Below are 57671 nucleotides of genomic sequence, written 5' to 3'. Positions count from 1 at the left end.
CTTAAATTTGTTGATAAAAAATCATACAAAAAACGCATAAGCGAGGGGCAGGAAAAGACAGGCAGAACGAGTGCTGTCGTCGCTGGCGAGGCTAAAATTTCAAAACAACCTGTGCAATTGGTCGTTTTTGATTTTAATTTTATGGGCGGAAGCCTTGGCTCAGTAGAGGGCGAAAAAATCGTGCGAGCCGTCAAACGCGCGCTTGATAAAAAGCAAGCCTTGATTATCGTCTCGGCTAGCGGTGGAGCTAGAATGCAAGAAAGCACATATTCGCTAATGCAAATGAGCAAAACTTCGGCTGCGCTTAAAATTTTAAGCGAAAATAAAATCCCATTTATCTCTGTTTTGACAGATCCTACGATGGGCGGAGTTAGTGCGTCGTTTGCGTGGCTAGGCGATATCATCATTGCTGAACCGGGTGCATTGATTGGCTTTGCTGGTCAAAGGGTCATCAAACAAACAATCGGAGCAGATTTGCCAGAGGGTTTCCAACGCTCAGAATTTTTGCTAGAACATGGATTGATCGACGCTATCGTGCCAAGAGCGCAAATGCGTCAGTATCTAAGCGATATGGTAAATATGCTAACAAATACCCCAGTCCAACTCGATGATAGTAGCGATGAGGGGCTATTTGATACGCACGGCGAAGAAGACGAATAGTGCAGATTATCGTTAATTCTATACAAAAAGGCACCGACGAATTTGCGAGCGAGCTAAACGAATATCGCAAAATGTCGGCTAAATTTGCTAGTATAAAAGATGAAATTTTCTTTAACGCTAGTATCGCAAAGGCTCAGACGATCGATAGAGCCAGCGCACTTAGGGCGTATGACGAGGTTTATATGCCTAGATTAAAAGGTTATAATATCGCCCTTGACGAGAGGGGCGAAGAGCTTGATAGTATGGAATTTGCTAAAATTTTAGACGGGAAAAATTTGGTTTCATTTTTCATAGGCGGTGCTTATGGGCTAAGCGATGATTTTAAGGACAAATGCGATAAAATCATCAGCCTAACAAAGCTAACTTTGGCACATAAAATTGCAAAGCTTATGCTCTTTGAGCAAATTTTTCGTGCGCTTTGTATAAATGCAAATCATCCATACCATAAGTGAGGGTAAAATGAAAAAAAGTGAGTTGAAAATTTACAAAAAACTTTTAGAAGAAAGAAAAGCCGAGTTAAGCGCTAATATCAACAGCGCGACAAAAGATATCGAAGAGCTTAGAGAGCACGGCGCGACAGATGAGATTGATGTAGCTAGCATGGATACGGATTTGACGATTGAGTATTCGATTGGGCTAAAACAAAGAGAGAGCCTAAATAAAATAGTCTCTGCGCTAGAACGCATTGAAAATGGCACTTATGGCGAGTGTTTGGAGTGTGGCGAGCCAATCAGCCCAGAAAGGCTAAAAGTCCGCCCAGAATCAAGACTATGTATTTCTTGCAAAGAACTTGCCGAAAAAGCACAAAGGAGATAATGATGAAGGCAAAACAATTTTTTGTATATTCAGTGATATATATCGGTATCATCGCAGCTGTGATTTTCACGCAAGAAAGCGCGAGCTACACCCTAAGCGTGCTTGGATACTCTCTCACACTGCCTGTGGCTGTGTGGGTAGTGCTGCCATTAGCTTTGTATATGATACTTGCACTTTGTCATTTGGGCTTTTATGGTTTTATGGTTTATCGCAAAAACCGCGCTATACAAAAAGATGTAAGCTCGTATGACGAGATGACAAAAGAGGTTTTATTAGGATTAGAAACGAACCGAAATTTCAAAACAGAGTTTTTCAAAGATCCAAGCGATATAACTAAAATTTTATCTCCATGGTATGATAGTAGCGAGCTTGATATCAAAAACGAAAGCCTAAAAGAGATAGTCGATGTCGTCGAAAAGGTAAAAAACGGCGAGGTCGTGGATCTGAAAAAATACAAACTCCCTAAATCAAACGGTATGTTTTTACAAAACGAGCTAAACCGCCTTGATGCCGAGCCTGATTATGCGCGCGAAATTTTAAAAACAAAGGGCGTTTATAACGATCAAATCACCAAAAAAGCATATAAAATTTTAGTTGATAAGGGCGATTATAGCGCGATTAAAACCTATAAAGAATTCCAAGATAACGACGATATCAAGCGTATCGTAGAGCGCGCTGCCGATGAGAGCGAGTTTGAGGTTAGTAGCGAGGAGCTGTTTAATCTCATAAATAGCGATAAATTCAGCGACAAAGACTTCATTTATTTTGCCAAAAAGCTCAAAGACCACCTAAATCCGGAGCAATACAGAACCTTTTTTGAAAGGCTCAAAAACCAAAATTCAAGCGCGACAGAGGCGTATTTGTATGCGCTATATGAGCTTGGTATGATTGATGAGCTAAGAGAGCAGCTCCACATGAGCGACGGCGACGAATTTGATAAATTCCAAATTTTGCTATTTTTACGCGACAATGGCAAATCAGTGCCAGCTTCGCTGATATTCTAAATTTCGGGGCGCGAATTTGTAAATTTTGTAAATTTGCAAATTCGCGCCATTTTTACACAATCAATGAATTTAAATAAATTTTTCGAGACAAAACCGCTTTTTTTGGCGCCTTTGGCTGGGTTTTCAGATTCGCCACTGCGTGGTGTGGTGAAAAAATTCGGCGCTGACGCGACGATAAGCGAGATGATTAGCGCAAATGCGCTGGTGTTTGAAAACGACAAAACCCTAAAAATGCTAGAAAAAAACGAAGCAGAAGAGCCCTTTTTCGTCCAAATCGCCGGAAGCGACGAGGAAGTGATAAAAAAGGCGGTTTTGATTTTGAATAAATTTGACGGATTTTGCGGGATTGATTTAAACTGCGGCTGCCCTGTGCCAAAGGTCGTGAAGCAAAACTCAGGCTCGGCGCTTTTGCTGGATTTGGATAAGCTAACCAGAATTTTAGAAATCATCAAAACTCACTCAAATAAAAAATTCGTAAGCGCGAAAGTTAGGCTTGGCTTTGCTAGCGTTGATATCGAAAATATCGCGCGCGCGGTGGAGCGAGGCGGGGCTGATTTCATCGCGGTGCATGGGCGCACGAGGGCTGGTGGATACAGCGCGCAGGTCGATTACGACGCAATCGCGCAGGCAAAAGGTGCCGTGCAAATCCCGCTCATCGCCAACGGCGACATTAGCTCGCAAAATGCCGAATTTGTGCGAAGCACGACCGGCGCAGACGGGCTTATGATAGGCAGGGCAAGTATCGGGCACCCGTGGGTTTTCGCCGAGATTAAGCAGGGGCAAAGTGCGAGCGCGGAGCTGAAAAAAGAGATTATTTTGGAGCATTTTGCGCAGATGATAGCGCATTATGGGGCGCACGGCGTGGCGATTTTCCGCAAGCACCTGCACGAATACTCCAAGGGCTACGCAAACGCTAGCGCATTTCGCGAAGAGATAAATCACATAGAAAATGCAAATTTAATGCGAGATAAAATTTTGGAGTTTTTTTAAATTTTGGTTTTTTGTCGTTGCGAGATGACGCGCTCATCGTGCAATCCAGTAAAATTCGAAGCAAAATTTAACCTAAATTTATCATTGAACGAAGTTTTGAAATTTTACAACAACACTGACCTTGAATTTTAAATTTGTGGCAATGAATTTAAAGAATTTGGGCTTCTGTGATTTTGCCTTTGTCTGTGATAGTGGCTGTTAAGATGCCACTTTTATTTGTAAATTCTGTATGGGAATTTGTGGTTATGTTTGCATTGTTTGATTTTAAATTTGAAGCGTGTAAATTTATGGCGTTTATATAGTTTTGAAAAATCATAAAATATAAAAATAAAGAAAGAAAACTTAAATTTAGTAGTTTAAATTTAAGTTTTAATTCATTGTTTGTTTTATAGGCTTGATAAATCATTATTGATTTTTTCTTTCTTCTTTTATTTTTTTAATCCACTCCTCTTGGAATTTTTCAGCTTCTTTAAATTCGGCTTGTTTTTCTTTTTCTTGTTCTTTTTCAAATTCGGCATAATCTTGGAGTTTGCCACCACATTTAGGGCAAATCATATTTTTATCTTTTACTTCGCGATATGGATATATTTCCCTACATTGCTTACAACGCATAAATTGAATATATCGTTTTATGCTTTTTTCGGAGCGGAAAGCTAGATAAAAAAATGCAAAACTTAGGCATAAACATAAAATTCCAACAATCAACCATAAATATCCAAAGTCTAAATTTGCTTTTGGCATAAAGGACTTTATCAATACTTCTTTTTTTGTAAAAGCCTGTATTGCGGATAAAAAAAGAGCAATGGCTATTATAAAGTTTCCAATTCTATCTACCATAGCAGAAATCTTATTATTAACTTTCAGAATTTACAAAATCTCGCGCAGTGTCCTTGCGCTGTGCATCCAGCTATCTAGCTCGCTCCATTTTTCGTTTTCTATCATATCGGTGCAAATTTGAAGCTCTTTTTTGAAAGACTCTATCGATTTTAACAAATTTTCTTTGTTTTGTTTGAAGATATCGACCCACATTTCAGGGCTTGATTTGGCGATTCTTGCCATGCCGGTGAAGCTTCCGCCGGCTAAATTTATGATATTTCGGCGATTTTCCTCTTTTAAAACGCTATTTACGAGCGAGTAGCTAATCGCGTGTGGCAGGTGCGAGATGAGCCCCACATGGTGGTCGTGGCTGAGCGCATCCATAAAGACAATCTTCATACCCGCAAACGAAAAAATTTCAACCGCGCGTTTGACATGCATTTCATCGGCATTGTTATCGTCGCAGATGACGACTACTGCACCATTTAGTAGCTCTGAAAATGCCGCGCTTGGGCCTGAGTTTTCCGTGCCTGCCATAGGGTGAGCGGCGATGAAATTTCCTCTAATCTCTGGCGGGCAACTTTGCAAAATTTTAAATTTCGTGCTTCCTAAATCGATGATTGTGGTTTCCTTGCGCGCGTCTTTTAGCTGGGCTAGCGTCGTGATAATCGCCTCGACTGGGATTGCGAGAAAAATCACATCGCATTTTTGCTTCATTTCCTCGATACTTAAAATTTCATGCACCAGCCCCAGTTCCAAAGCCTCTTTTTCGTTTTCCCTAGAAATATCATATCCGCTAACCGTGCTAATAATCTTTGATTTTTTCATACAAAGCCCGAGCGAGCCACCTATCAAACCTAAGCCTATAATGCCTATTTTCATAATTTTCCTTTGTAAATTCTTTTTGATTAATTTTAATATGCTATTATACGCAATTATTTTCATTTCTAGGTAAAATTTTATGAGAAAAAGTTTGTTTTTATTATTAGGTGGGGTTTCTGTTGCTTGCGCAGCGCAAATTCAAACTATTAAATTCGAGGGTTTAAAACACCTATCTCCGCAAGTTGCAGCTGCTATTTCTGGCCTACAAATAGGCGATCAAATCACAGGCGAAAACACAAACCGAGCGATCTCAAATCTCTTTGCTCAGGGCTATTTCGAAGATGTGTATATCAGCGAACAGGGCGGAAATGTAACAATTAGCGTAAAAGAAAAACCAAGCGTGGCCAAAGTCGATATCAAAAATGTCGTTACAAACGACCAAGACGCTATCAAAAATCTAATCGGACTTCGCCCAGGACAGGTTTATGACGAGGTTTTGGCAAAAAATGCCGCCGCTAGAATCAAGCAATTTTACGAAGTAAAGGGCTTTTTTGACACTGTTGTCGAAGTTACCCCAAAACCGCTTGATAGCGAAGGAAACGCCGTGCATGTCATAGTCGATGTCAATAGAGGCGAAAACATCATCATCGAAAAGGTAAATTTAGTCGGTGCTAAAAAACTAGATTATGATGATATCGAACCAGCTGTTTCAAACAAACAACGCGAAGTATTTGGCTGGCTATGGGGCTTTAACGACGGACAGCTAAAAGCTAATGAGTTGCCAAACGACGCAAATAGAATCCAAGAAGAATACTACAAAAAAGGCTACCTTGACGCTAGGGTATCTGCCCCAATCGTAAATGCCGATACTGGCGATTACACCGCGGATTTGACATACTATGTAACAGAGGGCGAGCGTTATAAGGTCAGCAGTATAGATATCGACTGCCCAGAAAATGTAACTATGGATAAAGAAAAGGTCATAAGCGATCTAAAACTCGAAAAGGGCGATACGATGAATTCAGACTGGATGCGTCGCGATATCCAAAAAATCGAAACCTTAGTCGCCGATCAAGGATATGCTTATGTCAAGGTCGTCCCGCAAACCGATCAAGACAGAGAGGCCAAAACCATAGGCATAACTTATAAAATCATACCTGAAAATAAAGTCTATATCAGAAATGTAACAATCTCTGGCAACGACAAAACAGAAGATAAAGTCGTTAGACGCGAAATGTATCTAACTGAGGGAAATTTATTTAGCAGAACCGATTATGCTGATTCTATCGCGGCTCTTAAACGCACGGGATATTTCGAAAATGTCGAAATCAAAGAAACTAGGGTGAGCGACGATCAGCTAGATTTAGAAGTCGTAGTCCAAGAAACCCCAACCGGCTCGATTACAGGCGGTATTGGATATGGTAGCGATGATGGATTGCTACTAAGTGGTGGAATTAGCGATAGAAATGTCTTTGGAACAGGATTAAGCGGCTCGGTATCGGTAGAAAAATCAGATGATAAATTAAGCGGTAGAGTAAGCCTTACAAATCCTAGAATTTTCGATTCAGAATACAGCCTCGGTGGTATGGTCTTTGCTAATGACTATGACTGGGACGATTACGAGGAGAAATCTTACGGATTTGCCTTGACGCTTGGCAGAAAGCTAGGACGAAATTTAAGCGCAAGTTTGACATACTACCTAGAAAAGACAGAAATCGAGGGTCTAAATGAATACTACGCAGCTGCTGGTTATCGTAACCACGAAAGCATAAAAAGCTCGATTACGCCGGCACTTACATACAATAGCACAGATGATTACTATCTGCCACGAAGCGGTATCATAGCCACAGCTAGCCTAGAATACGCTGGACTTGGCGGAGATATCGAATTTACCAAAGCCAAAGGAAGCTTTAATTACTACTTTGGATTGCGTGATTATATCGATTACGATTTGATTTTCCGCTACAAAGCCGCGGCTGGATATGTTTGGGATAGAGGCGATCCGCTTCCAATCAACGAAAAACTATTCCTAGGCGGTATTAGGACGGTGAGAGGATATAATTCTAGATCGATTCCGCGTAAAGAAATTTGCGTAGCTAGTGGTAGTTGCCGTTATGTCGAAACCGGCGGTATGCAAAGCTTCAACAACTCGGTCGAGCTAAGCTTCCCTCTAATCGATCGTATGAAAATGCGCCTTGTAACATTTTTCGATTATGGTATGATAGGCGACAATGACTGGAACGAGGAAGAGCGATATAGTGCAGGTGCTGGTATCGAGTGGCTCACACCGATGGGGCCGTTGCAGCTGTATTTCACAAAACCGCTTAACGAAAAACCACACGATAAGACAAATAGTTTCGAATTTAGCATTGGAGCTAGATTTAACTAAAATTTGGCGTAAATTTTGGGTAAATTTCACTTTTACCCAAAATTTAACCTTAATGAAATTTAACTAATCCTTTACTTACGATTTACAAAAACTCAGTAAAATCAGGCTTTAATTTAAAATCAAGGTAATTTATGTATAGAAATCGAAGCAGAATAAATCCTAAAATTTTCATTTTTTTAATACTAACTTTGGCGATAGCTTATGGAGTTTTTCATTTTTTAACCTCGCCTAAATTTGAACAAAATCCCCCTAAAATCGAAATTGCAGATGAAATTTATTGGAATTTAATCTCACCTTTGAAGGTTAAAATTTCAGATGATACTGGCGTAAAATCAATAAAAATAAGCCTAAATGACGGGGAAAATTTAACTCCGCTAAAAGATGAAGAGTATGGCATAAGCCAAAAAGAGCTAGAAATTGCAGTTGAATTTCCAAAAAATTTAATCCTAAATAAAGATAAAAAATACAAACTGCACATCGAAGCTGGCGATATTAGCGCGTGGAATTTCACCAAAGGTAACAAAACCGATAAAGTCGTAAATATAATCATCGACAACAAAAAACCTTTGATAAATTTGGTCGCAAATTCGTATAAAATAACCAAAGGTGGCTCGGCTGTGGTTGTTTTCAGCGCTAGCGATGAAATGCTAGATGAGGTTTTTATCCGCACAAATTATGGCAAAATTTTCAAAGCTACGCCGTTTGTCAAAGAGGGATATTACGCTTCGCTTGTAGCCTGGCCGGCAAACGAAGATGAATTTCGCGCCGAAATCGTAGCAACCGACAAGGCTGGCAATGTCAGCTCGTCGCAGATTCGCTACTTTTACAGCGATAAAAAATACAAAGTCTCGCAAATCAAACTTAGCGAAAATTTTCTCTCAGGCAAGGTTAGCGATCTAGCCAGCCAACATGCGCAAAATTTCAACTCTATGAGCGATTTGGATAAATTTAAATTTGTAAATGAGACTTTGCGCGAACAAAACGCCAAGGATCTGCACGCATTTACGAGCAGGGTGCATGAGGATATGATAAGCGAGTTTTCGCTTCATCCGTTTTATCCGCTTGCAAAGGGCGCTGCGGTAGCGAGTTTCGCCGATCACAGGCTGTTTTTCTTAAACAGCGAGCAAGTTAGCGAGAGTTGGCACATGGGGCTTGATCTTGCTAGCGTGGCAAATGCAGATATTAAAGAGAGTAATTATGGCGTGGTCGTGTTTTTGCAAGATAATGGAATTTATGGCCTAAATTTGGGCGTTTATTATGGATTTGGAGTTTATGGCGTGTATGCGCACTGCTCGAATTCGGCCCTTAGCGTGGGCGATCAGGTCAAACCAAACGATATCTTAGCCCAAACTGGCGCCACTGGCTTTGCCTTTGGCGATCATTTGCACTTTGGTATAGTGGTTCAGGGCGTGGAAGTAAGGCCAGAGGAGTGGATGGATCCGAAGTGGATCAAGGATAATGTGAGCGATGTGCTCGAAAGTGCGAAAAAAGTTATCGAAAAAGGAAAATAAATTTCAAATTTTTCGCTATAATGCAAAAATTAATGAAATGAGGGAAAAATGAGACAAAGAACAATAGCTAAAAAAGTCCATAGTGTCGGTATCGGATTGCATAAAGGTGAGCCAATCAGACTTACATTGGAGCCTTTGGAAGCAGGTAGCGGAATAGTATTTTATAGAAGCGACCTTGGAATTAGTTTTAAAGCAACGCCCCAAAATGTCGTAAATACCCAAATGGCCACTGTCGTGGGCAATGAAAAGGGCTATGTCTCTACGATAGAGCACCTAATGAGCGCGATTTCAAGCTATGGAATCGACAATATACGCATTATCGTCGATGCGAACGAAATCCCTGTAATGGACGGAAGCTCGGCGAGTTTTTGTATGCTTTTGGACGAGGCTGGGATCAAAGAGCTAGATACGAATAAAAAAGTCATTATCATCAAACGCGATGTCGAGGTCAAAGAGGGCGATAAATTCGTCCGCCTAAGCCCAAGTGCAAGGCCTAAATTTGATTATACGATTAAATTCTCAAATCCGATTATCGGCACACAGCACCATGTCTTTGAATTTAGCAAAAAGGCTTATATTAAAGAAATTTCTAGGGCTAGAACATTTGGATTTTTAAAAGATGTTCAAGCGCTTCGTTCTATAGGCTTAGCACTTGGTGGAAGCCTAGAAAATGCCGTCGTAATCGATGATAATAAAATTTTAAACCCAGAGGGTTTGCGCTATGAAAACGAATTCGTCCGCCATAAAATTTTAGACGCTATTGGCGATTTGGCACTTAGTGGAGCGCCTATTTTGGGCGATTACACATCATTTGCTGGAAGCCATGATCTAAATCACAAGCTCACCGAGGCTGTATTTAGCGACGCTAAAAATTATGAATTAGTCGAGCTAAACGCGCAAATCGTAAGAGAGTATCAAAAAGCTTTCGCGTAAGGGCAAAACATCAAAGAAATCAGCGTTTTAGTCGTAGCACTCACTTCGCCCGTGCTTGTCGGTATTTACGAGAAAAATGACAAAATTTTAGAATTTTCTAGCGCGCCAGGGCAAAAAGCCGATGAATTTTTGGTAGAAAAATTTTCTCAAATTTTAAAAGAGTATAAAATTTCAGAGCTTATCTATGCGAATACACCTGGCTCTTTTATGGGCATAAAAGTTAGCTTTGTAATGCTAAAAACGCTTAGTATCGCCCTAAATTTGCCACTTTACGCGGTCAGTGGATTTGAGCTAAATGGATTTTCGCCGATCAGGGCAAACAAGGCATTTTCATATATTTACGAAAATGGCGAGATAAAAATGGCAAAATTAGAGCCTGCTCCTATGAAATTACCGCAAAATTTATCAACTTTAAATAAAAGCAATGATATACTACCAAATTACATTATTGATGCAGTTTAGGAGAAAATTTGATTATAAAAATTCCCGCCACCAGCGCAAATTTGGGACCAGGCTTCGACGCACTAGGACTTAGTTTAGAGCTTTTTAACGAAGTAGAGATTTGCGAAAATAGCTTTCATTGTATCTCGTTAAATGGATATGGAAGCGAAAAGGCGTGGCTTAAAAAAAATAATGCGTTTTTAAACATTTTCCGCGAAATTTACACCAAACTAGGTGGAAATCCAAACCAAAATTTCAAAATTTCATTTCAAAACAATATCCCATTTTCGCGCGGTCTTGGAAGCTCGTCGGCTGTGATAGTCGGAGCAATCGCGGCAGCGTATTATATGCGCGGATTTAGCGTAGATAGGGGCAAAATTTTAAATCTCGCCCTAGAATACGAAAACCACCCTGACAATATCGCCCCGGCGACTTATGGCGGGTTTGTTTCGAGCATAACTTCTGGCAAAAATGTCTATTCGCAAAAGTGCGAGATCGACGCTGATATCAAGGCTATCGTCGTTATCCCGGATACGCCAATGCCTACAAACGAATCTCGCGGAAAATTGCCTAAGAGTTTTACTATCAAAGATTGCGTGAGCAACCTTTCGCACGCTGCGTTTTTGACGGCGTGTTTTATGAAAAAAGATTATGATAGCCTAAGGCTTGCTTGTGTGGATAAAATGCACGAGGAGGTGCGTATGAGCGCGCTACCTGAGCTATTTAGCGTGCGTGAAGTGGCTTACGCAAATGGCGCGATTATGAGTTCGCTCAGCGGTAGTGGCTCGACATTTTTAAATTTAGCCCATGCTAGCGACGCGCAAAAGATAAAAAATGCGCTGGCGGATAAATTTAAAAATTTCAAGGTAGAAATTTTAAATATAGATAATAACGGCTTTAATATTAGCTAAGAAAAAGTAAGATATAATTTTATGAATAAACCGATAAGAATGTGCGTTATTTGTAGAGGTAGATTTGCTAAGGCGGGGCTTAATGCCTTTGTACAAAATTTCAAAAAAGAAAATTCAAAACGGCAATTTTATATTTGCAATCAATGTATAAATCAAAAAGAAAAAATTATTAAATATTTATCAAAATTTAGAAAATATGAAAATTTTGAGATTATTAAGGAGAGGGTTTTAAATGGCTGAGGGAGTTAAAATCAGTGACATCGCGGCTGAGCTTGGATACGCAAGCAAAGACATCATCGAAAAAGCGCAAGAAATGGGCTATACTAAGGTCAAAACCGCGTCAAACAAGGTAAGCAACGAAGAAGCAGCGGCTATATATGAGTATATTCAAACAGGAATTTTGCCAGAGTCTTTAAAGCCAAAATCTAGTGCTAAAAAAGCTCCTGCGAAGCCAAAAAAGCAGAGCGAAACCAAAAAAGATGAGCCTAAAAAAACTCAGAGCAAAAAAACAGAGCCAAAGGCTGAAAATTCTCAAAGCAAAGAGCCAAAGTCTGAGCCAAAACCTGAGCCAAAAGAGGAAAAGCCGCACTCTCAACCAAAAAGCGAAACAAAAATCGAAGCAAAAGCCGAAGTTAAAACCGAGCCAAAATCCAAGTCCGAAGCGCAAACCCCTCAAATAAATAGTGGCGAGAGCCTAGCTAGCGAGAGTTTGCAAAAGCGCCGTGGTTTGGTGATAGTCAAAAAGAAAAAAGACACCGAAGTACCAAAGGTGGAAAAACCAAGCGAAAGCCGCGAAAAGGTAAGCGCTAGCTTGGAGGCGATTTTCTCAAACGCTGAGTTAAATTTGAAAAAGAAAAAAGCCGAAAAGAAAAAAATCGCTGTCTCTAAAAAAGAAGATACCCAAAAAATCGATTTGGTTAGCGACCACGAACTAGCCGACATAGTCATCGATGATGATGAAGATATGGTAGTTTTGCCAGATCTCACCGTTAAGCCTATCCAAGTCGAAAACAAAACAAAAACCAAAAATCAACCAAATATCTACAAAGGTTCGCAAACGCAGTTTTATGGGAACGATACTGGTATTAGCCGTGGAAGTCGCAAAAAACATAAAAAAGTCGTCAAAAAAGACGATGAGCAGAGCGTAACATCGGTAAATATCCCAAAAGAAATTCGTGTTTATGAATTTGCCGAAAAAATCAAAAAACAGCCTAGTGAAATCATTTCAAAGCTATTTTTGCTTGGCATGATGACGACTAAAAACGACTTTTTGGACGAAGACGCGATTGAAATTTTGGCAGACGAATTTGGCATTGAGATAAATATCGTAAATGAAGCCGAGGAATTCGACTATGTCAAGGCTTACGAAGATGAAGTAGTTGAAGAAAATTTAACCACAAGAGCGCCAGTAATTACCATTATGGGGCATGTCGATCACGGAAAGACTAGTTTGCTTGATTTCATTAGAAATTCACGCGTCGTTAGCGGCGAAGCAGGCGGTATCACCCAACATGTGGGTGCGTATATGGTCGAGAAAAACGGACGAAATATCACATTTATCGATACCCCGGGACACGAAGCATTTACATCTATGCGTGCCAGAGGTGCCGAAGTTACCGACATTGTTATTATCGTGGTTGCGGCAGATGACGGCGTAAAACCGCAAACAAAAGAAGCCGTAAATCACGCCAAAGCTGCCGGTGTGCCGATAATCATCGCTATTAATAAAATGGATAAAGAAAACGCAAATCCTGATTTGGTAAAAACAGGACTTGCGGAACTTGATATAATGCCGACCGAGTGGGGCGGAAGCTATGAATTTGTGCCGATTTCAGCTAAAACAGGTATGGGAATTGAGGATTTGCTTGAAATCGTCTTGCTTCAAGCCGATTTGCTTGAATTAAAAGCCGACAAAACTCGCCAAGCAAAAGCAACCATTATCGAAAGCTCACTTCAAAAGGGTCGTGGTCCTGTTGCCACCGTGATTGTGCAAAACGGCACACTAAAAGTCGGCGACACGGTAGTTGCGGGTGTGGCGTATGGAAAGGTTAGAGCTCTAAATGATGATAAAGGCAAAAAGCTAAGCTCGATTGCTCCGGGTGAGTGTGGTGTTATCATCGGTCTTAGCGAAGTTCCAGAAGCCGGGGAAACGCTAATTGGCGTTGGAAGCGATAAAGAAGCAAGAGAGTATGCGAGCCGAATTTACGAACATCAACGCCAAAAAGAGCTATCAAAATCTACAAAGGTTACAATCGACGAGCTAAGCGCAAAAATCGCAGAAGGCGAGTTAAAATCGCTTCCTGTTATCGTAAAAGCCGATGTGGTTGGCTCTCTTGAAGCCATTAAGGCAAGTTTAGAAAAACTTCGCAATGACGAAGTCAAAGTGGATATTATCCACTCAGGCGTAGGCGGTATCACGCAAAACGATGTGGGGCTAGCAAGTGCGAGTGAAAACTGCGTGATTTTAGGTTTTAATATTCGCCCGACAGGCGAAGTCAAAGAAAAAGCCAAAGAACGGGGTGTAGAGATAAAAACTTACAATGTCATTTATAACTTACTTGACGATGTTAAGGCGATTTTGGGCGGATTAATGAGCCCGATTATCAGAGAAGAAGACCTTGGTCAAGCTGAAATTCGCCAAGTCATCAATGTGCCAAAAATCGGACAGATTGCAGGTTGTATGGTTACAGAAGGCAGTATCCAACGGGGAGCTAAAATTCGCGTTATCCGCGACGGCGTGGTTGTGTTTGAAGGAAATATTAGCTCGCTTAAACGCTTTAAAGATGACGCAAAAGAGGTCGCTAAGGGCTTCGAGTGTGGTGTCGGTATCGACGGATACAACGATATGCGCGTTGGGGATTTCATCGAAAGCTTCAAAGAAAAAGAAGAACAAGCCACGCTATAAAGGTGATTTATGAATGCTCACGAAGTAAGACGACTACGAACCGCAAGTGTCCTAAAAGAGCTGATTCCACAGGCTTTATCGCAGCTTGATGATGAGTTTTTGCACGGGCTTTGCGTAACCGATGTCGAGTGCAAAAGAGGACGCTATGACGCCTTTGTATATCTCGATAAAATGGGCTTAGACGAAAGGGAACAAGAGCTAATCTTGGCAAAACTCAAAAAAGTAAGCCGTTTTATCCAAAACCACTGCATGGAAGCAGAAGGCTGGTTTCGCTCACCTGCGCTTCACTTCAAATTCGACGATAGGCTCGAATACCAAAACAAAATGGACGATTTGTTTGAAAAAATTAGTAAGGATTTAAATAAAAATGGTTGATTTAAACGCCCTTGCCAGCGAGTGTGGGCTGGAATTTTACGATTGCGAAACAGCTAGCGAAAACGGCAAAACGATTTATAGAGTTTTTGTAACTAAAACTGGTGGCGTGAGCTTAGAAGACTGCGAAAGACTAAGTCGCATTTTATCGCCGATTTTCGATGTCGAACCGCCTGTTAGCGGGGAGTATTTTTTAGAAGTATCGAGTCCCGGGTTGGAGAGAAAACTAAGCAAAATGGAGCATTTTAGCAAAAGCGTGGGCGAGTTAGTCAAAATAACCACGAGCGAAAAAGATAAAATTTGCGGAAAAATCCTTAAATTCGAAGATGAAAATTTATACTTAGATACTACTGACGGCGAAATTTGCATTAAATTTAGCGATATAAAAAAGGCGAAAACTTATATTGAGTGGTAGATGAAAGTTTTGCTAATTAGCCTAGTTGGATGGATAATTTTTATAGGTGCTCTTTACATAACTTTTGTTTATGGAGTTGATAATTTTGAAGCCAAACTTTGTGATTATGGCAAAACTAAAAGTTGTCATAATGCTGGATATTGGTCTCATGTAGGAAGCGAAGAGCCAAAAATAGATATAAATTTAGATAGAGCCTTTCAATACTATACAAAAGCTTGTGATAAAAAAATACCGCAAAGTTGCCACAATCTAGGAATTTTATATAGCGATAAAAATGATTTTGAAAATTCGATGAAATATTTTGAAAAAGGTTGTGAGTTAAAATTTATTCCAAGTTGCTATCAAGCGATGAATAAAATTTTAGAAGCCGAGCCAAAAAATCCCTTGCAAATCAAACAAGGGCTTGAATTTGGTGCAAAAATTTGCGATTTAAACAGAGATTTTTGTGACAAATCAAAACAAGATAAAATTATGAAAAATATGAATTTAAAAATTCAAAAGAGTTTAAAATGACTAACGAATTTTATATGAGTTTGGCTCTAAATGAAGCGTGGAAATATCAAATTTTAACCTTTCCAAATCCTGCTGTGGGGTGCGTAGTAGCCGATACGCACGGCAAAATTTTAAGCATAAATTCTCATAAAAAAGCTGGACTACTTCACGCCGAAGCAAACGCCGTTTTTGTGGCACTTTGTGAGATAAGCGATGAATTTTTAAATAAATTTTTACAAATTTATGAAAGCGAATTTGGCGTGGATTTGAGCGAAATTTGCAAAAATTCTCACAATCTAATCTACGGCGATTTTTTTGAAAATTCAGACGCAGTGTCCGCAAAATCAGGCTTTGCAAATCAAATTTTAGAGTTTAAAAATTTAAACGCAAATTTCGTTTATGAATTTATCACGCAAAATCACGGCAATTTACTTAAAAATGCTACCGCTTTTGTTACGCTCGAACCCTGCGCCCATATCGGCAAAACGCCATCGTGCGCGAATTTGCTTAAAAATTTAGGCTTTAAAAAAGTCGTAATCGGCTCTGCGGATTTAAGCGAAAAAGCTAGTGGTGGCGGCGAAATCTTAGCGCAAAGTGGCGTGGAAGTGGAATTTGGCGTTTTGAAAGACGAGTGCGACGCGCTTTTAAAGCCGTTTTTGCAGTGGCAAAATGGCGGAAATTTTAGCTTTTTTAAACTAGCTTTCTCGGCAAACGGCGTGATTACTGGCGAAATTTCAAATTTAAAATCTCGCACATTTTCGCACTATTTACGCAATGTTTGCGACGCTTTGCTTATCGGCGGAAATACCGTGCGAATAGATCGCCCTAGGCTCGATACTAGGCTGATTTTAAGCGGAAAAAATCCAAATATTTCTATCTATTCTAGGCAAAGCGAATTTGATAAAACTATCCCGCTTTTTAGCGTTGCGGGTCGCAAAGTAGCTATCACAAATGATTTGCAAACTGCCTTAAATTCAGGCTTAGTGATGATAGAAGGCGGGCAAAATTTGCTAAATGAAATCGCCGATAAAGTAAATTTATTTCTGTTTTTTCGCTCAAATGAGCTCAAAAACGGGCAAAATTTCAGAAGCGATTTGAAATTTAAGCCACTTTTCACAAGCAAATTTGATAATGATGAATTTGGCTGGTATGAGTTAGAAAACGATAAATAAATCGAAATTTGGGCTTCAAATTTAGCCTAAATTTTAAATTTAAAGCTTACTTATAGTTTTTTCATAATCATCATCAATCAAAACGATTTTCTCGCCGTTGTTTAAAAAGCCCTTTATAAAATTTTGATTATCCGCTTTTAAATTTTCTTTTGTGCAGGTCGTATCATCAAGCCTATTTTCTATATCACAGCTATGTTTTTTGATTTTATCAAAATTTTCATCGATAAATTTATCGCTCATTGCTAAGGCTATAAAACGAATTTGGCGCAAATATTTTTCGCTAAAATCACTCCGCCAAGAAAACGGCACATAACAACCTTCGATGATTAAATTTTGCCCGTTTTCAATCGCAGTTTTGATTATTTCACGCACGATTTGCCACAGATATGGCGTTAGTGCTTCATCGTCATTTGGCGTAAGATTTGTATTTTTTGAGCGAATTAGCCCCATTTTTAGGTGATCGATTGAAAAATACGGAAATTTATACTTTTCCAACAATCTTTGTGCCAAAAGCGTTTTTCCCGTATGCGAAGCGCCCGTTATGAGTATAACCATTTTTTGCCCTAAACAAGAGCGATTTTTTTGGTTTCAAATTCGCCCGAGAAAAAATTTAGATAATAAAGCATGTCTTTTTTCACGCTCAAACCCGCTAAATAGCGCAAAGCTAAATTTGCCGCAAAACTCGCTGCAAACATCACAATCGGCGCAGCAATTCCAGCTGGCGTGGCGCCCAAATTTGGGAAAAATTTGAAATTCGCCTCGCTTACGAAGCAGACCTGCACCTGAAAGCTATCGACCGAGCTAAACACCCATGGCGTGGCAGTTTGCTTGGCAAACTCGTCAATTTGCGCGCGGGTGGCGAGATTGTCAGTCGCATCTAAAATCAGGTCAAATTTATCCGCGCAATTCGCAAAAAATTCATCAGCTTTCATTTTGTGCGTATTCACACGCACTCCATCGTATCGAGCCTGAACGCGCTCTTTGAAAATATCGGCCTTGTATCGTCCCTCATCGCTAAGCGAAAATAAAATTTGCCTGTGGATATTATGAAGCGACACTGTGTCGAAATCGACAATGTCAATTCGCCCGATCCCGCTGGCTCCTAGCGCATACGCAAATGAGCTTCCAAGCCCGCCAGAGCCGATGATTAGGACGGATTTTTGCGCTAGGGCGTTTTGGGTATCCTCGCCCCAAAGCTGGATTTGTCTGTGGAAAAATTTCACGCAAAGCCTTTGTTTTTCAAATTTGCCTTAAAGCCCCAAAATTCCGTAGCTTCGCGCACGATAGCAGGGTCTATTTCGCACATTAGCGCGCCCTCTTCATCGCGCAATTCGTTGATAATCTCGCCGTAAGGATTCGCTAGGAAACTGCCGCCATAAAATTTAAAGTCCATATCGCCGAATTTCGCCTCGCCTATGCGGTTTGTGCGCACGATATACGCCGAGTGCGTGAAGGCTCGCATTTTAAGCAGTTCTGCCCAGCGCAAATTTGACTCAAATGTCGAAGCTGTGGGGATTAGCACGCAATCAACGCTTTCGTGGTCGAAGCGTTGCCACACCATATCAAAATGCGCTTCAAACCCAAAACAAACGCCAAATTTCACCCCTTCAATCTCGAAAATCAGTGGCTCAAATTTGCCGTTTTCGTGAATTTTGGCGTTTAGGAAAAACTCGTCCTCGTTCCAGTGCGAGTAGTTTATTAGCATTGTCTGGTCGTAAAATTTCACGCCAGAGGGGCTAAAATGCGCGCAGGATTTGATCCATGCGATTTCGCCAGCCTCGCTACTGCTTTGGCGAATTATGGGCGCGATGATGTGTAAATCGTATTTTTTGGCCAAATTTTGCATTAGCTCCATTTTGTGTTCGCTTTGTTTTTGCGTGATTGAGCTTGGCATGTGTTTTAGCTCGGTAAAAAACGAATTGAGCGTGTATTCGCCCAAAACCACGATTTTTGCGCCATTGTCGTGGGCTATTTTCATATAATAATCAATGCGATTTTCGCTCATCGAAAGCGTGGCGAGTTGTAGAGCGCAGATTTTAATCATTTTGCGCACCTTCGTTTATTTGCGTGATTTCAAGTTTGGCGTTTTCTAAAATTTCCTTCGCCTCTTTTAGCAGGCAAATTCCGCTTTTATACAGCTCCACAGAGCGATCTAGCGTGATGTCTTTGTCGTTTAAGCTCTCCAATAGCTCGCCTATTTTTTTCATTTTTTCTTCAAAATTATCTTGCATCTAAAACCCTTTTAATGATATAGTCAAATTTTTCCACCTCGACCAAAAATGCGTCGTGTCCGTAATCGCTGTCGATTTGCGTGTAAAACACGCGCTCTTTCGCGCCAAGATCAATCATGCATTTATACATTTCCTCCATTAAATTTGGCGGAAACAAAATATCGCCAGAAAACGAAATCAAAAATAGTTTCGCGCGAATTTGCGCCATGGCGTTTTTTAGCGAGCCATAATGCCTCGTGCAATCGAAAAGATTCATCATTTTTGCGATATAAAGGTAGCATAGCGGATCGAAGCGATGAGAGAAATTTACCCCATTGTAGTCTAGGTAGCGATCTACTTGAAACCTGCCGTCAAGCTCGTAAAGTCCGTCAGTTTCTACATAATTTCGCCCAAATTTTTCGTTCATCGAAGCAGGGCTTAAAAAGCTAATATGCCCAGCCATGCGACCTACCGCCATGCCGTTTAGGCCGGATTTGGCGATTTCATCTTTGTCATAATACCCGCCTTTGAAATTTGGATCGCTCTTAATTGCGCTGATTGCGATTTTATTAAATGCTATCGCCCAAGGCTGCGTGGCATAAGTGGTGGCTAGTGCGAAAATATTTTCGGCGAAATTTGGGTATTCGATTGCGTAGCACAGAGCCTGCATACCGCCTAAACTCCCGCCGATTACGGCTTTTACCCGCGAAATCCCAAGCTCGCTTAGCAATCTAACCTGCGCCTTTACGACATCTGAGATTACAAGCACAGGAAAGCGTGTGCGATACTCCTTGCCGGTGCTATCATCGATATCTAGCGGGCAGGTTGAGCCAAAGGGCGATGAGAGGATATTTATGCAGATGACGAAAAATTTGCTCGTATCTACTGCCTTGCCATCGCCGATTAGGTTGTCCCACCAGCCAGCCTTGCTTTCATTTTCGTATCTGCCAGCAGCGTGTGCGCTACCAGTTAGAGCGTGTGTGATGACAATGACATTTGATTTATCGGAATTTAGCTCGCCGTAAGTTTCGTAAGCTAGGTGAAATTTAGAAAAAACACGACCGCTCTCTAAATAGAGCGGTTCGTCAAAATAGTGGGTTTTGGTTTGGATTTTCACTGATTAACTCGGTAGTTTGGCGCTTCTTGCGTGATGATGACATCATGGACATGGCTCTCTTTAAGTCCTGCGCTTGTGATTTCGACAAATTCAGCTTTTTCTTGCAAGGTAGGGATATCCTTGCTTCCGCAATACCCCATAGCGCTTCTTAGACCGCCTACTAGCTGGAAGATTACATCTTTTAGCATACCAGCATAAGGGACGCGTCCTTCGATGCCTTCTGGGACGAGTTTTTCTTTGGCGGTGCCTTCTTGGAAATATCTATCAGAGCTTCCTTTTTGCATAGCGCCGATTGAGCCCATACCGCGGTATGTTTTATACTGGCGACCTTGGAAGGTGATTAGCTCGCCAGGGGTTTCGTAGCACCCAGCTAGCACGCTTCCCATCATTACTGAGCTAGCACCTGCTGCTAGGGCCTTGGCGATTTCGCCTGAGTATTTGATACCGCCGTCTGCGATGATTGGAACGCCAAATTTAGCCGCTTCGTTTGCGCAATCTACAATTGCGGTAAATTGTGGCACGCCCACACCTGCGACGATTCTAGTGGTGCAGATTGAGCCTGGTCCGATACCGACTTTTATCGCGTCTGCGCCAGCTTCGGCGATATCTTTGATAGCCTCTGGGTTCGCGACATTTCCTACTACGACATCGACATTTAGTTGTTTTTTAAGCTCTTTTAGGGTGTTTATGATACCTTTGGTATGTCCGTGAGCAGAATCCATTACAATCGCATCTACGCCTGCTTCGACAAGGGCTTTTGCGCGATCAATCTGACCTACGCCAATGGCGGCTGCTACGCGAAGTCTGCCATAAGCGTCTTTGTTAGCAAGAGGGTATTCGATGCGTTTTTTGATATCTTTAATGGTAACTAATCCCTCTAAATGGTTGTTTTCATCAACAATCGGAAGTTTTTCTACCTTGGTATTGCGGAAAACTTTCTCAGCGTCATCTAGCGTCGAGCCCTTTTTGAGCGTGATTAGTGGCATTTTAGTCATTTTATCGCCAACGCGCGCTGAGGTATCGCTTTCAAATCTCAAATCGCGGTTAGTTAAAATTCCGATTAATTTATGCTCGTCATCAACGACTGGAATTCCGCTAATGTGGTATTCAGCCATCAAATTTAGCGCATCTTGCACGCTAGCTGTGGCTTTGATAAAAATCGGATCGATGATGACGCCACTTTCGCTTTTTTTCACGCGGCGCACCATTTTGGCTTGGCTTTCGATATCCATGTTTTTGTGGATTACGCCAATACCACCAAGGCGAGCCATCATGATAGCTGTGCGATACTCGGTAACCGTATCCATAGCAGCACTCACAAGTGGCGTATTTAGAGTGATATTTTTGGTAAATTTTGTCTTTAAATCTACATCTTTTGGTAAAATTTCAGAGTATTGTGGCACCAACAAAACATCTTCAAATGTCAAAGCTTTTTTCAAAATTTTCATCTTAACCCCTTACGATTGTTTCTAAATTTAACCCGCCGTCAAGCACCGTTTGTTCGTCATAAGCGCGTCCTATTAGTTGTGCGCTGATATTTAAATTTTGTGAATTTCTAGCTACTGGCACGGAAATCGCTGGAAGTCCTGCTAAATTTACGCCGATTGTGTAAATATCGCTAAGATAAGCTTTTAGCGGGTCGTTTAACTCGCCAAATTTATACGCCACATCAGGCGCAATCGGCATAAAAATCAAATCAGCCTCTTTTAAAATTTCCTCATATTCAGCCTTGATAAAGGCTCTGGCTTTTTGCGCTTTTATGTAGTAAGCGTCGTAGTAACCGCTACTTAGCACAAATGTTCCTAGAAGCATTCTGCGTTTGACCTCGTCGCCAAATCCCTCGCCACGGGTGTTTGCGTAAAGTTCGTTTAAATTTGACGCCTTTGCGCGGTTCCCGTATCGCACGCCGTCATATCGGCTTAAATTTGCGCTAGCTTCGGCTGTGGCGATGATATAGTATGTGGCGATGTCGTATTTGGAATTTAACAAATTTTTATAAATTATCTTGTGTCCGAAGCTTTTTAGCTTCTCGATTGCCAAATTTAGCGCAGTTTTAATCTCATCGCTAGCCTCGTTTAGGTAGTTTTCGATGACTGCGATTGTAAGTTTGCGCTCGCTATTTAATTTATCTGCCGTGCTGATAAACTCGCCAGCGTAGCTCGTGCTATCCATAGTGTCGTGTCCCGCGATGATATCGTATAAGATCGCCGCGTCCTCGACATTCTGCGTGATTGGTCCGATTTGATCTAGGCTAGATGAATACGCGCCCAGACCGTAACGGCTAACCCTGCCATAGCTTGGCTTAAATCCCACGCAACCACAAAAGGCTGCTGGCTGGCGGATAGAGCCACCTGTATCGCTACCAAGGGCTGCGATGGCTAGACCAGCTCCCACAGCAGCGGCACTTCCGCCACTACTTCCGCCTGGGACGCGAGTGTGATCGAGTGGATTTAGAGTTTTGCCATAATACGAGCTCTCTGTCGTGCTTCCCATGGCAAATTCGTCCATATTGGTGCGACCAAATGGAGCTAAATTTGCCTCTTTTAGCTTTTTAATTACGGTTGCGTCATAAGGCGCAATGTAGCCTTGCAGGATTTTAGAACCTGCCGTTACGCTCCAACCTTTGACTTGAATATTATCTTTAATCGCGATTGGCACACCTGCGCCACTTTCGTTTAGCTCCTCGCCACTTAGCTGCTCGACATACGCGCCAAGGCTTTTATTGGCTATGATTTGGCTTTTTAAATCTGCGCGAAGTGCCAAAATTTCGCTAGGGCTCAGTTTCAAAGCCTCTTTTAAACTTATCATTTTTTATCCTTAAATTTTATTACAAATTTTATCCCCACGCCTATGCAGACAAAGATTAGCGCGATTGTGAGAACTACTATACTAAAATGTTGAGGCGAACTAAGCATTTAGCACCTTTGCACACCTTGGGCATAGGCAATCTTGCTCTTTTGCGCTAAATTTCCAGCATCTTGGGCATTTAAATTTATCAGATTTTACAAGGCGGAAAATTTCATCACCTATGCGAAATTCTGCCAAAGCATTATCGCTGTTGCCATCTAGCGAGGTTACATCGCTTACCATAAACCAATCACTCACGCCCAAAATATCGTAAGATAAAATTTCATTTGAGCTAGTTTGCAAAGCGAGTTCTAGGGTTGATTTGATGATTTTGTCTTTTTTGAGCGCGTCGATGATTTCGAAAAATTTCTCTCTTGATTGCTCTAAAATTTCATCATATTCGACAAAATCGCTAAATTCAATCGGCGCATAAATCAAATCAAAAGCGTCTTCTTTGCCGTTTTTAACGATACTTGGCGCGTATTGCATTACTTCATCGATTGTGTAAGTTAGCGTAGGCGCAATCAGAGGCAGCAGCGCTCTGGTAATTAGCACTAGCGCACTTTGCGCGCTTCTGCGTCTTGGTTCGTCGATATGGTCGCAGTAAAGGCGGTCTTTGATGATGTCTAGGTAGATTCCGCTTAAATCTGCGCTTAGGAAATTTAGAAGTTGGTTAAATCCTTTTGAGAAATCATACTCTCTAAAACTATCTTCAACCGCGCCAAAAGTCCTTACTGCGCGGGTTAAAATCCACTTATCAAGGGTTGTGAAATTTGAGGTTTCAAGCTCTTCTAAGTCGCTAACATTTGCTAGCAAAAAGCGAATTGTATTGCGAATTTTGCGGTATTGCTCGCTGACTTGTTTTAGGATATTTTCGCTGATTTTCAAATCTGTGGAGTAATCGCTTAGCGCAACCCATAATCTCATAATCTCCACGCCGTATTCTTTGGCGACTTTTTGTGGAAGGACGATGTTGCCTACGGATTTGCTCATTTTTTGACCCTTCTCATCGACGGTGAAGCCGTGAGTTAAGACGCTTTTATACGGAGCGAACTCATTTACAGCGCAACTTAGCAAAAGCGAGCTTTGAAACCAGCCTCTGTGCTGGTCTGAGCCCTCTAAATACATATCGGCTGGAAACGCGCCTGCGTCGTATTCGCCGCTTTTTAGCACAGCGTTCCAAGTCGATCCACTATCGAACCAAACATCTAAAATATCGGTAACTTTCTCTAAATTTTCAGGGTTGTAGCCAGAGCCTTGTGGTAAAAGATCGCAAATTTCGCTATCCCACCACGCATCAGCACCTTTGGCTTTGAAAATTTCGTATAAATGATCCATTATTTTTTCATCGAAAATCGGCTCTTTTGTGCCACGATCGCGGAAAAACGCAATCGGCACACCCCAATCTCTCTGTCTTGAAATGCACCAATCAGGGCGGTTTTCAATCATCGCTGTAAGGCGATTTTCGCCAGTGGCTGGGTAGAATTTGATCTTTTTGATTTCGCTAAGCGCGATCTGGCGCAGTGTTTTTCCGCCGCTAAATTCTTTATCCATAGCGATGAACCATTGCTTTGTAGCGCGGTAAATTACTGGTTTGTGCGTGCGCCAGCAGTGTGGGTATGAGTGGGTAAATTTGCCGACTTTTACCACCGCATCGCCAAGAATTTCGACTATTTTTTCATTTGCTTTGAAAATGTGCATGCCGACCATTTCATCTACGACACCAGCCCTAAATAGCCCCTTCGCGCGCAGTGTTTCATCAAAACACCCTGCCTCATCGACTGGCATTAGCACCTCTATGCTGTATTTTAAGCCCACGAAATAATCGTCCTCGCCGTGTCCTGGGGCGGTATGGACTAAGCCTGTTCCGCCGTCCATTAAGACATGTTCGCCTAGGATAAATTTTGAGCTTCTATCATTTAGCGGGTTGATTGCGTATAAATTTTCTAGCTCTTTTGAGCTAAATTCTTTTAAAATTTCGCCATTTGTGATACCTGCGCCGATTAAATTTTCTAAAAGCGGTTTTGCAAGTATGAAATTTTCGGCTGTTAGGACATAGGTTTCGTTTGGATTTAGGCTGATTGCGCCGTTTGCTGGAAGCGTCCAAGGCGTAGTCGTCCAAATCACGGCTTTTGCGCCTTTTGCGCCGATTTTGGCGTTTGCTTCATCGCTTAAATCGAAAGCCACATAAATCGAATAATCCTCTTTGTCCTTATACTCGACCTCTGCCTCAGCTAGCGCGCTTTTTGCCGCCCAGCTCCAAAATACAGGCTTACTGCGCTCGATTAAAATACCCTTTTTAGCGATATTGCAAAGGGTTTTGTAAATTTCAGCTTCGAAGTTAAATTTCAGTGTCAAATATGGATTTTCCCAATCCCCAATTACGCCAAGGCTTTTAAATTCATCTCTTTGGATATCAATAAAATCTTTCGCGTGTGCGCGACAAAGCTCACGGATTTCGTGCTTGGTAGCTGATTTTTTCGCGTCGCCCATTTTGATTTCTACTTGTTGCTCAATCGGCAAGCCGTGGCAGTCCCAGCCTGGGACATAGCGGATATTTTCACCGAAAAAATAGTGGGTTTTAGTGATAATGTCTTTTAAAAATTTATTCAGCGCATGACCGATATGCAGGTGTCCGTTGGCATAAGGTGGGCCGTCGTGGATATTAAAGCTGACGCCCGCGTTTTTGCGTTTGGCTTTCATTTTTTCATAAATTGCTCGCTCGTTATACCAGCTAGAAAATCGCGCTGGTTCGTTCGCTGGGAGTGAGCCTCGCATAGGGAAGTCCGTAGTAGGGAGAAAAAGTGTTTCTTTGTAATCCATAAAAAACCTTTAATTGTGTTTTAAAAAATTTGGTAAGTGTAGCAAAAAGGCTTTTAAAAAGGACTGAAAATGCAAGAATTTTTTATGCTATAATGGCAAAAATTTAAAGGTCGAAATTTATGAAAAATGTGATTTTAATCATCGGCGAAGCTATCCGCTACAATCCGCCATTTTTTAGCTATATTTTGCGCGAATACGAGCAGGTTTTCGGCGTGATTGATGATATTAAATTTATAAATGAAAATGATAAAAATTTGCCATTTTTGATAGAAAAAATGCTCGGCAAATACGATTATATCACGATTTTTGCGACAAAAGTTGCTTATGCAATCGCAGGGAAAATCCTCTCCACGCTCACGCTTGATACTTTGGAGCTTAAAGATTGTGGCACGCTAGCCCCATCGGCAGCTAAATTTGTGGTAAAGGATAGTTTTTTGCTAGATATTAAGGGTTGCCTTGTAAATGTGCTAAAAGCAGACCCCTTGCAAAAACTGCCCCAAATTTTGCAAGATCCCCTAAATGAGGGCGAGGGGTTTTATCTATTTGACACAGACTATGCGAGCGCAAAAGCTAGACTTGAAAGCCTAGCGTTAAGCTATAAAATTTCATTTATCATCAGTGAATACAGCTCATTTTTGCTCTTTGTGCGCGCTAGCGAGCAGAAATTTGGCGCGCTGGATAAATTTTTAGACAGCGTGAGCAAATACTACGCAAACTCGTTTATCGCGCCTAAAAATTTCATCTCTCACGCCGTGGAGAAATTGCGAGAAATCGGGGCGAAAATCACATTTGCAGAGAGTTGCACGGCTGGACTTTTAGCGGCTAAATTTGGCGAAATAGCCGGTGTGAGCGATATTTTTGACGGCTCGGTGGTAAGCTATGCAAACGAGATAAAGCGCGCGTGGCTAGATGTGAGCGATGAGGTTTTGCAAGATTACGGCGCAGTGAGCGAGCAATGCGTCGCAGGTATGCTTGGTGGGGCATTGGAGAGTTCGGGGGCGAATTTTGCCCTAGCCATTAGCGGGATAGCAGGACCTGGGGGTGGAAGCGATGAAAAGCCCGTAGGAACGGTATTTATCGGGGCAAAAGAGCTTGGTGGGCGACAGATAATCGGCAAATTTCATCTAAACGGAGATCGCAACTATATCCGCGAAGAGGCCGCAAATATCGCAGTTTGCTTGCTTTTGAAATTAAGAAGTGATTTATTTTTAAACTAAGGAGAGAGTATGAAAAAATGTGGAATTTTGCTTGCTTGCGCGCTTATTTTTAGTGCGTGTAGCGACAGCGACAAATCTAGCCAAAACGGCCTAGATATCGAGAAAGAGATCGAAAAAAAATCTCAAAAAATGGTTGAGAAAAATGAGCCAAAAATTCAGATAAATTTGGATAAAAATTTATCGGCTAGCGAAAGCGTGCCTAAGCCTGCGCCAGGAAGCACTGCTTCAAGCGAGCCTGCGCCAGAGGCAAATTTGAGCCAAAACGCTAAACCAAAGGTTCAAATCGAGCTAGTGCCAAAGCCTGAGGGCAAAATTTCAAAAGATATCAACGAAACGATTGATGAATTTGCCGCAACGGCTAAAATTTTGGGCGAAAATTTGGAAAGATTAAGCAAGGAAGCACCGAAAATTTTAAATGAATTTGCCGAAAAAAACGCGGATAAATTAGAGGATTTAGCCAAAAAAGGCGAGAAGATCGTGCGCGATTTAAATGGCTCACTAGGCGGGATCGAAAAGGATTTGATGGATTTGGCAAAGGACGCAAATTCGAGTTTCGGACAGATTTTAAATATCTTTGGCGATATGATTAATAATGGCAAAAAAATTGAAAAACATTATGAAAATTCGCAGGACGAGGATTTAAAAATTTAAGTCAAATTTGCGTAAAATACAGCGCAAATTTTAATCATTTTAGGAGGCAAAATGTATAAATTAAAGCACCTGCTTAGCACGCAAGATTTAAGTGCAGACGATATTTACGATTTCATCGCTTTGGCGAAGGATTTCAAAGCCCTAAACCGCTCGGATATTAAAAAATCAGACTCTTTGCGTGGAAAAACCGTGATTAACGCTTTTTTTGAAAACTCCACTAGAACGCGCATTTCCTTTGAAATCGCCGCCAAACGCCTTGGCGCGGACGCCATAAATTTCAGCGCAGGTTCAAGTAGCACCAAAAAGGGCGAAACTCTAATCGATACGATAAAAAATATGCAAGCCATGCGCAGTGATATTTTTGTCGTGCGCCACGCAAGTAGCGGTGCTGCGAAATTTATCGCCTCTAACTGCGACGCCTCGATTGTAAATGCAGGGGACGGACTAAATGAGCACCCGACACAAGCGCTTTTGGATTTGCTCACAATCCATGAAGCCAAGGGCAAATTTGAAGGATTAGAAGTCGCTATCATCGGCGATATTTTCCGCTCTCGTGTGGCTAGATCTGATGCGTGGGCGATGAAAAAATTAGGCATAAATGTCAGACTTTTTGGTCCTCCGATGATGCTAAGAGACTGCGAGGCGTTTGGGTGCAGGATTTGCAAAAGCGTCGAGGAAGCAATTGAGGGCGCAGATGTGATAATAATGCTAAGAATTCAATTAGAGCGTCAAGACGGCGAGCCAAGCTTCCCAAGCGTTAGGGAGTATAGTAAATTTTTTGGACTAACTGCAAAGCGTATGCAAGTAGCCAAAGAGGGTGTGATTATCATGCACCCAGGCCCGATAAATCGTGGCGTGGAGATCAACTCAGATGTCGCGGACGATCCGCGATTTACCTGCATTCTCGATCAGGTCGAAAACGGTGCAGCCATGCGTATGGCGGTGCTTCACACAATAAATTTAAATAGGAGCTTGTAATGAAAATTTTAATCAAAAATGGCACCGTTATTAATCATAATAAAACAGAGAAAATCAATGTCTTGATCGAAGATGATAAAATTTGCGCCCTATGCAAGGACGAGCCAAGCGCAGATAAAATCATCGACGCGGCTGGCAAGCTTGTCATGCCGGGGCTAATTGATATGCATGTGCATTTTAGAGATCCGGGCTTTGAGTATAAAGATGATGTCATCACTGGTAGCGAAACAGCCGTAGCAGGGGGCGTAACGACCGCTATGCCTATGGCAAATACAAACCCAGTAAATGATAATTCTGCGATCACAAAGGCAATGATTAAAAAAGCGCGCGATAGGGGGCTAATCGATCTGCTTCCAATCGGAGCGATTTCGCAAGATTGCAAAGGGGCGAAAATCGTCGAAATGGGCGATATGATCGAGGCTGGGTGCGTGGCATTTAGCGATGATGGACTTCCTGTTACCGATAGCTCAGTCATGCGACAAGCCCTCGAATACTCGGCGCATTTTGGCTCTTTTGTCATAAATCACAGCGAGGATTGCTCACTTTGTCATGGTGGAGTGATGAACGAGGGCAGGGTAAGCGCGCTACTAGGGCTTAAAGGCATGGCGAGCGAAAAAGAGGAGATTATGGTTTCGCGCGATATTTTGCTTGCTAAAAAAACAGGCGGACACCTGCATGTGGCGCATGTCAGCTCAGCCTGGTCGCTAAAACTCATCGATCAAGCCAAAAAAGAGGGCATAAATGTTACTTGCGAGGTTACGCCTCATCACTTCACTTACGATGAGAGCGAGCTTATGGGATATGATACGAATTTCAAAATGTCTCCGCCACTGCGCACAAATGCCGATGTAGAGGCTATGCGAGCGGGGTTAAAAAGCGGACTAATCGATGTTATCGCCACAGATCACGCACCGCATAGTTGGGACGATAAATTTGTCGAATTTGACAAGGCTCCGTTTGGGATTTTAGGGCTTCAAACGCTCGTGCCTTTGACACTAAAATTAGTTGATGAGGGCGTGATTGATTATGAAAAAATGGTAGCTCTCACCTCGTATAATCCAGCCCAAATTTTAAAACTCTTTGGCAAAGGCGAAATCGCTGTCGGAAAGCTAGCCGATATCGCTATAATCGACCCTGAGCTAAGATACACTTACGACGCGAAACTCAATAAATCAAAATCACAAAATTCGCCACTTTTTGGCAAAGAGCTAAAAGGTGCGTGCGTGCTAACGATAAAAAGTGGAAAAGTAGTCTTTGACTTCCCAAATGTGGTAGCGTAAATTTCAAATTTAACCCAAATTTGGGTTAAATTTGACCTTTTTTAAATTTTAAATTTTAAAAATTCTAATATAATTCTTTTAAAAATTCAAAGGTAAATTTATGCAAAATATCTACATTATCGGCGATGTGCATGGTTGCTATGAGAGTTTAATGGCGCTGATTGCGCGCTTGCCAGCGAAATTTGATAGCAAAATTTGCTTCGTGGGCGATTTGTGCGATCGTGGCCCTCAGAGCGCCAAAGTCATCGAGTTTGTGCGTTCGCACGGCTATGACTGCGTGCGCGGAAACCACGAGCGCAGATTTTTGCTAGCAAAATCCAGCGCGCAAAGGTGCGTGAGAGACCGCGAAATCGTAATTGGCGCAAGTGATGATATCAACTGGATTGCCAAAAGTGGTGGCGGTGATACGATGAAATCGTATTTTGCGCCCGAATTTAGCGCGCTTTTAAACGAGCATTTAGAGTATTTGCAAAACTTGCCCGTGTTTTTGCAATACGACATTTTCGACGAAAATTCTCGCTCTCTCGTGGTCTCACACTCGGCTGTGGGAAATATGTGGAAATTTCGTGACTTCGTGGCAGTAAAGGACGATTTCGAGGCGCATGTGTTAAGCGGGCGCGACGATTTCACCGATAATGCGGGCATTTTCAATGTCTATGGCCACACGCCACAAGATGAGCCATTTATCAATGATTACAGCGCGAATATCGATTTGGGCTGTGTTTTTAAAAAGCGCGGTTACAAAAACGCCCGCCTTTGCGCTATGGAATTCCCCTCCAAGCGACTTTTTATCCAAGAATGCTTAGAATTCTAAATTTGGTTACAAAATTTACTCAATTTTTAATTTTTTTGTTAAAATTTCATTTATTTTTCAGCCGACTTTAACCCCCCCCCCCCGTATAATTATGCTAAACCATCACATTTTTTGGGGAGTTTATGATGAAATCTCATCTAAAATTTAGCCTTATGACGGCTATGGCGATTGCAGGTGTGGTGCCAAATGTGGCTCTTGGTTATGAATTTAATCTAGGATATGATAGCGTAAATAATAAAGTCATTGTCACAGGAGACGATAGAAACTGTGGGTATTATGGTGGTTGTCGCTATGATATTGGAGATGATTACTTTGCGGGTCTCAATTCCGAGACTATTGTAAATATTAATCTTGGCACTGCAACTTTTGGTGATATTTATGGAGAGTATGTATATGCTGCTACTCCAAAGAGTTCTAGTGTAAATAAGGTATATTTAAATAGCGGAAATGTAGATAATATCATAGGCGCTAGAAATGATAGTCAAGATCCGCAGTTTATACCATATAATAATGAAGTGATTATTAGGGGCGGAAGTGTAAAAAGAGATGTTGAAGGTGGAGTAAGTATTTTTTCATTTGCCTATGAGAATAAAGTAACTGTATATGACGGTAAGATAGGCGGATATGTTTATGGTGGTAGTGGTGTTTATGCTAGTAAAAATAGTGTAACCATCAAAGGCGGTGAAATAACAAGTGATGTTATTGGTGGGTATGCTTTTGAAAATGATGCCGAAGACAATAGTGTAACTATCGAAGCAGGAACTATCAAAGGAGATGTTTCAGGTGGAAGAAGTAGAGGAACTAATACACGAGCTTTTAACAACAAAGTAATTATCAAAGGCGGGACTATCGAAGGAAGCGTTTATGGCGGTAGTGGCGATAGACACGGTGGTAACGAAGTAACTATCTCGGGCGGAGTTATAAAAGGTGATGTTTATGGCGGTTTTGGCGATAGTTCTTTTGCTAATGGAAACACTATAACCATATCAGGCGGAACTATTGAAGGCGATGTTAGGGCTGCTCGTTATAGCTCGGGTGAATCTCCTAACATGTCAGACACTATACGCATATCAGGCGGAACTATAAACGGAGATGTTCTAAATTTCGGTGAAAGAACATATTATCAAGGCGGAGAGATAAAAGGCGATATTAGGGGCGGAAGGAATACAAATTATCTATTTATTACAAGCGGAACAGACGGTCTTAAAGCAAGAAATGTATATGGATTTAGCAACATAAGCTTTAATTTACCTAGTAGCGTTACGGACGGATACACGGCTTTAAATTTAACAGGCACAGCTCAGACAAATTTAGATAATACAAGGATATATGCTCAGTTAAAAGACGCTACGGGCTTAACAAAAGATAGCAAAATTCATCTAATAAAAACAGCAGGTTCTATAATCAACTTTGATGAAACAAAGACAAATGCAGTTTTGACTAATGTAAATATAGCAAATTTAGTAAATATCGCAGGAAAGATAGTTTTAAGTGATGAAAAAACGCTGGATTTAACATTTATAGGAAATCCTATACCTAGCGGGTGGAGCTATACAGATCAAATTTATAATATCATCTCTAAAACAGAATTTACACGAAATACAACCGATGGCATAAAAACATTTAATATCGTAAGTAATTTTGATAACGGCGAGATGACCGAGCAGTCAAACAATACAATCAATATGAATTTTGGCGATGTTTCTACCAATGCTAGAATTTATGGTGGTTTTGGCGATAACGATAGCACAAATAACACTATAAATATAAGTGTAAATTCTTTTAGTGGAAATAATATTTACGGCGGATACTCTACAAATGGCAATGCTACAAACAATACTATAAATTTTATAAAAGGCGATTTAAAAGTTGCGGTTAGCTTATATGGCGGTTTCTCAGGTGATAGTTCAAAAGATATGTTAAGTGGCAATACTTTAAACATAGGCACTGCTTCAACACCTACGGCTATGAATTTACGAGCTAGACATATAGAAAATTTTGAAACTATAAATTTCTACCTACCAAGCAGTGTTACAAATGATAGTGTAGCTTTGAATTTATATGATAGTGGCGAAACCGACCTAAGCAAATCAACCATAAATGCCTACTTACAAAACGCTTCAAATTTAACAGCCGATAGTAAAATTCATCTTATCCAAACAGCTGGAACGCTAAATGTCAAAGACGAATATAAAACAGCTGACGGTGTAGAACAAGCAGGTGTAAAAAATATAAACATAGCAAATTTAGTAAATGTAAAAGGCTATATAAAACTAAGTGATGAAAAGAATTTGGATTTAGTTTTTAAAGGCGATGAAGATACAAGCGGTTCAGGTTCTGGCGGTTCAACTGGCGGTGGTTCAACTGGCGGTGGTTCAACTGGCGGTGGTTCAACCGGTGGTGGTTCAGGCACTGGTGGTGGTTCAACCGGTGGAAGTAGCACAGGTAGTAATACAGGTGGCAGAACTTCTATAAGCGCAAATGAAAATTCAAAAACTCTATTAGAGACTAAATTATCTCAAAGTATTGCTATAAATGAGAGTGGAAATTTATTTTTGTCAAATTTAAACAATATCGTTTCTACTACATTAGATAATACCAATACAAGCGATACAGTTGTATTTGCGTATGCAAATGGAAGTGATAAGAGATACAAAACAGGTTCGCATGTAGATCAAAAAGGATTTAATGTCAATGTTGGCGTAGCCTCAACAGATAGATTACAAAGTGGTGATTTCACAACTGGTGCATTTATCGAATACGGTAAAGGTGAATATGAAAGCAAACTAGATAATGGTTTGTTAGGCAAAGGTGATACTGAACTTATCGGTGGTGGAGTGTTTGCTAAATATCAAAATTTGAGCAATTATTATATAGACGGAAGTTTTAGAGTAGGTAGCGTAAAAACCGAATATGAAAAATCACTATATGATGAATTTGATATAAGTTCTACTTATTATGGTGCTCATATAGGTGTAGGAAAGATATTTGATTTAACAGATTCGAATAATTTAGATATTTATTCAAGATTTATTTATTCTTATACAGAGGGTAGTGAATTAAATATCAAAGGTGTAGATGTGAGCTTAGATAGTGTTACATCAAAAAGAGCTCAAATAGGTCTAAGAGATACTATTCGCTTTAATGATACAAATTCATTTTATGTAGGTGCTGCTTATCAATATGAATTTGACGCTAAAAGTAGTGGCGAGCTAAGCCTGCCTACATTTGGTTTTGCAAGTATTGCAAGTCCAAGCTTAAAAGGAAGCACAGGAATAGGCGAAATCGGATACACTTATGAGACAAATTCATTTAAATTTGACATAAGTGCAAAAGGTTATGTTGGCAAAGAAGAGGGATATTCAGGAAATATGGGGGTAAGTTTTAAATTTTAAAATTTAATTAAATTTTAGAATTTTAATTTAGAGAAATTTAGCAAAAATGCTAAATTTCTCTTTTTTATTTTTACTCTTTTTCTAAAAAAGTTTTATAGATAATTCCGCCGATTGCGCCACCGATGATTGGCGCTACCCAAAATAGCCATAGCTCGCTAAGCGCCCAGCCGCCTTGGAAAATCGCCACGCCAGTTGAACGAGCTGGATTGACAGAAGTATTTGTTACAGGGATTGAGATTAGGTGGATTAGTGTGAGGGCTAGTCCAATCGCAATCGGTGCGAAGCCACTTGGCGCGCGCCTATCTGTCGCGCCCATGATGACGATTAGGAAAAATGCAGTTAGAATTATTTCTGCGATTAATGCACTTAGCATTGAATATCCGTTTGGTGAGTGCTCGCCGTATCCGTTGGTCGCAAATCCTGCGCTGATGTCAAATCCAGCCTTTCCGCTTGCGATTAGATATAGCGCACCGCCTGCTGCTATCGCGCCTAGGACTTGGGCGATGACATAGCCTGCTAACTCGCTAGCTTTAAATCTGCCGCCACATAGCAAGCCCACTGAAACTGCTGGGTTAAAATGTCCGCCACTAATGTGTCCAAATGCGTAAGCACCGCTTAGCACGGTCAAACCAAAGGCGATTGAAACGCCGACAAATCCGATGTTGTATGCGGCGAAAATCGCGCTTCCGCAACCGCCAAATACTAGCCAAAATGTGCCAAGAAACTCGGCCAAAAGCTTTTTCATAAGCTCTCCTTTGAAAAAATTTGCAAAAGCGCGTATTTTACTGCGTTTTGGTAAATCAAGGATAATTTTTGGCTAAATTTAATGGCTGGTTAAATTTAAGAGCGTAAAATTTGGAGAAATTCAAGGAGAAAATATGGTTTTATGCGTGGAAGTGGCGGGTTATATCAGCGAGAATTGCTATTTTTTTATCGACGAGGCGAGTGGGGCAGGGTTTGTAATCGACCCTGGGGCGCAAGCGGACAAGCTTTTGGGGATTATAAAAGAGAGAAATTTCAAAATCGAAAAAATCCTGCTCACGCACGGACATTTCGATCACATTGGCGCAGCTAGCGAGCTCTCGCGGGCTTTGGGCGTGCCGATACTCGCGCACGAAAACGCGGGCGTGTATCTGGGCGAGCCAGACTATAATCTATCGAATTTCACGGGCGAAGAGATAATCATAGAGGATTTCACGCCCCTAAAAGATGGCGATAAAATCGCGCTAGCTAGCGGGGCGTGCGAGCTAGCTGTGATTTATGCGCCAGGGCATACGAGCGATAGCGTGGTGTTTTATAGTAAGGGGCAAAATTTGGCGTTTTGTGGGGATTTGATTTTTCGCGCGGGCTTTGGGCGCACGGATTTGCCAGGCGGGGATTATAGCGCGCTAAAAGCTAGCATAGATGGCAAGATTTTTACCCTGCCAGATGAGGTGGTTTTATACTCGGGGCATGGAGAGCCCACGAGCGTCGGGGCAGAGAGCGAGGTTTTAGCGAAATTTTCGTTGATTTTACAAGTAAAGAAATGCGAAGCATTTCAGTAAAAATAAAATCAGCTAAATTTAAAGCGAAGCTTTAAATTTAGCCACCTTGTAAAGCGTCGTCGGGGGTTGGGGGATTGTAAGGGGGAAGGGGCGCGACCTCGCAATTCAAGCCCCCTTCCCCCTTACAAGAAAAGCAAAATTTCGCCTAAAATTTACAAAATCGTTCAATGCAAAATTTAGGTTGAATTTTGAATTTAAATTTCCCTGGATTGCCACGCTCGTTACACTCGCTCGCAATGACAGCAAATTTGGTGCAAGGAATTTTTTACTCGTAAATTGCCACGAATTTTGCTAACGCAAAATTCTCGCAATGACAAATTAGGTGTAAAAATTTTAAATTTTAAAATTTCGGTGCAGTGTTTAGCCAAAAATTTTACCACAAATCGCACATACCCACAGGGCGAAATTTAGGCTTAGAGTGAGCATTACAGCGGTGCTGGCGGTATCTTTTGCAGCCCCTGCAAGCGGGTGAAAATCAGGGTGAGAGAGATCAACCACACGCTCGATTGATGAGTTTATGCACTCTATCACTAGTGTAAAAATCGCGCCAAAAACCAAAGCCAAATTCCAAACCAAGCCAAAATTCCAAAAAAATAGTGAAACCAAAAGCGGAATAAAAACAAAAATTTCTAGCCGAAAACTCCGCTCACTACGCCAAATTTCAGCTAGCCCCGCCAAAGCATAACCCCAGTTTGCGAAAAATTTGTATTTTGGCTGATTTCTCATTTTTTTCCTTTTAAATTTTAGTTAAATTTAGGCATAATCATAGCCAAATTTTGATAATTAAAGGGTAAAAATGAAGCTAATGAGCTGGAATGTAAATGGGCTTAGAGCCGTGCTTGGCAAGGGCGCATTTGCATGGCTTGATGATGAGAAGCCCGATTTTTTGGGCTTGCAAGAGATAAAAGCGAGCGCAGAAAATATCCCAAAAGAGCTTTATGAGCTGGGATTTTCGCAAATCGATACGAATTCAGCCACGCGTGCTGGGTATTCTGGCGTGGCGAGCCTGAGTAAATTTGCTAGCAAGGTTAGCAAATGCAACTTCGCTAGCGACGATGAGGGGCGGGTTTTGGAGCATAGATTTGGCGATGTGGTGCTGCTAAATATCTACTTCCCAAACGGCCAAAAGGACGATGAGCGCCTCGCGTATAAGATGAAATTTTACGCAGATTTTTTGCGTTATATCGACGAGCTGGTCGCGCAGGGGCTTGGCGTGATATTTTGTGGCGATGTCAATACCGCTCACAGAGAAATTGATTTAGCAAATCCAAAGTCAAATTCTAAAATTTCTGGCTTTTTGCCTATCGAGCGGGCGTGGATCGATGAGGTGATAAATCACGGATTTATCGATACTTTCCGCGAAATTCATGGCGATGAAAAAAATGCTTATTCGTGGTGGAGCTACCGCTTCAATGCGCGCGCTAAAAATGTTGGCTGGCGGATTGATTATTTTTTTATCTCACAAAATTTGCGTTCGCGCCTCAAAGACGCCTTTATCCGCGCTGATATCACAGGTAGCGACCACTGCCCAATCGGCATTGAGATTGATTTGTAAAATTTAAAATTTAAGGGGAAAAAATGTTAAGCGATATCGAAATTACGCACAATGCGAAGCTTAAAAAAATCACAAAAGTTGCCAAAAAACTAGGTCTGAAAAAAGATGAAATCGAGCCTTATGGGTTTTATAAGGCAAAAATTCCGGGGCGCGAGTATAGCACGCACGGCGAAAAAGGCGCACACAGCGCAAAGCTGATTTTAGTCACCGCCATTAGCCCGACTCCGTATGGCGAGGGCAAAACCACGACCTCGATTGGCTTAGCCGACGCGATTAAATCACTAGGCAAAAGCGTGGCTTTGGCGCTTCGTGAGCCCTCTCTTGGTCCAGTATTTGGCATAAAAGGTGGCGCAGCAGGTGGAGGATACTCGCAACTAGCGCCTATGGAGGAGTTAAATTTGCATTTTACAGGCGATTTTCACGCCATTACGAGCGCAAACAACCTAATTAGCGCGATTATCGACAACTCGATCTATCAAGGAAATCCGCTAAAAATCAAAACCGTGCTTTGGAAGCGTTGCATGGATATGAACGATAGAGCGCTTCGCCAAATCACCGTGGGACAAGGTGGTAAATTTGATGGCGTAGAGCGCAAAGACGGCTTTAATATCACCGCTGCTAGCGAGATTATGGCGATTTTGTGCTTGTCGAAAAATTTGGCAGATTTGAAGGAAAATATCGCAAATATCATGGTGGCTTACGATGAAGATGACAAGCCGATTTTCGTGCGGGATTTGGGTTGCGAGCAGGCTGTGAGCGTGCTTTTAAAAGAGGCGATTAAGCCAAATTTGTTTCAAAGTATCGAGCATACGCCTACTTTCGTGCATGGCGGGCCATTTGCTAATATCGCTCATGGGTGCAACTCGATAATCGCTACAAAAACGGCTATGAGTTTGGCTGATTTTGTCGTAACTGAGGCTGGATTTGGCTCTGAGCTTGGCGCGCAAAAATTTCTCGATATCAAATGTCCGCGCGCAGGTATCGCCCCTGATGCGGTGGTTTTGGTGGCTACGATTCGCTCGCTCAAATACAATGGCGGCGCAGCCAAAGACGAAATCACTAAGCCAAATTTAGAAGCGCTTATGGTGGGAATCGAAAATTTAGGCGGACATATTGAAATTTTGCAAAATTTCGGTCTAAATCCGATTGTCGCACTGAATAAATTTAGCTTCGATAGCGACGAAGAGATCGAGTTCGTGCGCAACTACTGCACCGCGCGCAGTGTCAAAATGGCGCTTTGCGAGAATTTCGCCAAAGGCTCAGCTGGGGCAATAGATTTGGCAAAACTAGTTCTTGCTGAGTGCAAAATCCTAAAAAATATCAACCACACTTACGATAAAACCGATGATATAAAAACAAAAATTGAAAAAATCGCCACGAAAATTTACGGCGCGAAAGAGGTTGTTTTCGAAGAGGCCGCGCTTGGGGCGTTGGAGCAAATTCGCGCGCTTGGGCTTGAAAATTATGATGTGTGTATCGCCAAGACGCAGTATAGTTTCAGCGACGATGAAAAATTGCTTGGGCGAGCGTGTGGGTTTAGCCTGCGGGTCAAAGACTTGCAGATTCGCACGGGGGCTAAGTTTATCGTGGCTGTGGCTGGCAAAATCATGCTAATGCCGGGACTTTCCAAACACCCTAGCGCGCTGGATATGAAAATCAGTGATGATGGCGTAATTAGCGGGTTATCATAGCCCGCTAGCGAGGTTTTCAAAACACTGCCCCGAAATTTAAAATTTAGAGTTTGCAACTTTGCTGTCATTTCGAGTGCATACCGTGCGCCAATCTACGACTTTAAAATTCTCTGCGCTAAATTTGCTGTCATTTCGAGCGCGCGGTGGTGTGCGAAGCATGGCAGGTCGGGACGAGGCGCAGGGCAGAAAAGCAAAATCAGAGCTACAAGCTCACATACTAAAATCAAATTTCACGCTTAAAAAACTTAGCCTAATCGCAGAGCAGAGTAAGAAGTGTGAGTGAGGAGAGATGATGAAAAATACAAATTTAGATTTACTTGTTGAGTGAATTCAGTATCATAGATACTGACCGAGATTTTATAAAAGGATTAAATTTGGAAAATGAAAAAATAATGCGAGAAAAAGCAGAGCAAATGACTAAAAAAGCCGAAATGAAAATTCAACAAGCAAAAGAAAAAGAAGCTAAATATCAACAATGGCTAGAAAATAAAAAACAAACCGATCCAAATTTTAGGGATTATGATGAAAATCCATTGATAATACAAAACTATGAAGAATTTTTTGTATTTTCGTTATTTGTGCCGTCTTTAATGATTAGTGGGATTTTTTATAATTTATTTGAAAAATTATATCTAGCAAATAGCGGTAATTTAGATATTTGGCTTATTATTTTTCCGATTTGCTGGATAAGTATTATTTTTATGTTTCAAAAAACGCATTTTTCACACCATAAAATTAAATTTACAAATAGATATATTGAATTTTATGATTATGGGAAATTAAAAAGGCGATGTGAAATTGTAGAAAATAAAATGGCAAAACCATTTTTTACTTGTTGTGATGTAAGCAATCACAAACAAAATATTGTCACTATGTATTTTATGATTATGTTGGTTGTATTTTTATTCTACAAACCTATATTAATTGTTAGTTTATCTGTATCTTTTTGTTTTTCATATATTTTTATAAGATTTTTCTTTTATATATTTTTGAATAAGAGTTTAAAAGGATTTGAAATTTTTTCATCTATTCAAATTGATAATCCGGCTAAAACTGCAATCGGTTCGCCGTTATCAATTAGATATTTTATGATTTATCTATATAGTGATGAAATATATAAGGAAGTAAAGAAATATTTTTTACAAAAAAATATAAATATTGATAATTTACCAAAAAGGTATTCAATTTTTTGATAACAAAATTTAATAAAACCAATTTTTTTAAAGGAGAGAACTATGAGTTCAACAGGTAGTAGAGAGGCAAAAGCATTATAAGAATTTGGCAAAATTTCGGGGCAGGGTTTGGGGGTTGCGCCAGCGAAATGGGGAAATTTTAAAATTTCAAATTCGCCAAATTTAAAATTTATCAAAATTTATTTTTGAATTAAAATTTAACTATTCTTTGGTTTTGTAAATTTTATTCGAAAATCTGCGGTGTTTGATCTGCAAATAGACCACAAAAACGATAAACAAAACCGCCGTTGCGATGATATAGTAGCGGTTTTTAAAGATTATCGCGCCGTTTATGAGCCCAGAAAACAGCGCCAAAATCACAGCCGTGAGAAACGGAAAGCGCACGGCGTCCTTTTCTTTGATTGCGATTATCACAAGCGCAAGGGCGAAAAGCGCGGTATTTAGCAAAATAGCTAAAATTTTAATCTCGGCAAACAAATTTGGATTTGTCCTCGAAATGCCGTAAAGTGTGAGCGCGCTGAGGGCAAAAAGGATTAGAATTATTAGGATTAGTTTTTTCATTTGATTAGTCCTTTTTTGAGTTTGCGAATCAAAAAGCGCGATGGCATTAGCTCGTTTGCGATCGAGCGTGGCACGCAAAGCGGGCGCGAAAGTGCATAATCACATATAAGCTCTGCGCCCAAAACTGCGGTGCTTAGCCCGTGCGCGCCATGTGCTGTGTTAAGGTATAAATTTGGGATAAATTTGGCGCGTCTAGCGGATTTTTTGTTTTTGCTCCATGGCAGATCCTTGAAATCTCGCGCCAGACTTTCTGGCTCGCACACTGGGCCAATTAGCGGAAATCTATCGCCACTATATCCCCTATATCCGACCTTAGAGCCGATGATTTTGGCCTTTTTGCTCAAAAACTCGCCAACGCTTTCTAGATTTTTGACATCGTCGATTGCCCTTGCTTCGTCGTGGTAGCACTTCCTATCGTAAGTCGCGCCGATGAGTTGCCTTTTGCCCACGGCTGGGCAGATGTAGCCAGAGGCACTGAGTGGAAATTTGGTTTTGATTAGCGGGCGAATTAGCGTGGTTTGTCCGCGCACGGAGCTGATTTGCACGCTAGGATCTAGGTTAAATTTGGCGTTTTGTGATACTGCGCCGCGACCGAAAAACTCCTCGCTCTCGCTTCCTGCGCAAAGGACTAAAATATCGCAAAATAGGCTTGCGCGGTCTTTTAAAATCACTTCGAATTTTTCATTTTGCTTTTTGAAATTTAGCATTTCGTGGTTAAATTTGACGCCGAGTTTTTTGGCGAAATGTTTGCAGAGCTTGTGCGGGTGAGCTAGGACGGCGTTTTTTATCATTATGCTTGGATATGGTTTTGAGTGCGCTTTAAATTCGTAAATTTCGGGGTTTCCTGCGCTTTGGTATCTCGATAAAAGCTCGCTATCATAGGCAAAATCCTGCGCCCCAAGCAGGCTAGCTAGCTTTTTGGGAGCGTGTTTGGCATAAAAGCTAAGAGCCAAATCAAATGCGTGTATGTGCATTTCTCCAAGCTTCACGCCCTCTTTGGTGATCAGTGGGGCGCATACGCCTGTGAAATTCCCGCTACCATTTAGCCCAGCTTCGCTTCTTTTATCTATCACGCTGACGCTAAAACCAGCCTTTTTAAGCTTAAAAGCCGTGCAAAGCCCAGCAATTCCTGCTCCCACGACAATCGCTGTGGGGGTTTGCGCTTGTGGCGCGCGCTCTTCATCGTATGAATTAGGGTCGTATAGGCAGTGTGTGGCGGATAAATCGGCGAAATTTGAAAACTGTATTGGCAAAATTTGCGGGTGCTTTCTGGCAAAATAAAAATTCTCTACTTCATCATCTTCGCGCAAAAATTTTGCCCTAATCATGTGGCGTTTGGTGTCGAATCCGTCTGTTTTCTCGACGAAAAACCCTGCCTCGCGCAGTGATTTTGCTACCCAACCAGCGCTTGTGTATGTCGCTAAAATCGCGCCCTTTTTGCAAAGTGGCGTAAGGGCGGCAAAAATCTCTTTGCTCCAAATGGTTTCGTTTTTTGCAGGCGAAAATCCGTCTAAAAACCACGCATCGGCCTTGAAATCAAGCTCACCAATTAGCTCGCTAGCCTCGCCAATGCAAAGATCAAGCGTGATTTTTTTGGAAAAATTTATGCGGTGGATTCCCTTGGTAAGGGGCGGGAGTTTTTTGATTAAAATTTTAGAAACTGATGAGAGTTCGCTAAATTTAGCCCAAATTTCGGTTAATTCGTCCTTGCTAAGCGGATTTTTTTCGATTGAGACAAAGTGTAGGCGTTTGTTAAATTTAAGTGCCTTTTTTGCGCAGAGCAAAAAGTTGCGCCCTACGCCAAATCCTAGCTCGCCCACGATGATAGGCGCATTGCTAGCAAATGCCGAATCTAGCGCACTTATAAAGACATATTCACTCTCGCCAAGAGGATTTTTGAAATTAAAATAAAAATCCTCGTAAATTTCACTAAATGGTGCATCGTTGATAAATTTCATCACTTATTCTTTTGGAAATACGCATCTACGCCGTTTGCGATACCTTGGGCTATGCGGTCTTGGTATGCAGAGGTGCCTAGGTTTTTGCCCTCGCTTGGGTGTGAGATATAGCCCATTTCTACGAGCACAGCTGGCATTGTAGCCCCCACTAACACCCAAAATGGCCCCTCTCTGACACCGCCGTCTTTGCTTTTGTAACTTTTTTGGACGGAATTTAACATATAGCTTTGAATATCGATTGCAAGCTTGTTTGAGGCGATGATTTTTTCTCTATTTAAGAAATTTAAAAATGTCTCTTGCGAAAAGGCGTTCATATCCTCCATGTCGCCTTGGTTTTCAAATGCTGCGACATTTTTGCTACGCTCTGATTTGGCTGGGCTTAAAAAAAATGTCTCCACGCCACTGAAATTTGGCGCTTGTTTGGCGTTTGGCGCGGCGTTTGCATGCACTGAGATAAACATATCGGCATTTTTTTTGTTGGCGAAAGCTGTGCGGGATTTGAGGTTGATAAATACATCGTTGCTTCTGGTATAAAGCACCTTGTAACCGCGTTTTTGAAGCAGTGCGCCAAGCTTTTTGGAGGTTGCAAGAACGATAGTTTTTTCCTTTAAACCATTTCCGATAGCGCCGCTATCTTTGCCGCCATGGCCTGGGTCTATGACGATTAGTTTGCCTTTTGTAGATTTGTAAATTTTATTTGTGGCACTTGCTTCGCTTTTGGCTGAATTTACCTGAGTAGCTTTTGTGCTAGTTTGTGCTGGCATGGCGATTTTAGCCCCTGCTTTGGCGATGATTAACTCATTGCCAAAAATTTCAATCTTTGGGTTAAATTTTTGGTTGTGATTTAGCACGACGCGGGCGATTTTGTCGTTATACTGCGAAGTGCGAACTTCATCTACGAAACTGCCCGTTAATCTCGTGGTGTGCGAGCTATTTTTGGCGTTGAAGTCTAGGACATAGCGATAAACTTTATCTTTGTTAATTACGAAATTTTTATACTCGCTGTGGTCTAAATTTCTGTTAAATTTCACCCTGACGCTATTTTCATCGTTACTGATTGATTGCAAAATCAAGGGCTTTGATTTGTCGATTTTCGTGCTATTTGGCGTGATTTTGCCTGAATTTAAAAACTCCAAATCAGCCTTGCTTAAAGTTTTTTTAGCGTCCGTGATAGATGGCTTGTAATCGGCCTTGGCGCCTAGTTTTTCTAGCTCGGATTTATACACAGAGTAGTTTGAATACCCAAGCACCTCGCTACTATAAGTTAGCCGTTTTAGGACGCTAATTTTGGTTTTTTTATCTTTATTTGAAGTGGCGGAATAAATTTTTTTAAGCTCGCTGTGAAGCTCTTTTTTCGCGGTTTTGCTAGCACTGACATAGTTTTTGTCAAAATTCGCAAAAACGCTACTAGCGTTCGCGCCAAATGCGAAACTCACGCTAAAAACAATAGCGCATAAAATTTTAACTATCTTCGCCATTTACGAGTTTTTCCATTAATTCTTTTACAGAAATGATTTCATTTAGCTTCCAGCCGTTCGCGCCTGTGAAAAACAGCCCGCTCTCTTGTCTGCCAAGATAAGCATCACTTAGGCGATCTGCTATGCAGTATCCGACGAGTTTGGCGCCTTTGCCACGCTCGCAAGGTGCCACGCAGTTGCTAACGCATGAGATTTTGGGTGCTGTGCCAGAGGCAATCATATCTTGCAAATTCGTATGAATTCCGCGCGCAGGGTAGCCTACTGGGGATTTTAGAAGTTTGATATCTTCTTTTGTGGCTTTTAGTAAGACCTCTTTAAATTTCTCGTGAGCGTCGCACTCAAATGTGCCGATAAATCTAGTGCCCATTTGAACGCCGTTTGCGCCTAGGCTTTTGGCGCGATCTATGTCAGATTTATCCCAAATTCCACCTGCTGCAAATAGCGGGAATTCGCCCCAACTATCAATTTCGGCTCTTACTTGCGGGATTAATTTTTCTAGCTGATACTCTGGGTCGGTGCATTGCTCGTAGGTAAAGCCCTGATGACCGCCACTTAGTGGGCCTTCTAGCACGACGCCATCAGGCAGGCGGTTGTATCTACCACTCCAACGCTTGGCAATGATTTTTAGAGCCTTGGCAGATGAAACGATAGGCATGAGAGCCACATCTGGGAAATCGGCGGTAAATTCAGGCAAATTCGTAGGAAGTCCAGCCCCGCTAATGATGATATTTATCCCAGCTTCGCAAGAATCCTTTACAATGCGCTCATAATCATTAGCCGCGCACATGATATTCATCGCTAGTGGCGCGTCGCCACAGATTTCGCGAGCGTTTTTTACGATTTGAGTAAGGGCCTTTTTGTTATAAAAATTTAGCGAAGAAAATGGTCTATCGTGGATACACTTTTCCGAAAATTTCAGGTCATCATAATATCCAGTCCCTACCGAGCTAATCACGCCCAAACCGCCATTTAAGCTGACATTTCCAGCTAGTTTGTCCCAGCTAATCCCTAGCCCCATTCCGCCTTGGATAATAGGGTGTTTGATCTCGTATTTGCCGATTTTAACGCTCATTATCTTACCTTTAATTTAGCAAATTTTTTCTTTCCTACTTGTAAGGTGTATTCGCCAGCACTTAGTTGGAGTTGCTCGTCTGAAATTTTGGTCTGATCGACGCTGACGGCGTTTGATTTGATTAGGCGTCTTGCATCCGAGCTAGAAGTGGCTAGCTTGCAAATAAGTAGAGCTTTGACGATCCATGCTGGTGCTGAAACGCTAAATTCAGGGATTTCTGCTGGAAGCTCGTTTCCGCCATGAACTCTATCGAATTCCTCTTTCGCCTCTAATGCGACATCCTCGTCGTAAAATCTCGTAACGATTTCTGTGGCAAGCTCCTCTTTTACGGCTTTTGGATGCACAGCTTCATCTGCTACGAATTGTTTGATTAGTGCGATATCTTCGTTGCTTTTTTGTGATAGTAGATTATACCAATCCCACATCAAATCATCGCTGATACTCATTACCTTACCATACATATCGTTTGGAGCGTCTGTTACGCCGATATAGTTTCCTAGGCTCTTGCTCATTTTATTTACCCCGTCAGTGCCCACGAGAAGTGGCATCATAACGACGGCTTGTTCTTTGCCTACATTATAAACTCTTTGGAGTTGGCGTCCCATAAGAAGGTTAAATTTTTGATCAGTGCCGCCAAATTCGATATCACATTTCATACATACGCTATCATAGCCCTGCAAAAGTGGGTATAAAAATTCGCTAATGCTAATTGGCATTTCGGCCTTGTAGCGTTTCTCGAAATCATCTCTTTCTAGCATTCTGGCTACATTAAATGTGCTTGATAGCTCGATTACACCGCTAGCGCCTAGGCGATTTGTCCATTCTGAGTTGAACATTACCTTTGTTTTTTCTGGGTCTAAAATTTTAAAAACTTGCTCTTCGTAGGTTTTGGCATTTTGCATTACGACATGGTGAGGAAGTTTTTTTCTAGTTTCGCTTTTGCCTGTTGGATCGCCGATTTGAGCTGTGAAATCACCGATCAAAAACTGCACGATTGCGCCGTGTTGTTGCAAAAATGCGAGTTTGTTTAGCACGACAGTGTGTCCTAGGTGTAGATCTGGCGCAGTCGGATCCATGCCGATTTTTACCAAAAATGTTTCGCCACTCTCGTAAAATTTAGTAATCAAAGCCTCGATTTGCTCTTCGCCTATTATCTCGCTTACTCCGCGTTTGAAATTTGCCATTATATCTTTAATGTCAGCCATTTATTCTCCCTTTTATTAGTTTTTATACACATCATCTAATGATATAAAATCAGCGATTTTATATCTATTTTTTAATCTGTCTTTGATATAAGTATGGTCTAAATTTTCGTTTAATTCTATAATGATTTCGAAAAAATCAGACACAGCTTCGTTGTTTTCGTTCAAATTTATCGAAACTAAATCGACGCTTAGTTTAGCCAAATATGTTAAAAACTCAGCCAGTGAGCCCCGTTTGTTTTCGATATTTAGTATGATTTTGTATCTGTGTGGAGCGTTTCGCGTCCATTTGACAAAAATCATCTCATCGCTTTTCATTAAATTTGCCGCTCTTTCGCAAAGCTTGTGATGAACCGTGACATTGTGTCCGTTGCGAAATCCGATGATATCGTCCCCGCGCTTAGGATTACAGCAGTAATCAAACTCTACTTCGTTGATTTTGTAGTTTGAATACACTACGATATTGTCGAATTTTTGCTTTTCGACGCTGTATTTATCGCGGAATTTCATATTAAAAAGCTTCTCTTTGAGCGGGTATTTTTTCAGCGCATTTACGACATCTTTCAAAAATACCGAATCATAGCTTGCTTTGCCGACTTTTTTAATTAAATTTTCTTTTTCTACCCAGTTTATCACGCTCTCTTCGGTTGTGGCGAAAATCGCACTTAAAATTTTAATCGCTACTTCTTGATTTACATCGCGAATTTTTTGCTTACAAAATGCCTTGATTGTGGCTCTTGCCTTGCCTGTTTTGACAGAATTTAGCCAGCTACAACGATAGTGCGGGTTGTTTCCTGTGATGATATGGACGATATCGCCGTTTTGAAGTTCGGTTAGAAGCGGGACCTTTATGCGATTGACAAAGGCTTCGACGGCTTTAAGACCGACTTGTGAGTGTATTTCATAAGCGTAATCAAGCGCAGTCGCACCTCGTGGGAGCGTGAAAATTCCACCCTTTGGCGAATACACTGCGATATCCTCGATATATAGGCTATCTTTGGCATATTCGTATAAATCATCGGCGTTTGAATCATCGGCTTCTTGCAAGCCAATATCGCTAATCCAATCAAGCTTAGGATTTAGCGAGCCTGAGTATTTGTATTTCCAGTGCGCAGCCACGCCAAGCTCGGCTGTGTTGTGCATTTCGGTAGTTCGAATTTGGACCTCGACTATCATGCTGTCGTTAAAAACGGTAGTGTGAATCGTCTGGTAGCCGTTTTGTTTAGGTAGGGCGATATAGTCTTTAAAGCGCGAAATCAAGGGGTTAAATTTGGTATGGATTACGCCAAGTGCTAGGTAGCAATCCATCGGCTTTTGCACGATTATGCGGATAGCTAGCAAATCCAAAACCTCTTCAATCGAAATGCCCTTTCTTTGCATTTTTAGGTAGATTGAATAGTAATGCTTCATACGCTTTTGAATTTCAAAGCTGTTTTCGCTAAATCCGTTTGTAAGCAGATACTCGCTAATCGTTTCGCTAAATTTGCTTAAATTTATTTGGAGCTGTTGCTTGTGCTCTTCGACATAGTTTGCGATTGTGGCGTATTCTTTTGGCATTACATATTTGAAACTTAGATCTTCTAAGATATTTTTAATCGATGAAATTCCAAGCCTGTGCGCGATTGGCGCATAAACTAGAAGCGTCTCTTCGCCTATGCGTTTTTGCTTATCTGGGCGGAGTGCTTCTAGGGTTAGCATATTATGGAGCCTATCGCAGAGTTTGACGACCAAAACTCGTTGATCTTCTATCGAAATCATCAACATTTTGCGAAATGTCAGAGCTGTGGTGCGAAGTTTAGCGTTTTTATCGCCAGAAGGGGCTAGTTTGTCTTCTCTGATATTGACGATTTTTGTCATGCCCTCTACGATTTTTGCGACATCTTCGCCAAATCTATCCCCGACTTGCTCGGTGCTAAAATCCGTATCCTCGACCACATCATGCAAAAGCGCAGAAATGACCATAGCGTCATCACCGCCCATAAATGCGACGAAACACGCTACCAAAATCGGGTGGATTGCGTATGGTTCGCCACTTTTGCGAAACTGCCCCTCATGCTGCGTAACGCATAAATTTATCGCATCTACAAGTAGCGGGGTGGGTTCTTTGAGGCTATAAAGTAGCCGTTTGGCGTCCTCGATTTCTTTTGTTTCGACAATATCTTCGATAAGGCTTTCTAAATAGCCGTCACTAATCCTTGTCAATGATTCCATCTAGGGTAATCTTACCTTCTGCTAATTCTAAAATCGCAATATCTGCAAATTTCATATTGCGTGTGTCGATGTTTTCGACAAGCGGAGTTGCCCCAGCGGCAAGCTCTTCTGTGCGTTTAGTAGTCATTAGTGATAGCTTGTAGCGATCGCCTCCTGTGACTTTCAACGCTTTTGCTATGATTTGTTCTGTTCTCATTAATTCTCCTTTTTTAGTTTTTTACGATTGAACATTGGCTTAAATCGCCGTTATTGATGATTTTGTGTAAATTTCCGCTCTCAAACATATTGCATACGATGATTGGAAGCTTATTATCCTTGGCTAGGGCGATTGCGGTATCGTCCATGACCTTGATATTATCGTGCAAGGCTTGATCGTATGTAATGGTATTTAAAAGCACTGCGTCATCGAATTTATGCGGATCTTTGTCATAAATTCCATTTACCTTTGTCGCTTTGATAATCGCGTCTGCGCTGATTTCGACCGCGCGCAAGGTGCCAGCTGTATCAGTGGTAAAAAATGGATTTCCAGTGCCTGCTGCAAAGATTACGACCCGTTTTTTCTCCAAATGTCTTTTGGCTCTGCCGATGATGAAGGTTTCGCAGATTGCTTCCATTTTTATCGCGCTTTGCACGCGCACATCTATGCCGTTGTATTCGAGTGCCTCGCGCATAGCGATTGCGTTAATTACGGTTGCTAGCATGCCCATGTGATCGCCACTTGTCCGTTTGATGATACCGCCAGCTGCCGCGCTTACGCCTCGGATAATGTTTCCGCCACCGATTACGATACCTACCTCGATACCGTTATCGACGAGCTGTTTAATCTCTCTGGCTATAAATTTTAAAATTTCGCTATCTATTCCAAAACCATCTTTTCCAGCCAGTGCCTCGCCTGAAAATTTAACGAGCACACGATTAAATTTTGCCATTTTAATGCTCCTTGAAAAAATTTGATTATGTTATCTAAAACTCGTTTAAAAATAGCTTTTTACGCCGTTTTAAATAATGCCAAAAATTTATTCACCCATAGTTTTTTGGGTGTGATTATCTCGCTAGGGCTTGCGTTTATGGCGTGATATACACTTGCCCCGCTTAGCGTGGCGTAATAGCGGATTATCAGGCGTTGCAGGTGCGGTTCGTAGCTAGGAATAAACCAGCCGTTGTTTGAAATCGCCACGACAAATTTTGGGTCATCGCTGTAAAACTCGCTCCTTGTCGCCTCGTAGCAAATCGCGCTTTTTACGGGGATTTCTTTGATTTTATAAAAGCTAAAATTTGGCGCAATCGAAAAATCGCTAGCCCCGCCTAAAAATGTGTTATTTATAAAATCTCTAATCGGCGCGGGCAATGGCACTTGCTCACCAAAAGGCACCAAAATGTGTTTGTCAAATCTGCGCAAATTTCCGTTTTCAAAAACATACGCGCTGTTGTAAAATTTAGACTCTTCATACGCCTCGGCACCGGCTACAATCGAAATTTTATGCGATTTTTCTAGCAAAATTTCCTTTAAGGCTTCCTCGCGGTTTAGATACAGCGCAAATGCGCTCTCTGGCAATACTATCGCCTCGTAGCCACTTTCTATCGCCTCGTCGATTTTGGCTAAATTTTCTCTAATTGCGTCTAAAATTTTATCCTCGTCCCAGATGTCAAACTGCGAAATTTGCGAGTTTTCAAGCTTGATTTTAAGTGGTAAAAATTCAGCTTCTTTTTCTTTAAATTCTAGCGCACAAATCAAGCAAGCGCAAAAAAGCAAAATTTTGGCTTTGTGCCTAAATTTTATCAAAATGCAAATTCCAGCCAAAATCGCGCAAAAAGCGAAAATTTCAGCTCTAAAAATTCCATGTGAAAACAAAAGCTCGAAATTTAGCCAATCAAAGCCAAATGGGTGGATAAATTTCAGCCCTACCAAACAGAGCGCGCGCGCTATCGGCTCATCAAAAATGGCAAAAATACGAAAAATCGCCCCCGCAATCAGGCAAATTCCTAAAATTTCGACCGGGATTAAAAACGAAAGTCCAAAATAAATCAGGCTAAAACTAATCCAATAAAACCAAATCGCGCCGATAAAAAATCCAGTCCAAAACCAAATTTGCTTTTTGCTTTTTAAAAGGACAAATAGCGCAAAAATCGCGATTAGTGGCGAGAAAAATTCAGCCAAAAGTGGTAAAATTCCACTTAAATTTTGGCTTAAAATTTCAACAAATATAAAATTTGAAACTCCAAGCGCAAGAAAAAAGCCGTTATTTATTTTATTTAATGTAAAATACTCTCTTTTTAAATTTTTTACAAAGGAAAACGATGGAACAAGGAAATCTTTTTGGAACATTATTACCTCTAATTGTCTTTGTTGGGATTTTTTACTTTTTGCTAATCAGACCGCAACAAAAACAAGCAAAAGAGCATAAAGCTATGGTTGATGCGCTCGCTAAGGGCGATAAAATCGTCACAAGTGGCGGACTAAAATGCACAGTCGTAAAAACAAGTGAGGATTTTATCACAGTTAAGCTTAATGATGATGTTATCGTCGAACTAGACAAACTTTATATCGCAAGAAGGTTAGATGCGTAGTAAGATTACATATCGTTTGATTGCCTTTTTAGTAGCGGCAATTTTTAGTTTGATTTTTGCTATGCCTTCGATTTTGCAGAGTGAAAAGGGCGATAAAATCAACCTCGGACTTGATTTACAAGGCGGACTTCACATGCTGCTCGAAGTCCAAAGCGACGAGGCGATAACTTCGAAAATCAAATCAATCGCAGCTAGCGTAAATTACGCTGCTAAGCGCGATGATTTGCTAATGGACGGCTTGAAGCTTGATAGCGATTTTTTCGAATTTGAAATTTTAGACCCCGATGAAGCGCCTAAATTTGACGCTTTGCTTCACTCTGCTGCTAGTGGGCTTGAAATCGCCAAAACTGGCGAGAAATACCGCGTAAGCCTAACGCCAGAAGAGATCGCTAGCACCAAAGAATACGCGATTGCTCAGGCTGTTGATACCATACGCAACCGCTTGGATCAATTCGGCCTTGCTGAGCCAACAGTCGCCAAACAGGGCGAGAGCTATATCCTAGTCGAGCTTCCTGGAATTAAGAGCTCAGAAGAGGAGCAACGAGCCAAAGATTTAATCGCCAAAGCAGCGCATTTACAGCTCATGGCACTTGATGAAATTCGCCAAGACAGAGCCCTAACGATGAGCGAAGAAGAGGCCAAAAGCTACGGCGATGTAATTTACCCTGATGCGAAAAATCCAGAATATAAATACCTAATCAACGAAATTCCAGTCCTTGACGGAGCAATGCTAGTCGATGCTAGGGTTGCTTTCGATCAAAACACAAATCAACCAATCATAAATTTCACTCTAAATTCACAAGGTGCGCAAATTTTCGGTGATTTTACAGGCGAAAATGTCGGCAGACGCCTTGCAATCGTGCTTGACGGCAAGGTCTATTCAGCTCCACGCATTAACGAGCGAATCGGTGGCGGAAGCGGACAAATCAGTGGCGGATTTAGCGTGCAAGAAGCACATGATGTGGCGATTGCACTGCGCTCTGGTGCGCTTTTGGCTCCTGTTAGCGTGAGCGAATCGCGCAGTATCGGACCAAGCCTAGGACAAGATAGCATAGATCAAAGCGTGAAAGCCCTAACTTTCGCGGCGATTGTAATTTTGATTTTTATGGTTTTATACTATGGTATGGCGGGCGTGTTTGCGGACATCGCTTTGATTGTAAATATTTTATTTTTGATAGCGTTTATGGCGCTGTTTGGGGCGACACTAACCCTGCCTGGTATGGCTGGTATCGTGCTGACCGTGGGTATGGCAGTCGATGCTAATGTCATCATAAATGAGCGCATAAGGGAGGTGCTAAAAGCGGGTGGTTCTATTAGCCAAAGTATCACCAAAGGCTACGAAAACGCTATGAGCGCGATTGTAGATGCAAATATCACTACGCTGATTACTTCGGCTGCCTTGTATGCGTATGGCACAGGCCCTGTTAAGGGCTTTGCGGTAACTATGAGTATAGGTATTATCGCGTCGATGATTACTGCGATTTTGGGCACTCATGGTATGTTTGAGGTGGTAATGGGCAAAATGGAAAAGAGCAAAAATACGAAATTTTGGCTAGGTTACAAAGTCAGAAAGGCGCAAAATGCAGGTATTTGATAGTGATAAAATTTATGATTTTATGAAATTTAGACATATCGCATTTGTGATATCTGCGATTTTGATAATTGGCTCGATTGGGCTATTTTTGATTAAGGGCTTTAACTATGGTATAGATTTTAGCGGTGGAACGCTAATCCAGGTCAAATACGATCAAAAAGCCCCGCTTGATGAAATTCGCACTCGCTTTGAAGCGGCAAATTTGGGAAATATAAATGTAACTGAGTTTGGAAGCGATGAGGAAGTTACCATTAGATACTCTGGCAGTAGCGATTCGCTGGGCGATAATCCAGCCTTAGCAGCGCAAGAAATTTTAAAAGGAAGTGGAAATTTCGAGGTTCGCAAGGTCGATGTGGTAGGTCCAAAGGTCGGTAGCGAGCTTCGCACAAAAGGAATTATGGCTGTTTGTGTATCGTTTGCGCTGATTTTGGTTTATATCACAATCCGCTTTGAGTGGAGATTTGCGATTGCGGCGGTGATTTCGGATTTGCACGATGTCATTATCGCATGTGGTGCGCTGATACTATTTAAAATCGATTTTAACCTTGAAATTTTAGCCGCACTTCTTACGATTATGGGTTATTCGCTAAATGATACTATCGTCGTTTTCGATAGGATTAGAGAGGGCGTGCGCACTAGCAAATCCATTAAGCTAACCGAGGTTATCAACGAATCAATCTCAGCTACGCTTTCAAGGACATTTTTGACATCATTTACAACCTTGCTTGTAATTGTGATTTTGTTCGTTTGGGGTGGGGCTATGATACATGGATTTAGCCTTGTTATGCTTGTTGGCGTCGTGGCTGGAACATTTAGCTCGGTTTTCATTGCTGCGCCAATGCTGATTTTATTCGGATTCGATGTGGAAAAATACCGCGCGTTTTTGGCTGATAAACAACGACGCGCCAAAGAAAAAGAAAAAATGCGCGCAATGTATGAAAAAGGCACTGTATAAGGATAGAAAATGAACTGGGGAAGAGTAACATACATATTTTTTGCTTTGATGAGTGCGACTACAATCGCTGGATTTATCTACGAAAGACACGAGCTTTTGCTCTTTATCGCTGCTAGTATTAATGCAGTCTCAACGCTACTTAAAGTCGGTGTGCGCAATATGCTCTCAGCCGAGCTTTTCGCAAGCTCGCTTGTGGCTGATTTGCACCTAATTCCAGCGTTTGTGCTTATGATAGTTCATCCAGGCGATCTCTCTGTCATAACCGCGCTTTGTATCGGCGCGCTGATTGCTGTGATTTTCTCATTAGTGCTAATCACCGTAGAATCAGCCAAATCAAAAGATGAATTTTAGGAGTAATAATGGCTTATAATAGCAAAGAGATAGAGTTAAAATGGCAAAAAATTTGGAACGATGAGGGCGAAGCAGAGCCAAAGGACGATTATAACTTACCTAAAAAATATATCCTTTCGATGTTTCCATACCCAAGTGGGCGTATCCACATGGGGCATGTGCGAAACTACGCTATCGGCGACGCGCTCTCGCGCTACTACCGCTTGCAAGGATATAATGTGCTCCAACCAATCGGCTTTGATAGCTTTGGTATGCCAGCAGAAAACGCAGCGATTAAACACAAAATTCACCCTAAAAAATGGACTTACGAAAATATTGATTATATGAAAAATGAGCTAGACAGGCTTGGTTTTAGCTTTTCAAAGCGTAGATTGCTAGCCACTTCTGATCCGCTTTATACAAAATGGGAGCAGGAATTTTTCATCAAAATGTATGAAAAGGGGTTGATTTATCGCAAAAGCTCACTACTAAACTGGTGCGAACACGACGGCACCGTGCTTGCAAACGAGCAGGTCGAAGACGGCAAATGCTGGCGCTGTGGTAATGAAGTAGTGCAAAAACAAATGCAAGGATATTACCTAAAAATCACTGATTATGCGCAGGAACTGCTTGATTGCTTGAAGGATTTGGAGGGAAAATGGCCAAATCAAGTCCTAACCATGCAAGAAAACTGGATTGGACGAAGTGAGGGTTTGAAATTCCGCTTTAAATTTGACGATGAAAGCCGTGAGATGCTAGACGGAATCGACGGATTTGATGTATTTACGACTCGCCCTGATACGATTTATGGTATGAGCTACTCAGCTCTTGCGCCTGAACACGCGGTTATTGCGAAGCTTTTGGAGAAAAATTTACTTCCAAAAGATGTAGAACAAAAGGTCCGCGCGATCCTAAACCAAAGCCCAAGAGAGCGACAAATCGCCGATAAAGACGGAGCGTATCTAGGCGTAAATGTCCTACACCCGCTAACTGGCAAAAAAATCCCAGTGTGGATAGCAAATTTTGTTTTGGCTGATTACGGAGACGGCGCGGTTATGGCTGTGCCAGCAGGCGATGAGAGGGACTTTGAGTTTGCGAGTAAATTTGGACTTGAAATTATAAATATTTTCGAAAACGAAACCTTGCCGCATGTCGAAAAAACAGGAATTTACGCAAATTCTGAAATTTTAAATGGCCTAAAATACAAAGAGGCAAATGAGAAAATTTTGCAAATTTTTGAAGAGCGAAATTTAGGCTCTCGCGTGGTAAATTTCAAACTCCGCGACTGGGGCGTTTCACGCCAGCGCTACTGGGGTGCGCCGATTCCTATGATTCACTGCGAAAAATGCGGTTTGGTTGGCGAAAAAATCGAAAATTTGCCAGTTGCGTTGCCTGATGATGTGCAAATCACAGGACTTGGCAATCCGCTTGATAAGCACCCTACTTGGAAGCACTGCACCTGCCCGAAATGTGGCGGAAAGGCCGTTCGCGAGACCGATACGCTTGATACATTTTTCGAGAGTAGCTGGTATTTCGCGCGCTATGCAAGCGATGAGAAAACTTGGACAGGCAAGGCATTTGACGAGCAGAGCGTGAATTACTGGATGAGCGTAGATCAATACATCGGCGGTATCGAGCATGCGATCTTGCACCTGCTTTATGCTAGATTTTTCCAAAAAGCATTGCGCGATTTGGGATATTTGCGCGATAGCGAGCCGTTTGCTAGACTTTTGACACAAGGCATGGTGCTAAAAGACGGCGCAAAAATGAGCAAATCTAAGGGCAACACCGTCGATCCTGATGATATCATCGCTACTTATGGGGCTGATACTGCGCGACTTTTCATACTTTTTGCAGCACCTCCTGCAAAAGAGTTAGAGTGGAACGATAGCGCAGTAGAGGGCGCTTATAAGTTTTTAAACCGCCTTTATGAGCGTTCAAGCAATGCGTATAAAACAGATAAAATTCCTAGCATTAACCACGCAAATTTAAGCAAAGATGAAAAATATGCGAGACTAAAAGTCTATGAGGCGCTAAAAAAATCGCACGATGTCTATACGGAAAATTTCGCCTTTAATACCCTAATCGCGGCGTGTATGGAGGCTCTAAATGCCCTAAATGCGCAGGATAACGCTGATATTTACACTGAGGGATATTTTATTATCCTAAATTTACTTCAACCAATCGTCCCTCATATCGCAAGCGAGCTAAGCCAGACACTTTTTGGGCGCAAAAATTTCACAAAAATTGAGCTTTTGCCTGAGGTTTTTGTGAGCGATACTATCACGCTTGCAGTTACCGTAAATGGCAAAAAACGCGCCGAAATCGACGCCAATGCGGACGCGAGCGAGGCGGAAATTTTAGCACTTGCCAAAGAAAATGTCGCAAAATGGTTAGAGGATAAAACGCTAATAAAAGAAATTTATGTCAAAAACAAACTTGTAAATTTGGTCGTAAAGTAGGAAAAAATGAGAAATTTGATTAAAAATTTAGCCGTTTTTGCGTTTGTGGTTTTGGTTGTTGGTTGCGGATATCAGCCAGTATCTAAAATCACTTCGCAGATTATGTCAAAAAGCGTGTATGTCGATGTGCTGATGAGCAAAACAGACCCTCAAAACACAGTGGCTATCAAAGACGCTGTCAAAAGCGGTATCGTAGCGCGCCTAGGCTCAAATTTAGCCGACAAATCTAGCGCACAAACCTACATCGTAGCCAGCATAAAAAGGCTAACTTTCACAGCCCTTACTTACGATAGATACGGTTATATTACGAGTTATCGCGCGAATTTGACGCTAAATTTCAAAACAAAGCTTAAAAATGGCGAAATTTTTAGCAAAGACTGCGTAGGGGACCATGATTTTTCGGTCTCACGCTTAGTCAAAAACAAACACGACACAATCTCAGTCATCAGCGACAAAGAGCGCTATGACGCTATCGAAAATGCCTCTACTCAGGCGTTTGATGAGTTTATTTCTGCGCTTGCGATCAAAGGCATACAGCTTGAACGCGCTAAAAACTAGCTTGGTTTTTGACTTTTTAAACGCTCGTCCGATTTATTATAAAAAGATCGATTACGAGCGTTTTCCAGCTGCATTTGAGGCAGTGCGTAGCGCACTCCCGCTAAAAAATATCACCCAAATCATCGGCACCAATGGCAAGGGAAGCACTGGCAGATTTTTATCTAGGATTATTATGAGTGCAAATGGCGCAAACGGGCGAAATTTGGGCGCTAAATTTAGCGTCGGCCACTACACTAGCCCGCATATTATGAGATTAAATGAGCGCATTTATCGCGACGGGCGCGAGATTAGCGATGATGAGTTGCAAGGTGCGCACGAGTTTTTGCAAGCAAATTTGCCGGCAAAATTTAGAAATAACCTTTCGTATTTCGAATACCTGACTTTGGCGGCTGCGGTGCATTTTATGGAGTGTGATTACTGCGTATTCGAGGCTGGTATGGGTGGCGAGTTTGACGCTACGAGCAGTTTTGATACCAAGCTTTCGCTTTTTACCCCTATTGGCACCGATCATATCGGCATGCTTGGAGAGAATTTAGAGCAAATTTCGCGCACGAAGCTCAATGCAATGGCGCAAAACGCGATTTTAAGCGATGAGATGAACAGCCTTAGCGTGAAAATCGCGCGTGAAATCGCAGCGCAAAAAGGGGCAAATTTGGCGTTTGCAAGCGATTTTTTAAACACAGATGAAAAGCGCGAAATCGTCACATATATCAAAACTCATAATCTAGCAAATTTTCAATATTCAAATTTAAAATTAG

Annotated in this window: 55 protein-coding genes (2 of these 55 cut by a window edge); 33 read left to right on the top strand and 22 right to left on the bottom strand. The window is 41.6% G+C overall.

Annotated elements, in window-relative coordinates; all coding sequences use genetic code 11:
• The 5 genes from accD to OFN98_RS07860 form a co-directional block, all read left to right on the top strand.
• On the top strand, positions 1-660 hold the 3' portion of the coding sequence (gene accD, locus OFN98_RS07880) for an acetyl-CoA carboxylase, carboxyltransferase subunit beta (RefSeq protein WP_270866609.1). Its footprint begins 246 nt before the window's first position; 660 of the gene's 906 nt are visible here — the last part of the coding sequence; its start codon lies off the left edge, out of view; it ends in the stop codon at positions 658-660.
• Positions 660-1112: a 23S rRNA (pseudouridine(1915)-N(3))-methyltransferase RlmH gene (locus tag OFN98_RS07875; protein ID WP_270876660.1), complete on the top strand. Its 453-nt coding sequence runs from the start codon at positions 660-662 to the stop codon at positions 1110-1112. The genes accD and OFN98_RS07875 overlap by 1 nt, the downstream gene beginning before the upstream one ends.
• 7 nt (positions 1113-1119) lie before the next feature.
• Positions 1120-1476 carry an RNA polymerase-binding protein DksA gene (gene dksA / locus OFN98_RS07870; protein WP_270859227.1) on the top strand — a complete coding sequence of 119 codons (357 nt, stop codon included), beginning with the start codon at positions 1120-1122 and terminating at the stop codon, positions 1474-1476.
• A gap of 2 nt (positions 1477-1478) precedes the next feature.
• Positions 1479-2480, top strand: a complete 1002-nt coding sequence (locus OFN98_RS07865) for a LapA family protein (RefSeq protein WP_270874948.1) — start codon at positions 1479-1481, stop codon at positions 2478-2480.
• A gap of 63 nt (positions 2481-2543) precedes the next feature.
• The gene (locus OFN98_RS07860) at positions 2544-3470 is read left to right on the top strand and encodes a tRNA dihydrouridine synthase (RefSeq protein ID WP_270874947.1); all 927 of its coding nucleotides are present in this window, start codon (positions 2544-2546) and stop codon (positions 3468-3470) included.
• 148 nt (positions 3471-3618) lie between these two features.
• Here the strand turns inward: OFN98_RS07860 and OFN98_RS07855 are convergent, their stop codons facing one another.
• Genes OFN98_RS07855 through OFN98_RS07845 form a run of 3 tightly spaced genes read right to left on the bottom strand, consistent with a single transcriptional unit; the run spans position 3619 to position 5168 of the window.
• Positions 3619-3876 (bottom strand): hypothetical protein, encoded by a 258-nt coding sequence (locus tag OFN98_RS07855; RefSeq protein WP_270874946.1) that lies wholly within the window; start codon positions 3874-3876, stop codon positions 3619-3621.
• Entirely contained in the window at positions 3876-4307 is a 432-nt protein-coding gene (locus OFN98_RS07850) for an adenylate kinase (protein WP_270874945.1), read from the bottom strand. The genes OFN98_RS07855 and OFN98_RS07850 overlap by 1 nt, the downstream gene beginning before the upstream one ends.
• Positions 4308-4337: 30 nt before the next feature.
• Entirely contained in the window at positions 4338-5168 is an 831-nt protein-coding gene (locus OFN98_RS07845; RefSeq protein ID WP_270870023.1) for a prephenate dehydrogenase, read from the bottom strand.
• A gap of 79 nt (positions 5169-5247) precedes the next feature.
• On the opposite strand from OFN98_RS07845, the gene bamA reads away from it, so the two are divergent.
• From bamA to ribD, 10 genes are all read left to right on the top strand, one after another.
• Entirely contained in the window at positions 5248-7497 is a 2250-nt protein-coding gene (bamA, locus tag OFN98_RS07840) for an outer membrane protein assembly factor BamA (RefSeq protein ID WP_270870022.1), read from the top strand.
• 131 nt (positions 7498-7628) lie between these two features.
• Complete coding sequence (locus OFN98_RS07835; protein WP_270874944.1) at positions 7629-9008, top strand: M23 family metallopeptidase; 1380 nt, start codon at positions 7629-7631, stop codon at positions 9006-9008.
• 48 nt (positions 9009-9056) lie between these two features.
• Entirely contained in the window at positions 9057-9941 is an 885-nt protein-coding gene (lpxC, locus tag OFN98_RS07830) for a UDP-3-O-acyl-N-acetylglucosamine deacetylase (protein ID WP_270874943.1), read from the top strand.
• Between the two features lie 51 nt (positions 9942-9992).
• On the top strand, positions 9993-10403 hold the full coding sequence (locus OFN98_RS07825; RefSeq protein ID WP_270862542.1) for a glycoprotease: 411 nt from the start codon (positions 9993-9995) through the stop codon (positions 10401-10403).
• 8 nt (positions 10404-10411) lie between these two features.
• The gene (gene thrB / locus OFN98_RS07820; protein ID WP_270862543.1) at positions 10412-11293 is read left to right on the top strand and encodes a homoserine kinase; all 882 of its coding nucleotides are present in this window, start codon (positions 10412-10414) and stop codon (positions 11291-11293) included.
• A 232-nt stretch (positions 11294-11525) separates the two neighbouring features.
• Complete coding sequence (infB, locus tag OFN98_RS07815; RefSeq protein WP_270876659.1) at positions 11526-14198, top strand: translation initiation factor IF-2; 2673 nt, start codon at positions 11526-11528, stop codon at positions 14196-14198.
• A 9-nt stretch (positions 14199-14207) separates the two neighbouring features.
• On the top strand, positions 14208-14573 hold the full coding sequence (gene rbfA / locus OFN98_RS07810) for a 30S ribosome-binding factor RbfA (protein WP_270859239.1): 366 nt from the start codon (positions 14208-14210) through the stop codon (positions 14571-14573).
• A complete protein-coding gene (gene rimP, locus OFN98_RS07805) occupies positions 14566-14985 on the top strand; it encodes a ribosome maturation factor RimP (RefSeq protein WP_270866615.1) in 420 nt (139 codons plus the stop codon). Before rbfA ends, rimP begins: the two co-directional genes overlap by 8 nt.
• A complete protein-coding gene (locus OFN98_RS07800) occupies positions 14986-15498 on the top strand; it encodes a tetratricopeptide repeat protein (RefSeq protein WP_270874941.1) in 513 nt (170 codons plus the stop codon).
• Positions 15495-16649 carry a bifunctional diaminohydroxyphosphoribosylaminopyrimidine deaminase/5-amino-6-(5-phosphoribosylamino)uracil reductase RibD gene (gene ribD / locus OFN98_RS07795; protein WP_270874940.1) on the top strand — a complete coding sequence of 385 codons (1155 nt, stop codon included), beginning with the start codon at positions 15495-15497 and terminating at the stop codon, positions 16647-16649. Before OFN98_RS07800 ends, ribD begins: the two co-directional genes overlap by 4 nt.
• Positions 16650-16688: 39 nt before the next feature.
• Here the strand turns inward: ribD and OFN98_RS07790 are convergent, their stop codons facing one another.
• The 8 genes from OFN98_RS07790 to ileS all read right to left on the bottom strand — a co-directional run bounded on the left by OFN98_RS07790 (position 16689) and on the right by ileS (position 25646).
• The gene (locus OFN98_RS07790) at positions 16689-17204 is read right to left on the bottom strand and encodes a phosphotransferase-like protein (protein WP_270874939.1); all 516 of its coding nucleotides are present in this window, start codon (positions 17202-17204) and stop codon (positions 16689-16691) included.
• An 8-nt stretch (positions 17205-17212) separates the two neighbouring features.
• Positions 17213-17872 (bottom strand): HesA/MoeB/ThiF family protein, encoded by a 660-nt coding sequence (locus OFN98_RS07785; RefSeq protein WP_270874938.1) that lies wholly within the window; start codon positions 17870-17872, stop codon positions 17213-17215.
• The gene (locus OFN98_RS07780) at positions 17869-18693 is read right to left on the bottom strand and encodes a carbon-nitrogen hydrolase family protein (protein WP_270874937.1); all 825 of its coding nucleotides are present in this window, start codon (positions 18691-18693) and stop codon (positions 17869-17871) included. Before OFN98_RS07780 ends, OFN98_RS07785 begins: the two co-directional genes overlap by 4 nt.
• Entirely contained in the window at positions 18686-18880 is a 195-nt protein-coding gene (gene xseB, locus OFN98_RS07775) for an exodeoxyribonuclease VII small subunit (protein ID WP_270859252.1), read from the bottom strand. The genes OFN98_RS07780 and xseB overlap by 8 nt, the downstream gene beginning before the upstream one ends.
• Positions 18870-19976, bottom strand: coding sequence for a homoserine O-acetyltransferase MetX (gene metX, locus OFN98_RS07770; protein ID WP_270859253.1), 1107 nt, complete (start codon positions 19974-19976; stop codon positions 18870-18872). Before metX ends, xseB begins: the two co-directional genes overlap by 11 nt.
• On the bottom strand, positions 19973-21424 hold the full coding sequence (gene guaB / locus OFN98_RS07765) for an IMP dehydrogenase (RefSeq protein WP_270874936.1): 1452 nt from the start codon (positions 21422-21424) through the stop codon (positions 19973-19975). Before guaB ends, metX begins: the two co-directional genes overlap by 4 nt.
• A gap of 1 nt (position 21425) precedes the next feature.
• Positions 21426-22784: an Asp-tRNA(Asn)/Glu-tRNA(Gln) amidotransferase subunit GatA gene (gatA, locus tag OFN98_RS07760; protein ID WP_270874935.1), complete on the bottom strand. Its 1359-nt coding sequence runs from the start codon at positions 22782-22784 to the stop codon at positions 21426-21428.
• Between the two features lie 99 nt (positions 22785-22883).
• Positions 22884-25646: an isoleucine--tRNA ligase gene (ileS, locus tag OFN98_RS07755; protein ID WP_270876658.1), complete on the bottom strand. Its 2763-nt coding sequence runs from the start codon at positions 25644-25646 to the stop codon at positions 22884-22886.
• Between the two features lie 119 nt (positions 25647-25765).
• Between ileS and OFN98_RS07750 the strand changes: the two genes are divergently transcribed.
• From OFN98_RS07750 to OFN98_RS07725, 6 genes are all read left to right on the top strand, one after another.
• The gene (locus OFN98_RS07750; protein ID WP_270862555.1) at positions 25766-26863 is read left to right on the top strand and encodes a CinA family protein; all 1098 of its coding nucleotides are present in this window, start codon (positions 25766-25768) and stop codon (positions 26861-26863) included.
• A 9-nt stretch (positions 26864-26872) separates the two neighbouring features.
• The gene (locus OFN98_RS07745) at positions 26873-27514 is read left to right on the top strand and encodes a hypothetical protein (protein ID WP_270876657.1); all 642 of its coding nucleotides are present in this window, start codon (positions 26873-26875) and stop codon (positions 27512-27514) included.
• 51 nt (positions 27515-27565) lie between these two features.
• The gene (locus OFN98_RS07740) at positions 27566-28492 is read left to right on the top strand and encodes an aspartate carbamoyltransferase catalytic subunit (RefSeq protein WP_270862557.1); all 927 of its coding nucleotides are present in this window, start codon (positions 27566-27568) and stop codon (positions 28490-28492) included.
• On the top strand, positions 28492-29772 hold the full coding sequence (locus OFN98_RS07735; protein WP_270874932.1) for a dihydroorotase: 1281 nt from the start codon (positions 28492-28494) through the stop codon (positions 29770-29772). The genes OFN98_RS07740 and OFN98_RS07735 overlap by 1 nt, the downstream gene beginning before the upstream one ends.
• Positions 29773-29872: 100 nt before the next feature.
• Positions 29873-30586 (top strand): metallophosphoesterase, encoded by a 714-nt coding sequence (locus OFN98_RS07730; RefSeq protein ID WP_270874931.1) that lies wholly within the window; start codon positions 29873-29875, stop codon positions 30584-30586.
• Positions 30587-31635: 1049 nt separating this feature from the next.
• Positions 31636-33981, top strand: a complete 2346-nt coding sequence (locus tag OFN98_RS07725) for an autotransporter outer membrane beta-barrel domain-containing protein (RefSeq protein WP_270876656.1) — start codon at positions 31636-31638, stop codon at positions 33979-33981.
• A gap of 70 nt (positions 33982-34051) precedes the next feature.
• On the opposite strand, the gene aqpZ is transcribed toward OFN98_RS07725, so the two are convergent.
• Positions 34052-34726: an aquaporin Z gene (gene aqpZ, locus OFN98_RS07720; RefSeq protein ID WP_270874929.1), complete on the bottom strand. Its 675-nt coding sequence runs from the start codon at positions 34724-34726 to the stop codon at positions 34052-34054.
• Between the two features lie 133 nt (positions 34727-34859).
• Here aqpZ and OFN98_RS07715 point away from each other — a divergent pair, with 133 nt between their 5' ends.
• The gene (locus tag OFN98_RS07715) at positions 34860-35525 is read left to right on the top strand and encodes an MBL fold metallo-hydrolase (RefSeq protein WP_270874928.1); all 666 of its coding nucleotides are present in this window, start codon (positions 34860-34862) and stop codon (positions 35523-35525) included.
• A 360-nt stretch (positions 35526-35885) separates the two neighbouring features.
• Here the strand turns inward: OFN98_RS07715 and OFN98_RS07710 are convergent, their stop codons facing one another.
• Positions 35886-36251 carry a diacylglycerol kinase gene (locus tag OFN98_RS07710; RefSeq protein ID WP_270876655.1) on the bottom strand — a complete coding sequence of 122 codons (366 nt, stop codon included), beginning with the start codon at positions 36249-36251 and terminating at the stop codon, positions 35886-35888.
• A 70-nt stretch (positions 36252-36321) separates the two neighbouring features.
• Between OFN98_RS07710 and OFN98_RS07705 the strand changes: the two genes are divergently transcribed.
• The 4 genes from OFN98_RS07705 to OFN98_RS07690 all read left to right on the top strand — a co-directional run bounded on the left by OFN98_RS07705 (position 36322) and on the right by OFN98_RS07690 (position 39964).
• Positions 36322-37080: an exodeoxyribonuclease III gene (locus tag OFN98_RS07705; RefSeq protein ID WP_270874926.1), complete on the top strand. Its 759-nt coding sequence runs from the start codon at positions 36322-36324 to the stop codon at positions 37078-37080.
• Between the two features lie 23 nt (positions 37081-37103).
• The gene (locus tag OFN98_RS07700) at positions 37104-38771 is read left to right on the top strand and encodes a formate--tetrahydrofolate ligase (protein ID WP_270874925.1); all 1668 of its coding nucleotides are present in this window, start codon (positions 37104-37106) and stop codon (positions 38769-38771) included.
• A 58-nt stretch (positions 38772-38829) separates the two neighbouring features.
• Positions 38830-39054, top strand: coding sequence for a hypothetical protein (locus OFN98_RS07695; protein WP_270874924.1), 225 nt, complete (start codon positions 38830-38832; stop codon positions 39052-39054).
• A 91-nt stretch (positions 39055-39145) separates the two neighbouring features.
• Positions 39146-39964 carry a hypothetical protein gene (locus OFN98_RS07690; RefSeq protein WP_270874923.1) on the top strand — a complete coding sequence of 273 codons (819 nt, stop codon included), beginning with the start codon at positions 39146-39148 and terminating at the stop codon, positions 39962-39964.
• A gap of 201 nt (positions 39965-40165) precedes the next feature.
• Here the strand turns inward: OFN98_RS07690 and OFN98_RS07685 are convergent, their stop codons facing one another.
• From OFN98_RS07685 to OFN98_RS07645, 9 genes are read right to left on the bottom strand one after another with little or no spacing between them, the layout of a single operon-like run.
• Positions 40166-40525 carry a hypothetical protein gene (locus tag OFN98_RS07685; RefSeq protein ID WP_270874922.1) on the bottom strand — a complete coding sequence of 120 codons (360 nt, stop codon included), beginning with the start codon at positions 40523-40525 and terminating at the stop codon, positions 40166-40168.
• Positions 40522-42483 carry an FAD-dependent 5-carboxymethylaminomethyl-2-thiouridine(34) oxidoreductase MnmC gene (gene mnmC / locus OFN98_RS07680; protein WP_270874921.1) on the bottom strand — a complete coding sequence of 654 codons (1962 nt, stop codon included), beginning with the start codon at positions 42481-42483 and terminating at the stop codon, positions 40522-40524. Before mnmC ends, OFN98_RS07685 begins: the two co-directional genes overlap by 4 nt.
• Entirely contained in the window at positions 42483-43961 is a 1479-nt protein-coding gene (locus tag OFN98_RS07675) for an N-acetylmuramoyl-L-alanine amidase (protein WP_270874920.1), read from the bottom strand. Before OFN98_RS07675 ends, mnmC begins: the two co-directional genes overlap by 1 nt.
• On the bottom strand, positions 43945-45033 hold the full coding sequence (locus OFN98_RS07670) for a nitronate monooxygenase (protein ID WP_270874919.1): 1089 nt from the start codon (positions 45031-45033) through the stop codon (positions 43945-43947). The genes OFN98_RS07675 and OFN98_RS07670 overlap by 17 nt, the downstream gene beginning before the upstream one ends.
• Positions 45033-46238, bottom strand: coding sequence for a tyrosine--tRNA ligase (gene tyrS / locus OFN98_RS07665; protein WP_270859273.1), 1206 nt, complete (start codon positions 46236-46238; stop codon positions 45033-45035). The genes OFN98_RS07670 and tyrS overlap by 1 nt, the downstream gene beginning before the upstream one ends.
• Before the next feature lie 15 nt (positions 46239-46253).
• Entirely contained in the window at positions 46254-48446 is a 2193-nt protein-coding gene (locus OFN98_RS07660) for a RelA/SpoT family protein (protein WP_270859274.1), read from the bottom strand.
• Positions 48424-48642 (bottom strand): DNA-directed RNA polymerase subunit omega, encoded by a 219-nt coding sequence (locus tag OFN98_RS07655; protein ID WP_270859275.1) that lies wholly within the window; start codon positions 48640-48642, stop codon positions 48424-48426. Before OFN98_RS07655 ends, OFN98_RS07660 begins: the two co-directional genes overlap by 23 nt.
• 13 nt (positions 48643-48655) lie before the next feature.
• Entirely contained in the window at positions 48656-49375 is a 720-nt protein-coding gene (gene pyrH, locus OFN98_RS07650; RefSeq protein WP_270859276.1) for a UMP kinase, read from the bottom strand.
• A 59-nt stretch (positions 49376-49434) separates the two neighbouring features.
• Complete coding sequence (locus tag OFN98_RS07645; protein WP_270874918.1) at positions 49435-50772, bottom strand: apolipoprotein N-acyltransferase; 1338 nt, start codon at positions 50770-50772, stop codon at positions 49435-49437.
• On the opposite strand from OFN98_RS07645, the gene yajC reads away from it, so the two are divergent.
• The 7 genes in view from yajC to OFN98_RS07610 are tightly spaced (at most 9 nt apart) and all read left to right on the top strand, a layout consistent with a single transcriptional unit that may run on beyond the window.
• Positions 50745-51014 carry a preprotein translocase subunit YajC gene (yajC, locus tag OFN98_RS07640; protein ID WP_270859278.1) on the top strand — a complete coding sequence of 90 codons (270 nt, stop codon included), beginning with the start codon at positions 50745-50747 and terminating at the stop codon, positions 51012-51014. The genes OFN98_RS07645 and yajC overlap by 28 nt on opposite strands.
• Entirely contained in the window at positions 51007-52608 is a 1602-nt protein-coding gene (gene secD / locus OFN98_RS07635) for a protein translocase subunit SecD (protein ID WP_270874917.1), read from the top strand. The genes yajC and secD overlap by 8 nt, the downstream gene beginning before the upstream one ends.
• Positions 52595-53563 carry a protein translocase subunit SecF gene (gene secF, locus OFN98_RS07630; RefSeq protein WP_270874916.1) on the top strand — a complete coding sequence of 323 codons (969 nt, stop codon included), beginning with the start codon at positions 52595-52597 and terminating at the stop codon, positions 53561-53563. Before secD ends, secF begins: the two co-directional genes overlap by 14 nt.
• 9 nt (positions 53564-53572) lie before the next feature.
• A complete protein-coding gene (locus OFN98_RS07625; RefSeq protein ID WP_270859281.1) occupies positions 53573-53914 on the top strand; it encodes a DUF6394 family protein in 342 nt (113 codons plus the stop codon).
• A gap of 8 nt (positions 53915-53922) precedes the next feature.
• Entirely contained in the window at positions 53923-56355 is a 2433-nt protein-coding gene (gene leuS, locus OFN98_RS07620) for a leucine--tRNA ligase (protein WP_270874915.1), read from the top strand.
• Positions 56356-56361: 6 nt separating this feature from the next.
• On the top strand, positions 56362-56913 hold the full coding sequence (lptE, locus tag OFN98_RS07615; RefSeq protein WP_270859283.1) for an LPS assembly lipoprotein LptE: 552 nt from the start codon (positions 56362-56364) through the stop codon (positions 56911-56913).
• Positions 56894-57671, top strand: partial view of a Mur ligase family protein gene (locus OFN98_RS07610; RefSeq protein ID WP_270874914.1) — the 5' portion only. It continues 446 nt past the right edge of the window; only the first 778 of its 1224 coding nucleotides appear in the window; the start codon lies at positions 56894-56896; its stop codon lies off the right edge, out of view. The genes lptE and OFN98_RS07610 overlap by 20 nt, the downstream gene beginning before the upstream one ends.

This window comes from Campylobacter sp. JMF_15 NE4, from assembly GCF_027737645.1.
Taxonomy (GTDB): Bacteria; Campylobacterota; Campylobacteria; order Campylobacterales; family Campylobacteraceae; genus Campylobacter_B.
This window is presented reverse-complemented; position numbering and strand designations above follow the sequence as displayed.

Bases quoted from the DNA above. Each gene is read 5' to 3' on its own strand.
- leuS (WP_270874915.1), top strand. From the start codon at position 53,923: ATGGCTTATAATAGCAAAGAGATAGAGTTAAAATGGCAAAAAATTTGG.
- OFN98_RS07705 (WP_270874926.1), top strand. From the start codon at position 36,322: ATGAAGCTAATGAGCTGGAATGTAAATGGGCTTAGAGCCGTGCTTGGC.
- OFN98_RS07855 (WP_270874946.1), bottom strand. From the start codon at position 3,876: ATGATTTATCAAGCCTATAAAACAAACAATGAATTAAAACTTAAATTT.
- OFN98_RS07850 (WP_270874945.1), bottom strand. From the start codon at position 4,307: ATGGTAGATAGAATTGGAAACTTTATAATAGCCATTGCTCTTTTTTTA.
- ribD (WP_270874940.1), top strand. From the start codon at position 15,495: ATGACTAACGAATTTTATATGAGTTTGGCTCTAAATGAAGCGTGGAAA.
- OFN98_RS07845 (WP_270870023.1), bottom strand. From the start codon at position 5,168: ATGAAAATAGGCATTATAGGCTTAGGTTTGATAGGTGGCTCGCTCGGG.
- OFN98_RS07780 (WP_270874937.1), bottom strand. From the start codon at position 18,693: ATGATTAAAATCTGCGCTCTACAACTCGCCACGCTTTCGATGAGCGAA.
- pyrH (WP_270859276.1), bottom strand. From the start codon at position 49,375: ATGGCAAAATTTAATCGTGTGCTCGTTAAATTTTCAGGCGAGGCACTG.
- OFN98_RS07710 (WP_270876655.1), bottom strand. From the start codon at position 36,251: ATGAGAAATCAGCCAAAATACAAATTTTTCGCAAACTGGGGTTATGCT.
- guaB (WP_270874936.1), bottom strand. From the start codon at position 21,424: ATGAAAATTTTGAAAAAAGCTTTGACATTTGAAGATGTTTTGTTGGTG.
- OFN98_RS07790 (WP_270874939.1), bottom strand. From the start codon at position 17,204: ATGGTTATACTCATAACGGGCGCTTCGCATACGGGAAAAACGCTTTTG.
- infB (WP_270876659.1), top strand. From the start codon at position 11,526: ATGGCTGAGGGAGTTAAAATCAGTGACATCGCGGCTGAGCTTGGATAC.
- bamA (WP_270870022.1), top strand. From the start codon at position 5,248: ATGAGAAAAAGTTTGTTTTTATTATTAGGTGGGGTTTCTGTTGCTTGC.
- lpxC (WP_270874943.1), top strand. From the start codon at position 9,057: ATGAGACAAAGAACAATAGCTAAAAAAGTCCATAGTGTCGGTATCGGA.
- OFN98_RS07740 (WP_270862557.1), top strand. From the start codon at position 27,566: ATGTATAAATTAAAGCACCTGCTTAGCACGCAAGATTTAAGTGCAGAC.
- OFN98_RS07645 (WP_270874918.1), bottom strand. From the start codon at position 50,772: ATGTTCCAAAAAGATTTCCTTGTTCCATCGTTTTCCTTTGTAAAAAAT.
- OFN98_RS07735 (WP_270874932.1), top strand. From the start codon at position 28,492: ATGAAAATTTTAATCAAAAATGGCACCGTTATTAATCATAATAAAACA.
- rbfA (WP_270859239.1), top strand. From the start codon at position 14,208: ATGAATGCTCACGAAGTAAGACGACTACGAACCGCAAGTGTCCTAAAA.
- yajC (WP_270859278.1), top strand. From the start codon at position 50,745: ATGGAACAAGGAAATCTTTTTGGAACATTATTACCTCTAATTGTCTTT.
- OFN98_RS07865 (WP_270874948.1), top strand. From the start codon at position 1,479: ATGAAGGCAAAACAATTTTTTGTATATTCAGTGATATATATCGGTATC.
- secD (WP_270874917.1), top strand. From the start codon at position 51,007: ATGCGTAGTAAGATTACATATCGTTTGATTGCCTTTTTAGTAGCGGCA.
- ileS (WP_270876658.1), bottom strand. From the start codon at position 25,646: ATGGATTACAAAGAAACACTTTTTCTCCCTACTACGGACTTCCCTATG.
- tyrS (WP_270859273.1), bottom strand. From the start codon at position 46,238: ATGGCTGACATTAAAGATATAATGGCAAATTTCAAACGCGGAGTAAGC.
- OFN98_RS07670 (WP_270874919.1), bottom strand. From the start codon at position 45,033: ATGAGCGTTAAAATCGGCAAATACGAGATCAAACACCCTATTATCCAA.
- OFN98_RS07660 (WP_270859274.1), bottom strand. From the start codon at position 48,446: ATGGAATCATTGACAAGGATTAGTGACGGCTATTTAGAAAGCCTTATC.
- OFN98_RS07700 (WP_270874925.1), top strand. From the start codon at position 37,104: ATGTTAAGCGATATCGAAATTACGCACAATGCGAAGCTTAAAAAAATC.
- dksA (WP_270859227.1), top strand. From the start codon at position 1,120: ATGAAAAAAAGTGAGTTGAAAATTTACAAAAAACTTTTAGAAGAAAGA.
- OFN98_RS07860 (WP_270874947.1), top strand. From the start codon at position 2,544: ATGAATTTAAATAAATTTTTCGAGACAAAACCGCTTTTTTTGGCGCCT.
- OFN98_RS07750 (WP_270862555.1), top strand. From the start codon at position 25,766: ATGAAAAATGTGATTTTAATCATCGGCGAAGCTATCCGCTACAATCCG.
- OFN98_RS07835 (WP_270874944.1), top strand. From the start codon at position 7,629: ATGTATAGAAATCGAAGCAGAATAAATCCTAAAATTTTCATTTTTTTA.
- OFN98_RS07725 (WP_270876656.1), top strand. From the start codon at position 31,636: ATGTCAGACACTATACGCATATCAGGCGGAACTATAAACGGAGATGTT.
- OFN98_RS07685 (WP_270874922.1), bottom strand. From the start codon at position 40,525: ATGAAAAAACTAATCCTAATAATTCTAATCCTTTTTGCCCTCAGCGCG.
- OFN98_RS07625 (WP_270859281.1), top strand. From the start codon at position 53,573: ATGAACTGGGGAAGAGTAACATACATATTTTTTGCTTTGATGAGTGCG.
- xseB (WP_270859252.1), bottom strand. From the start codon at position 18,880: ATGCAAGATAATTTTGAAGAAAAAATGAAAAAAATAGGCGAGCTATTG.
- mnmC (WP_270874921.1), bottom strand. From the start codon at position 42,483: ATGAAATTTATCAACGATGCACCATTTAGTGAAATTTACGAGGATTTT.
- OFN98_RS07800 (WP_270874941.1), top strand. From the start codon at position 14,986: ATGAAAGTTTTGCTAATTAGCCTAGTTGGATGGATAATTTTTATAGGT.
- OFN98_RS07715 (WP_270874928.1), top strand. From the start codon at position 34,860: ATGGTTTTATGCGTGGAAGTGGCGGGTTATATCAGCGAGAATTGCTAT.
- OFN98_RS07655 (WP_270859275.1), bottom strand. From the start codon at position 48,642: ATGAGAACAGAACAAATCATAGCAAAAGCGTTGAAAGTCACAGGAGGC.
- gatA (WP_270874935.1), bottom strand. From the start codon at position 22,784: ATGATAAGTTTAAAAGAGGCTTTGAAACTGAGCCCTAGCGAAATTTTG.
- lptE (WP_270859283.1), top strand. From the start codon at position 56,362: ATGAGAAATTTGATTAAAAATTTAGCCGTTTTTGCGTTTGTGGTTTTG.
- rimP (WP_270866615.1), top strand. From the start codon at position 14,566: ATGGTTGATTTAAACGCCCTTGCCAGCGAGTGTGGGCTGGAATTTTAC.
- OFN98_RS07730 (WP_270874931.1), top strand. From the start codon at position 29,873: ATGCAAAATATCTACATTATCGGCGATGTGCATGGTTGCTATGAGAGT.
- aqpZ (WP_270874929.1), bottom strand. From the start codon at position 34,726: ATGAAAAAGCTTTTGGCCGAGTTTCTTGGCACATTTTGGCTAGTATTT.
- secF (WP_270874916.1), top strand. From the start codon at position 52,595: ATGCAGGTATTTGATAGTGATAAAATTTATGATTTTATGAAATTTAGA.
- OFN98_RS07675 (WP_270874920.1), bottom strand. From the start codon at position 43,961: ATGGCGAAGATAGTTAAAATTTTATGCGCTATTGTTTTTAGCGTGAGT.
- OFN98_RS07745 (WP_270876657.1), top strand. From the start codon at position 26,873: ATGAAAAAATGTGGAATTTTGCTTGCTTGCGCGCTTATTTTTAGTGCG.